Origin of the sequence: Roseofilum capinflatum BLCC-M114, assembly GCF_030068505.1 — a bacterium.
Taxonomy (GTDB): domain Bacteria; phylum Cyanobacteriota; class Cyanobacteriia; order Cyanobacteriales; family Desertifilaceae; genus Roseofilum; species Roseofilum capinflatum.
In genome coordinates this window covers 1-57,671 of the sequence record NZ_JAQOSO010000009.1, presented here as the reverse complement: position 1 = coordinate 57,671, position 57,671 = coordinate 1, and the positions used below count along the sequence as shown (strand labels likewise).

The following is a 57,671-nucleotide window of genomic DNA, read 5'->3' as shown; positions in this document are numbered from 1 at the left end:
TGAAAACGATATCCTGTATCGCTGTCAGCTTGTACAAGGGCTGGCTTTCCTAAGCCAAAACCGAGTCTTAAAATGGTTTCAGTAATCAGAAACAATACTAAAATTGCCAGAGGAATTCGATAGAGATATCTTTTGGGGAAAAGATGGGAGTTTTTCATAAATTAAAGACTATGTTTTAATTCGATTAATTCAGTACCCCTTATTTCTTCTATGAATTTTTTTTGCAAATCCAAATCACAGTACTATTAAATAGTGTTCCTAAAAGAGGAAAGGGAGAAAACATTTTCTTCTCAATAGTGAGCTTCTGGTTTAAAAAAGTTTCTAAGTCCCGATAATCAAAACCTTTGTGGGCGCGATAGGAGGATTTTTGGGCATGAGAGGAGGGAAAGCTTTTGCAATCCCAAAGAATGGCGGCAGAAAAAAGTTCTTGCGGGGTGTAACGCTCATAGCCATATCCGCCTTTGAGGTTCGCTAAATAGCGTCCCGTTTGTTTAACGAATAGGGAGGGGCCAACTTCAATGGGGACGGAAATGACAATTTTGGCATTGGGTTTACAGAGGGGTAAAATTTCATTGAGGATGGCAGCCGGATCGGGGACATGCTCTAGGGTTTCGGTGCAAAAAACTAGATCTAGACTTTGGGGAGTAATTAGGGTATGAGTTTCTGAGGGGAGACCCCATTTAAATCCGGGAATATCTTTTAACGTTTCTTGAGATGCAGTGAGCATATCAGGAGAAATATCGATGCCAAAACCGGATTGAATAAATCCTTGCTCATAGGCCGATCGCAGCAACCAGCCATCCCCACATCCGTAATCCAAGGCACAAGGATACTTTTGGTTGCCTAGGGCATTAAGAACGGCTTGAAATCGAGACTTATGGGCAACACGAGTGAGAGTATTTCCTTTTTCTAGAAGACGTTCTGAGTACGACATAAAAGTAAGGTAATGTGAGTTAGGGCTAGAAACGCGATGGGGATTGAGTTTTAAGTTTAGGTTAGTGTATCACAAGGCATAGAGCTGTGCGGCTATCCCAGGTTTGGGGGATGGATCAGAGGAGAACAAGCAAAATTGACTCACTCTCAAGGTTAGTCTACAGGAGCGTTACAAGTTATTCCCGATCGCCCCGATCTCGATCCATTTCAGGACACTCAGGTGGAGACCATGCCACAGAAGTGGCTAAAATAATCGTCAACTATAGCTTTTATATCTTCAATTTGGCTACCCTATTCCAACATCATGTCTGAATCCATCATCGATCGCATCCAACCCCCCCTCGAACACATCCCCCCTCAATTCAACCCCCTTGTCCTCAAAGGTATACAACTGATTTTGCCCCTGTGGTTACGCACCCAGTGTCAAATCACCCAACTTCACACCCACAACACCCTCACCCTCGCCCACCTCTATCATCAATTCCAACAACAACACATTCGCCTCATTCTCGCCTTTCGCCACCCCAGTACCTATGACCCCTATTCCATGGCTCATTTACTCTGGAGCGCCGTCCCCCAAGCCGCTAAACAACATAAAATACCCCTAAAAGCCCCCGTTCATACTCACTTTATGTACGATCGCGGCATTCCCATCTGGGGTGGAAAATTCGTAGGCAACCTCTTTTCCCAACTGGGGGGGACATCCATCCAACGGGGAAAACTTGACCGAGAAGGACTAAAATGTGCCCGTTCTTTACTCCTTGATGGTCAGTTTCCTCTCACCTTAGCTCCCGAAGGAGGAGTCAACGACCATAGCGAACTCATGAGTCCCTTAGAACCCGGAGTCGCTCAACTTGGATTTTGGTGTGTGGAAGATTTACAAAAAGCCAACCGCTCCGAAAAAGTCGCCATTCTTCCCATCGGCATTCGCTACTCCTTCGCCCAACCCCCATGGGAACAACTGGATCGGCTTTTAAATCAACTCGAAAACGATTTAGGCTTACCGCCCTTGAGCAGCAATTCCCCAGATAATCTCATCCAAGCTCGTTATACTCGACTGCTAAGAATTGGCGAAAGTTTACTCTCCTTAATGGAATCCTTTTACCGCCAATTTTATGATGTAAAATTTGAAGAACTGCCAGACTTAGAAAACCCAAATCAGAACTTCTCACAACGCCTAAACCGGTTACTAGAAAATGCTCTCCAAGTATCCGAGGGCTACTTTAAAATTCAAGCCAAAGGCTCGTTTCTTGACCGGTGTCGGCGCTTAGAACAAGCCGGTTGGGAACGGATTTATCGGTCAGATATTGAAAGCTTATCTCCCGTAGAATCGGGGTTAGGGAATTGGGTCGCTGAAGAAGCCAGTTTACGCATGGGTCATATGCGAATGGTCGAGCGCGTTTGTGCCGTAACGGGGAAATATGTGCGAGAAAAACCGACCGCCGAACGCTTTGCTGAAACTCTATTAATTTTGTGGAAAACGATCACCTGGATTAAAACCGGAAAAGCTGATACTCGCCCCAATTTAGGCCCCTTAGAAACGACTCTCACTGTAGGAGAACCCCTATGGGTGAATGACCGATGGACAGACTACAAAAACAGCCGCCGTCAAGCTGTTTCTGGCTTAACTCAGGATTTGCAAGTTGCCCTAGAAAAATTAATGATTTCCTAAGCTTAATTCGTGCCTGAAGATACTTTATCGTCTTGCTCTATATAACTGCTTTTGCTATACTCCCTAGCAACATTTAGGTTATATAAACTGTAAACAACTATGACTGTTCAAGGCGAACATTTTCGATTTTCAGCAGGTGACAAACTCCATTTAGTCCGTTCAGTCCCTTCCCAGAATTCAGACGCTGAGTATTTTGATTACTTTGCCTATGGGTCATGCATGTGCCCCGTAGATCTCCAGCGTACCCTAGGAGAGCCAACTCATCCTTATATTGTTGGACAAGCGACGTTGCCTGGATATCGGCTTGGATTTTATCGTCGTTCTCTTAAACGAAATTGTGGCGCTTTAGATGTGGTTCCGGATGCAGGAAAATCGGTGGAAGGGGTACTGTATCGACTGCCTTGGCGGTTAAGTGAGTTGTTGGATATTCGGGAAGAAATTCCCCGCAATGGGTATCGCCATGAAACGGTGGAAGTGTACTGTGAAGGGAAGCTTTATAAAAATGTGCGTACCTATGTGGTGGTGGACAAGTTACCGGAAGAATTAGCTCCGAATGATTGGTATTTTAATGTAGTGATGCGGGGGGCAATTACTTGTGGTTTGCCGGAACAGTATTGTTGGGATTTATTTAACCATATGCATCGCTTGCAAGCCACGCAGTTGAGGCGATCGGCTTAGGGGAATGGGGAGATAGGGAGATGGGGAGGTAGGGAGAAGATTCAGTTACCTATTACCCATTGCCTATTACCCATTGCCTATTACCCATTACCTATTACCCATTACCACGCCAAGCGCTGTATTTATTTGAGTTCAAAGCTAGTTCCGCGATAACATCCTTGAAAAGAGGTTAGGGGAATTTGCGTCCGGTTTTGTAATTGGGCGACTAAGGATTGACTATTGGCGGTGGTAGAAGCTTCACCCCAATTGTAGTGAATCATGCCCAACATATTTCCAGTTTGGTGATAGCTATATTCTTCTACGGGAATGCCTTTTGCGCCGGTAATGGTTTGGTCGTAATAGCCATTAATGACAATTTTCTCAATTTTTACGCCGGGAGCGGTGCTAATGTTCCATTGTACGGGTTCGTAGGCAGAGAGGGCGAGGGTGATGGGCCGATCGCGTCTTTCGACTCGAATATCGACTTGTCCGGTAGGATGATATGCTCCACTATGATCCCAACGGGCTTCATAAATACTGATTAAGTGTAATTCGCGATCGCCAACTCCACGAGCTACATATCCGGAAAAATCTCCGGTTCCCCCGATACCGCAGCTATAACCAGGACTAAAGGTGGTGGGGGTAACAGTTTGGCTCAGTTGCTCTTGCAGCCTCGGTTTGAGCCATGTCCAAGCGGCAAACCCAAGGCCAGCCACTAAGACCACTCCTACACCTACGGGAAGAACGGTTTTCAGTAAACGCGCTCCGTCCGACTGACCCCATTGATTGAAGGTTTGTTTTAGGCTTTCTGCGGTATCTTGAAGGGGGTTAGTGTTGCCATCAAGTTGGGCCAGTAGGCGCAAGCTTTCCGGGTTATCGAGCAAGCTTTGAATGGCTGTACCTGTACCGACATAAAACTGGCGCGAGGTGCGGTCAAGTAGGAGCCAATTTTCTTCCTCTTCCAGATGGTAAGGCTCGATGATGGAGTGAACTTCCCCATGTTGCAGAAAGACTTGCCAGGCGATCGCATGGCCAGCGCCCACATCATCTCCGTCAGTATACATGAGTTGCCCAATATCATTATCCCAGTGCCAGGCAACCCAACGGCGATCGCCACTATAACCGAGAGATTTTTCTAACTGTGCATGGGCGGTGAGATTAATCCGTTCAACTAATTTAGACATAATAATGAAAGTTATGGGGTAAGGACTTGGCTTTGTTATACGGTAACCTGTCCTTCTATCCGGGCCAAGTGTTGGGTCAATCAAAAAATTATAGCGCTGGACGCTGGTAAGGGGTGATGGGTAAGGGTAACCAGTTAAGGCTGTAGGTATTAGCGGCGATCGGGCTACAGCTCAAGGTATAGTTAGGACACTTTCTGTTGCCTTTTGCCTTTTTCCTCCCCATGAATCCTACTGCTGAATATACCTGTGCCTATTGTGGAGAAGTGAATACCACGTTTATTGATTGGAGCGCTGGCAGTGAGCAATCTTATATTGAAGATTGCCAAGTCTGTTGTCGTCCCAATGTTTTGTATGTCCGCATTGATGAAGAGACGTTCGAGATTGAGATCGATACGGATTATGTGGAATAGGATTTAAGAAGGTTCGGGTAATTCTGGCTCTGGTTCTTCCATGGTTTCCGAGGCGACTAAGCTTTCTTTCAGGGAGTTGAAGGGTTGGGGGAGGTCTTCTAATTGGAAATATTGATGAAATTTAGGGGTAACTTGTAGGCGAAAGGTACGATCGCCCATTTTCTTACGTTTACGCACTAATCCCAATTCTACCAGTTCTCCCACATGCTGATAGGCTCCACTGCCGCGCAGGTCTACTAACTCGGTTTGTAAGATGGAACCGCTTAAGGCGATCGCGGCTAAGGTTCGCAGCGCACCCACCCCTAACTCAGCCGGAAGTAAGCTATGGGTGAGTTCTTGAAAGGATTCTCGCAATTGTAGACTATAGCCAGAGGGGGTTTCTAAAACCTCTAGGGCACTATCCCGATGAGCATAATCAGAAATTAGCTCAATGAGGGCTTCTTCGGTATCTTCTTTGCTGCATTGTGCCAATTCAGCTAGGTCATTTAAGCTAACCGGTTGACCTTTTAAGTACAAAATGGCTTCAAGGGTGGTGGCTAAACGGGGCATAGTTGGGATTCAATAACCTAGTAACCCTTTAGTCTAACTGTCTTCCGGTTAATTCGACAAAAATATCTTCTAAGTTGGAAGGTCGAACCATTAAACCGGTTTTATCAGGTTGCTGTTCGAGATACTGGTTGGCTGCGGCTAAGTCAGGGAAAAAGAGGTAATCCCAGCGATCGCCTTTTTGTTTAACGACTAAGCCTTCTCCATGTTTTTGCCGCAGTTCTTCTAGGGTTCCTAGTTCAATTAAATGACCCCCATCCATAATGCCGATGCGATCGCATAAATATTCTACTTCTTCCATATAATGGGTGGTTAGTAACATGGTCATTCCTTGCTCGTTTAAGCCGCGAATAATTTCCCATAACCGCCGACGGGTTTGGGGATCTAACCCTACAGTCGGCTCATCTAGAAATAAGATATCGGGTTCGTGGAGCAGCGCTCTGGCAATTTGTAGACGGCGCTTCATTCCCCCAGAGAGGGTTTTTACCCGGTCTTGACGGCGATCGGCTAATTCCACATACTCTAACCATCGATCGATTTTCTCCTGGCGCACCCGATTGGGAATGTGATGTAAGCGACCATGAAACTCCATATTTTCCCAAACGGTTAAATCAACATCGACGCTGGTTTGTTGCAATACCACGCCAATCTTGCGTTTTACCTGTTGTCCTTGCCGCACCACATTATACCCAGCTACCTCGATCTTGCCGTCTGTGGGTCGGGTGAGAGTGGTTAACATGCGAATAGTTGTAGATTTTCCTGCTCCATTGGGCCCGAGTAGGCCAAACATTTCCCCCGGTTGAATGGCAAAGGAGAGATGATCGACGACAGGCACTTGGTTATAGACTTTACAGACGTTTTCTAGAGAGACCGCAGCACCCATAGGGTTTGACCGGTTGAAAGTTTACTTAATATATCTTAACACTTTGTGGAGGGTTGCTCAAGGGTTTGTACAGTAAGGAGCGATCGCCACCCTATATCATACCCATACTCCATTCTTATACCCCATCCTATCGCCCATCAGTCCCCACTCACAGAAATCGGGTTGTCCGAAGCCATAAGCGAAAGGGCCGGAACTATGTCAGAATGTTCACAGTATTTTTGTTCTCCTTCGTGATTAAATAACCCATTGTGTTTGTTCTTAGCGGTTACGAATACTTCTTAGGCTTTCTGCTGTTATGCAGCTTAGTTCCCGTGTTGGCACTGGGCGCTTCCTATATCCTGCGTCCCAAAGGCGTTGGCCCAGAATGCCGCACCACTTACGAATCCGCCGTTGAACCGGTGGGAGGGGCGTGGATTCAATTCAACATTCGCTACTATATGTTCGCCCTCGTCTTCGTTATTTTTGATGTAGAGACCGTGTTTCTCTATCCTTGGGCAGTAGCCTTTAGCAAGTTAGGCCTGTTAGCCTTTATCGAAGCCTTAATTTTCATCGCCATTCTGGTGGTGGGCTTAGTTTACGCTTGGAGAAAAGGAGCATTGGAATGGTCGTAGGTTCGAGTAAAACAAATATGACACAAAATCTGATTAATCCCGTTGAACGCCCCCAAGTCACTAGCGAACTGTCGGAAAATGTGGTTCTGACTACGGTAGAAGACTTATATAACTGGGCAAAACTCTCTTCATTGTGGCCGCTGCTGTATGGTACAGCCTGCTGCTTTATCGAGTTTGCGGCCTTGATTGGTTCCCGGTTCGATTTTGACCGCTTTGGTTTGGTTCCCCGTTCGAGTCCCAGACAAGCGGATTTGCTGATTACAGCCGGAACCATCACCATGAAGTATGCTCCGGCTTTGGTGCGCTTGTATGAGCAAATGCCGGAACCCAAGTATGTGATTGCTATGGGCGCTTGCACCATCACCGGGGGCATGTTTAGTATGGACTCTCCTTCGGCGGTGCGCGGTGTGGATAAGCTGATTCCGGTGGATGTGTATATCCCTGGTTGTCCTCCCCGACCGGAGGCAATTATTGATGCGATTATTAAGTTACGCAAAAAGATTGCCAATGAAACCATTCAGGAACGCCGCAAAATCCTCCAAACCCATCGCTATTATCAGGTGGCTCATAAGATGAAGGTGGTTGAGCCAATTTTGACGGGTGAGTATCTCCAGTCTGCAACCAGACAAGCGCCCCCGAAAGCGTTGGCAGAAGCCTATGGAATGCAAATTCCAGCAGCGTTAGAAGGTGAGAAACAGGAGGAAGTTTAGGGTGGCTGAGGAAAATCAAGAGTTAGCACAGGAAACTGCTGGGCCGGTTTCGAGCTGGTTGGGTGAGAATGGGTTTGCCCATGAGTTTTTAGGGCGCGATCGCTCTTCGGTAGAATTGATTAAGGTAGAACCCCAAGTTCTCTTACCCATTGCTTCGGCTCTTTATGCCTATGGGTTTAATTATCTGCAATGTCAAGGCGCGTATGATGAAGGCCCCGGTCAATCATTAGTCAGTTTCTATCATTTGCTGAAAGTGGATGATAATGTGGTTGAACCGGAAGAAGTGCGCTTAAAAGTCTATGTGCCTCGCGATAACCCGAAAGTGCCTTCGGTCTATTGGATTTGGAAAGCGGCGGATTTCCAAGAACGGGAATCCTATGATATGTACGGGATTGTCTATGAAGGTCATCCCAATCTCAAGCGCCTACTGATGCCAGAAGACTGGGTAGGTTGGCCCCTGCGGAAGGATTATATTTCCCCCGATTTCTACGAATTGCAAGATGCGTATTAATCAGTGTTTGTTCTCATAGGGGCGAAACATTTTTTGCCCCTATGAGAACAATATTTTATTCTATACTTAATTCTCGGAGAATGACAGAAGAGAAATAATATCGAGTTAGGTTTTCAATTTTTGATCAACGAACGACTCGCCACAGGAGCAAAAGTCCAACGGTGAGGGCGGATACGGTGGGTAACCATCCAGCCATAACTGGAGGAAGTGCGCCGCTTAAGCCGAGAGCATCGCCGACCGACATGAGGAGATAGTAGGTAAAGATAATTAAAACGCTGATGCCAAAGCCAGTGGCTCTTCCGGCGGTGCGTTGGGGGCGAGTTCCTAGGGCGGCTCCCATGAGGCCAAAGGCGATACAGGCGAAGGGAATGGCGAAGCGCTGATGAATGCGGATTTGCAGTTTGCGAATTTGTTTTTCATCGCCACTCATCCTCACAATTTCGAGGTAGTTGAGGGACTCAGCGATGTTCATTTCTTCGTATTTTGTACCAATGGAAGCGAGATCCAGGGGAGCGCGGGGGAGTTTGAGTTGTTGGCGATCGAATTTGACGATATTTTTGAAGGAGCCGGATTGATCGACGACGTAGATCGTGCCGTTGAAGAAGTCCCAGGTGCTTTCCTCGGCGTTCCAGGAAGCGGCTTCGGAGATGATGATTTGTTTAAATTGGGATTGGGATCGGTCAAGGATGGTGAGGCCTTTCATTTCTTTGCCGTCGAAAAATTCGGCATAGAATAACCGGGTTAAGACGCGCACTCTTTTCCCGTCGGCGAGTTCTTTTCGCTGATATTCGGGATAAAAGATGTTCATTGCCTGTTGGAGGGGCGTTTCTTGTTTGAGCGCTCGCTCTAGGGTGAGGGTGGCTTCTCGTTTGGCGGCAGGAACGACGAGTTCGTTGAAGGTGAAGGTGATGCCGGTGAGACAGATGCTGAAGATGAGGGTGGGAATGAGGAGACGGTAGAGGCTTACGCCACAACTGCGGAGGGCGATCAGTTCGCTGTCACTGGAGAGACGACTGTAGGCGATGATGCATCCGAGTAGGAGGGCGGTGGGAATGGCGAAGGAGATGAAGTAGGGGAGTTGGAGGAAGAAGACTTTGAGGGCGATCGCCACGGGCAGGCCCGCTTCGCTCACTTGGCGGACGAGATCGAAGACTGTGCCGATCGCCACACCTACAGAAGTAAAGGCTCCGAGTCCAAAGAGAAAGGGGGAGACAAGTTCCTGGATCAGATAGCGATCCATGACGGAGATGGGGGAAATTTTGGGCCGTTGGGGTTTATAGTCTTCCGGGGATACGCTAGAAGTCATAAAGGTATTTGCAGTTAAGGGTTGTGACTCACCGTTGGAAATTATCGCCTAAATAGTATTGTCGCACTCTGGGATCTTCATAGAGTTCTTCGGCATTGCCAGAGGCGAGGATTTCGCCATCACGCATAATATAGGCTCGGTCGGTAATGGCGAGGGTTTCGCGGACGTTATGATCGGTGATCACGATTCCTAAATGGCGATCGCGCAGGTTAGCGACTAGGGTTTGAATTTCGGAGACGGCGATCGGATCGACTCCGGCAAAGGGTTCATCTAAAAACAAAAATTTGGGCCCCTCTTTACCCGCAGCCAGAACTCTGGCTAACTCGGTGCGTCGTCGTTCTCCTCCGGAAACTTGAATGCCCTTGGTCTGGGCAACCGTAGAGAGTCGAAATTCTTCTAAGAGCTTTTCTGTGCGCCAATGCCATTCCCGGCGCGGCACTTGGGTTTGTTCCAAAACCAGTAGAATATTTTGGCGCACGGTCAGATAGCGAAATATACTGGGTTCTTGGGGTAAGTAGCCGATACCGAGTTTCGCCCGTTGGGAAATTGACAGGGCAGTAATATCTCGATCGCCCAGCCAAATTCTACCTTGACTGGGTTTTTCTAGCCCCGTTCCCATATAAAAGGTGGTGGTTTTGCCAGCCCCATTGGGGCCGAGTAATCCCACGACTTCTCCTTGTGCCACAGAGAGATAGACGCGATTGACCACCATTCGTTGTCCATAGGATTTATGAACGTTATCCAATACTAATTTCATGACTGATGACTCCTTGTTTATAAATCAGGAGTGGGGGGAAGGGGATCGGGATTACCAGCGTTATCGGTAGATTCAGGCACAATATAAATGGCTTCCACTTGTTGCCCTTGGCTTTGGGGGAGGGCGACAAACCGACCTTCATCAATCAGATAAGTCACGGTTTCTCCTCTGAGGCTATTGCCTTCTTGCAAGACGTAGACATTACCACTGAGGACAATGCGCCGTTCTCGGCTAAAGTATTGAGCTTGGGCGGCTGTGGCTTGGATGTTACGGGCAGGATAGAGGACTTGTACATTCCCCCTAGCGGTGAGGACACCGGTTCTAGCGTTGGCTTCTTGGATGTCTGCTCGCAGGGTAATGGCCCGATTTTGGTTATTTTGGGAATAGGCTGCCGGTAGGCGACCGATGCCTAGAGTCATGGGGACTATCAGGGCTAATGTGCCTAATAAATGACCCCAATGGGGCGATCGCAGTATTCTCATAAGTGCTAAGTCCTCTCCGTTGGATGGGTCTCTCTTTTCTTTACCTAGGATACTTTGACAACTCCCCTGTCTACAGACTAGGGGAGTCTCGCGTCATCATAGCTCGTTCAGATAATGTTTTCTTACCACAATCTACGACGCAATTCGGACAAATCTGACTTGTCTCATTCGCGTTTACCTTAAATCACAATGGGTCACGATGGGTATGGATTACAGCGATCGCGTTGCTTCCAAAATTAAGCCTGCCAAGCTAGTAGGGTAAGCTCTGGGTAGAGTACAGGGTCACCCTATATGTAGATATGTAGGAAGCCCGTGACGAGGATTGAACTCGTGACCTCACCCTTACCAAGGGTTGGACGGTGACTCACTGGTGTCCATGATGTTTATACATTCTATCTTGCCTTTATTCGATTGTGTCCGTGTTGTGTCCACAGTTGAAGAAGTTGAATAAATAATCATGGTTGATGAGAGAATCAACTTTTATGGCAAAAAAAAGAGAGAGTAAGTTGTTATGCTTACTCTCTCTGTTGATTAACTAATCATCTTTACCTACAGCATTTAATGCAGCTATTCCTATACAAAAACACCTTAGATGGTTGAGAGATTGGCTCAAAGCACGTGACACCATTGATGTGTTTAACGTGCTAATACCTTGTGTGGTGATATTAACGGCTATAGTCTACATGCTCAGATAATTAAAAAACCGAGTAAGTCATCACACTTACTCGGTTAATGGGCTACAAATATCTCATACAACTATCCCCTTCATTCTCTAACCCCACATACGTTGCCATTAAACGCCCTCTATCACTTCTCAACCCACGCTGTAAACTCTCTGGGCTATCTGGGTTATCCACTCTCTCCCACCAATAACCAAATCTATCCGTCACCCTATGACCCGGTAGGATTGCCCTCATCATCTTATGGGTAAAGTGACCGGTTCTCATTAACTGTTCCTTGTTCAGCACTTTACCCGCGTAAGGGTTGAGTTTTGGTTTGGGGGTGAGTATCTCATCAACCTTAGCCCGGTGACTTTTCTTGGCTTCATCACGCCCTGATCGGGGAGATGAGATGATTTCCTTGTCACCCTCTAGCCGGTAAACAATCCCCCCATCATCAAAGTCAACGGTAATGATTTTGCGCTTCAAAAGTTCGGCAACAATCTGGGATGAAATGTAAACCCCATCAGACATAGAACCATAGCCAATCTTCTCTAGTAGCGCTTTGGTCTGGTCAGATAGCGTTAACGTTGTTCGGTTCCGATTAGAACCCTCTTTTCTTGACGCTTGAGAGTGTAGACCTATCTTCTGTGTATGCATAATTAGTGTAATAGTGATTGACGGTGATGTTGATTGTATGCATAAACAGTTTCACTGTCAATAAAAAACCCCCATCAATCGTGGGGGTTTTACCCTAAATATTTACCCTAAGATTTCTACAGCATAGTAGGCGTGGTTATACGTGAATTATCAAACCACCATGCACGCTCATTGGGGTCTGATGCCATGTCCTCAAGCCAAGATTGAACCCTTGGGTCAGGAGATGTAAGATGGGGGTCAAATTGGACGTAATAAACCCACTCATTAACATCTAAATCGTATGAAACGCAGTCAATAGTATGGGTATACTCTTCAGGCAATCCATTAACTTTAACCTTGTCACCCACGTTAAACCTATTCATCTCTGGAATAGCAGACTTATCAACGTAGGTGTAATAAACGCGGTCATCATGCCCAACATATGTGGGGACTAACACTTGGTGTGTCATAATCAAAAGGCTCCAATTGTGGTACTGACACAGTTGGGGAAGTCCTAGGGTAGTGCGTCACCACTACTCTCAGGGCGTTCAATCCAAAACTGATAACTCCCATCATAAGCTTGACTGTCAGTTAAATCAATACGCTATATCTAATGATATCGATCAATAAAACTCTATTGTACAGTAGCGCTCTGGCTTCACCCCCGTACTACTCAACCCATGCTCATAGCGCCTCAAATTTGAGCTACAAGACGCTTCACCCCCCTAAATGACCAATCATACAGCCAACCCCTCTAACTCTACGATGCCCACAGGGTAAGGGTTTCAGCCGTCAAGTAATACATAGCATATTACATGCTGCATATATAACTACAGGATGTCACACACTACATTGCACATTACTACTGTACAGTAGAGCTATGGGTTGCAATAGACTTTAACGATAATATGCAACGCACATTATAAGTAAAAATCTATGATTTAATGCAGACTACTACCGTACAGTAGGTTTATTGCACATTACCAATCTGCGTTAAGTCACATCATTGCACATTACCCAAAAAAACGTTTTGTTTTCACTCTGTACTATCACAACCCTATAGGAGTTTGATAGTACAGAGTGAAAACAAAGTGAAAGTTATCAAGCCATGACAAAAGGAAATTGTGGCTACCTATGACGATAGCCACGTGAGGATGATTGCCAGGAATTTTATTCTTCCCTAGGGGTCAGCTCATCAGCCTAGGGGTCAGCTCATCAGAGGGGTAGTAGATGTCTTTTTTCCACTCCTCTTCTCTACTTGTTCCAACGTTGATTTTTAACCCCCATTTCCCGTCCTCATCCTTGGGGTGAGTGATAACCCCTTCCCTAGAGTTACCCTGAGCATCTTTAACCCAAACTTTGTCACCTACAGAGTAGCCGTCGGACTCTTCTCTAGGCGATAACCCTTCTGACGGGAATCGGTGGCTCATCCACTCTCCTTTACTGTTCTTGAACTCTACTCCCCACTCCCCATATCTATCAGGGGGGTTAGTAATGGTTCCCTCCCGTTTACCGTTGGCGGTAGTGACCCAAACGTTATCCCCCCTAGAGAACGGTAAGTCATTCTGATTGAAAGTTTGGGGTTTTACTGTCTCAACTGTCTTATTATCCTGTACCCCTTGCCCTGTATGGGTTTGAGGGTGAGACAGTAGACTGTCTTGAACTGTCTTGTTACTGTCTTGTCTGTCTTGTTCTGCATCCCCATCATCATTGGTTGAGACAGACGAGACAGTGTGAGACAGTGGGTTTTGTTGTACTGTCTTGTTGTCAAAAGCTTGTGCTGACTGGGTTCCAGCGTCTTGAGACAGTTGAGACAGTGAATTCCCAAAGTTTTGATTGAGTTTGTCTAGGGATTCAATAGCCCATCCTCTAACCTGCTTTCCGTTCCGGTAAAACTTCTCTGGTTGATAGCCCAAATGGGTCAAGCAATCTTTAATCCGTCTTGACTCCTTTGAGTTGTGGGATTTAGGCTCAGGCATGTCTAGATGCTCAAAGCAGTCTTTGACCGTAGTTGTCTGTTCTCCCCTTTCAAGTAGTGCATCCCTGAGAAACTCTACCCATGGGTCTTGAGACTCATAACCCTCATTGTTGATGGCTAACGCTTCCTCTTCAAACTCCGTTAGATACCACTTTTCACCCTTAGCCCATAGAGCGTATGCAGCGCCCCATATTTGGTCACGCTCTTGAGTGAGTAACTCACGATTAACCCGTCCGTTACAGGAGATAACCCAAAACCGTCTAGAGCCAGTGGGGTCATTGAGAAACTGGGTTTGGTTGGTTGTGCCACAGATGACAAACCCCCGCTTACACTTCTCTGTCTTGCGTCCGTAGGGGGGTCTAATTTGGTCAGTGGTTGCTGACATTGACTGCTTTATTTTGCTGATAGCCGTCTTGCTGAAAGCGTTTTCAATCTCTGCCAACTCAATAACCCATGATTGGTGAGCCTTTAATAGCTCGTCTTTGTTGCTGCTATCTAGCTTGTCCAGAGAGTCGGTAAACCAGTCACCAGCAAGGACGTTAAAGAATGTGGATTTACCGATACCTTGGGAACCATGGAGAACTAGCGCTGTATCCATCTTGCATCCTGGTGTCATAGCCCTAGCTACAGCGCCTATAAGCCACTTGACCAGGAAGGTTTGATGTAATGAGTCACTTGTGCCTAGATAGCGTCTAGCAATGTCATTTAGAACCGATACGTCATCCCCATACTTCTCATGACATCCCTTGAGATACTCCTGTATGGGGTGGTAGCTGTCCTTCTTAGCTTCAATGCCTAGGACACGATAGAACGTATCAACGGAAGTGTACAGGTCAGAATCAGCACAGCCACGCACCCATAGCGCATCACCATCTACACCCTCACCGGGGGATGACTCAATCTCTTTAGACAGTTCGTTAAACCTGAGATGAACCCCTAAACCATTAATGGCTAATTGAGCCTTTTCAATGGGGGAGAGTTTAGCGCTACCGCTTCCCTTCCTTTGGTCAGTTTTTCCTTTGGCTTTTGGCTCTGGGAATTGCTTCTCCCATTGAGCGATAGTCATTGCGGTCTTGATGACCTTATCAAAGTCGCCACCGTTGACGATAAAATCATCCATTCCTTTAACGTCCTTGATTGTCAGCTTCTCACGGGTTGGGATGTCGGTTGCTTCCCACGTCCCAACTCGTACCTTACACCCCCTATCTTCTAATACTTTCGCCAGCTTACGCCATGCTCGGTAAACGTCCGGGTTTACCCTAAAGTCAGAGTCAGGGATTAGGGTTACGGGTCTATCCTTCCCACAGAACGCTCTTAGGGTGTCTACCAACTCAGTTGATTCCGGTTTGAGTCCCATTGTGCAACCTGGAATGGACAGAGTTATATAACCGTTCTCAAGTCCACACGCTGCCTTTTTTGCCCCTTCTGTGATGACGATAGGGAGGTTATCAAAAGCGGTCATCAGAACCCATAGTTCCTTGTCGGATTTAACCGTAGACAAGTGCTGTTGATTTTTTTGGGCTACCAGTGGAAAGTCACTTAACCGACCACCAAGAAGGAGAGCATCATAACTACAGCCCTCTCCTTCTTGTCTCTTCCTGCATTTGTACTTAGCGCCATTACCAGGGTTCTTTAACCGCAATTGCCAAGACTTCCTATTTGGTTTCCCATCAGCATCTATACCGGTAACGGTGAACCCAGATTCATGATGTTTGAACTGCTTTAACAGGGTTGGGTTAGTGATTCCCGATTTTGCCATCTGTTGAGCAAACCAATCCTCTAGCGAAACGTGGGAATGATTCTCATTTTGTGGTATACTGGTAGTATTAGAAGAACTACCCGTTGCGGACACGACGGTATTTGTATTACTATTGTACATTAATCTTTTAGTGTTTTTGAATGACCGGTAGGGGTGACCTCCGGTCGTTTCTTTTTTGTGGTTACCCCACATTCAATCATTTTACATTAACTCTCTCTAATTAAAGTCTTTCAATTACCTCTAACGCTTCCTTTATTTTGGCTTTAATCTTACCCCCTGAGTTAGCTTTTAACGATAGAGCGTCATTCAATATTTTAACGACTTTATCTAACTCACGATGTTGACTAGGTGGCTGTAAATCCCCACAATCTAGCGCCCTAGCGTAAGCTAAAACGTCATCTATTAGCGTCACTGGTATCCTTACCGGTTTAGTCTCCTTACATGATTTCCACTTGCTATGAACGGGTCTTAATCCAGTTGTGTTACTCTTGTGCTTCATTTTAGGTTACCTACTTTCTCTCTACCGTACAGTAGCATAGTAGGCAAGGGCAAGAGCTATTATGCTTTTTTCTTATAATTAAAATAGTGATGATAGATAAGTGTCTACTGTTCAATAGGTGCAAGTATCACAGCTATTTACCCTAAAAATTTACCCTAAATTCTTTTCAACACATACCCATTTACATCTCTGGTAACTCTACGCTTGCATCAGGTGAGAAGTAATGCCGGTCTAACATCTCTCCTGATGTCTCAAATAGATGAGCAATGGTGGCTCTATCTACACCCATTCTAAGATAGAAGCTTGCAGAGGTGTTTCTAAGGTTGTATGTGGGCAACTTCTGTTTAATCAATCCATCATTATACAACCCATCGATTACCCTCTTAAACACTCTGTTAGTAAAATTTTGTAGATTGATGTAGCCACCAGTAATAGATGAAAAAACCAGACAGCTTAATAAGTCTGGTTTCAATGCGTTCTTACAGTTAGTCACCCCTTCATCTATGTCTGCTGCTACAGGTAAAAAGTAGCCGTTAACCATTGGGACAAGATTCAGTCCCATAAGTGCATCCATCAAACAATCATTCAGTCTGTCATTAATAGGAAAATAGCGGGTTTTTCCATTTTTGGTTCCCTTGAGAACACCTAATGAATAGGATTTATTGAAGCGTATTTTCCCCCCTTCAATATCACCCCAGGTTAGCGCTATCGCCTCACCTGGTCTGCAACCGGTCAACACCAAAAACTCAACAAACCGATAATAGTTGCTATGTGAATAAGCGCTTTTATGTGGGCAATATTTATCGCTTTTGAGTGCCTCTAAGATAGCTGCTACTTCATCTACTGAGTAAGCCTTCTGTGTTCGGTTGCTGTCTCTTTTTTGTTGTTTCCTACTGGGTAGTTGTTTTTTGACTTTTCCCCAATAACTTTCTGCTATCTTTCCATGCTCATAGGCAAGGTTACTTGCTGCAATGATGTTATTCAACAATCTCTCAAGTGTTGCACCACCATAATAGAGAAGTAAAGCGGTTACTAACCCTTTGGCGCTATGTGAAATTAGTTCACTCGGTGATAATCGCCCAATAGCGTTGTCAACCATTGCCCAATGGTTCTTTTGTGTGGTTAACGGTGCATCGTTGCGCTTGATATCTTTGTAAAACTCCCAAACGTCATCTAATCCCCATTGAAGTGACTCCTCCAAAAACGTCACCATTCTATTTTCGTTGTCGATATGATTCTGGCTGTACGCTTGCAGGGATGGGTCAAACTTGCCTAAATGGATATCCCGTTTAATCTGACCGATTACACTTTGGGTGATACTCATGTCTAATGGGTCATCATACCTACCCAAATTTGATAGAGTGTATCGCTTACCTAGGTACGACCATCTTAGGCGTATATACCCATTACGATTTTCTGGTTGAATTTTTGGTAATCGCTTTTTCATAGTGATTTGTGGGTTTAGTTTGTCCACAAACACACAATGAGTCACTTAAGGGGTTAACCCAATCAACGAAACCGTTACCAGTAAGGAAGCCCGTGACGAGGATTGAACTCGTGACCTCACCCTTACCAAGGGTGTGCTCTACCACTGAGCTACACGGGCAGTGTATTGACTACATCCTAATTCTGAACTCTAGGTCAGAAGAGGCGGTGATGGGCCGAGCTGGATTTGAACCAGCGTAGGCATTGCCAGCGGATTTACAGTCCGCCCCCATTAACCACTCGGGCATCGACCCTTTCGCTCACCGACTTCCTAATTTAGCATAAGGTTTAGTAAAAACACAACCCCCTAGGAATTTTTTTTTGAGATTGGGATTTATCGATCTGGGGAATTGTCAGAAGATGCTGGTGGGCGGGGCGATCGCCCCCTTCCGGGTAAGCCAGGAATCCATCGCCGATCCTTAGCCGGTTTAGCCGTTTTTCCTGGACGGGGAGGACGATGGGGAAAGTCACTCTCATCATAAATTTCCCCCACCAACTCTTCTAAGACATCTTCGAGGGTAACCAGTCCCACCGTTCCGCCATACTCATCCACAACGATCGCCAAATGAATCCGACTTTGGAGCATTTCCTTTAACAAATCGCTCACCTCTTTGACCTCTGGCACATAAACCGGGGAATCCATTGCCGTCGTTATCGGAGCAGAATTGCGCTCTCCTGGAGGTAGATTTTTCAGGGTTTGCAGGGCACGTTTAAGGTGAACCACCCCTAGGATTTGATCTTTCGACTCTTCCTGAACAGGAATGCGGGAAAATCCGGTTTCCAAACAGAGATTCACCAACTCTTGCAACGTCGCTTCATGGGAAATCGTCCGCATATCAATCCGGGGTTTGACCACATCTTTAGCAGTTAGCTCATCGAGCATCAGTGCCTTATTAAGCAACTCATGCTTATAGAAATCCAGTTTGCCCTTACCGCCCAAAATTTCAATCATCAGTTGCAAATCTTGCAGGGAAGCGTCATCCTGGGTAGCATTGCCCTGGAAAAAGCGAATCGCACTTTGGGCGATCCATTCCAGAAAATCGATAATCCCGATCGCCGATAATGCACGGGATAGCCAATAAATGGGTAGCACCACCGCCTTAAAAAAGGCCAACACATTATTGATAGCCAGGGATTTAGGCGTAATTTCACCAAAAATCAACACCAGAAATGTAATCACCGCCGTTGCCACCCCTAACCCTGCATTGCCCAACCAGAGGGCAAACAGGTTACTGGTTAGGACAGCCGAAAAATTATTAATCAGGTTATTACCCACGAGGAGAGTGGTAATAAACCTGGTTCGTTGTTCTAAAACCAGGCGAAAAATGCCTTGAGGGTCTCCCTGTTCTTTAATCAGGGCGCGAAGTTTAAAGTTATCGAGGGCAGTAATAGCAGTTTCTGAGCCAGAGAAGCAAGCGGAGAGGACTAACATGACGATTAAAACCGTCGCATCTAGCCAGATGGAGCCAAGCAAAGGGCCACTTTCAGCCGCCGCCAGCACAGGGGAAGTAAGAGGGTGGGGAATCACCAGAATCTTGGATAAGAAAGCAATACTTCATTATGGATGATTCTTGATGGCATTCAAGGGGGATTTGAGCCAAGTTTTCCACCCCAGACGATCTTGAGATTACATCGATCGCCGATAGAGTAACCAGACAAACAAAGGGGAACCCAACAGAGCCGTCACCGCACCTACGGGTAATTCCACTGCACCCAACCGGGAGAGCAAGTCCGCCAACGTTAGCACCCAAGCGCCTCCGAGAGCCGAGAGGGGAATAATCCAGCGATAATCATTACCACCAATGAGTAAGCGAATACCATGGGGAACAATCAGACCCACAAAACCGATTAATCCGGCAATACTGACCGCGCCAGCCGCCAGTAAGGTAGCCGTAGAGCCAATGAGGAGACGCGATCGCCCCAAGGATACGCCTAATCCTACCGCTAAATCATCGCCTAAATTGAGTACATTGAGCGATCGGGCTAAGAGAATAGCGCCGATCAACGCCACCAGCAAATAGGGAGCCGCCACCCGCACCTCCGACCATCCCCGACCATTCAAGCTACCCACCAACCAATTGAGCGCCTGCTGAATGCGGCTATCGGCCGATAATAACAGCAACGTGGTCTGAACCGCCCCAAACAGGGAAGAGATCGCCACACCGCCTAAAATCAACCGCTCTACAGAGATGCCATTCCCACTGCGAGCCAACCCATAAACCAGAGTCGTGGTTAAAACCGCCCCTAACCAAGCCCCCAAAGGTATCCAACTTTGGGCAATTCCCAAGGTCACCATTGCCACCGAGACTAAACCCGCACCCGCAGAAATACCGAGTAAAAAGGGAGTCGCTAAAGGATTGCGTAACATCCCTTGCAACAACGCGCCAGAGGTTCCCAAAGCTGAACCTACGCAAACCGCCGCCACGACTCTAGGAAGTCGCAACTGCCAAATAATCGTTTGATTCACCCCATCTCCCTGATGCCAGAGAGCCTGCCAGAGTTCAGTTTGCGTCAGGGGAACCGCACCAAACGAGAGAGAAAGGGCTAAGGTTAAGCCTAAGCCAACGCCGATCAACAGGAAAATGGAGAGGATACGAACCGGGGTCATTGAATTTGATATAACAATTAAAATGAATTGACATTATCCAAGTATCGATGAATATCACCCGCAAATGGTCAGCCAAACAGCAAAGAGCCAGGGAAATCCTTATTCGGCTGAAGCGTTTGTATCCTGATGCTACCTGCACGTTAACCTATGAAACCCCCGTACAGTTGTTGGTGGCAACCATTTTATCCGCCCAATGCACGGATGAGCGAGTGAATCAAGTCACGCCAGAATTATTCCGACGCTATCCGGATGCCCCCAGGTTAGCGGATGCACCGTTAGAGGAATTGGAGGCTTTGGTGCGATCGACCGGATTCTATCGCAATAAAGCTAAAAATATAAAAGGGGCTTGTCAAGCGATCGAGCAAGAATTTGGCGGCCAAGTGCCTAAAAGAATGGAAGAATTGCTCACACTTCCCGGAGTCGCTCGCAAAACCGCCAATGTTGTCCTCGCCCACGGTTTTGGCATCAATATGGGGGTAACCGTTGATACTCATGTCAAGCGTTTAAGCGATCGCCTAGGCTTAACCGAACACAAAGATCCCATTCGGGTAGAGCGAGACCTCATGCGTCTTCTCCCCCAACCCGATTGGGAAAACTGGTCAATCCGCCTCATTTACCATGGTCGCGCCATTTGTAAGGCGAAAAAACCCGATTGTGATAATTGTCAGTTAGCAGATTTATGTCCGTTTAATCAAGCTACAGACCTCGCCTCTAAGGAGAAATAAAGGGGGTTTCGGCTGTCGCCGACATGAAAGGGGGAGATCTTAAGGAAGACGCTACAGGTGTGACCCATAACGTGATATTCTGTCGTTGAATGACCCTCACCTCCTGACCTGCGAGCAACGTTGTCTCTTCGGTGCAGGTGGCCGGCCACCATGACCCTCGGTAATACACCCGTCCCCGTCCATAGGGAGGAATGGGTTGGTGAACCACACCTTCCCCTTCCAGAAAAACCACGGGGTCAGAGCTTGTCCAGGGTAAGGGAAGTGTGGCAACTTGAGACGATGGTGCAAACCAACCGCAAACCTGTTGCCACAGGTTGACCCTGGGATGTGTTGTGTCCAGATTCATAGAGTTGTCTCCAATGTGAACCCACTCCTCTGTCACCAGTCACTTTTATGTGACATTGCTATTCTGGCTGAATGTCTCCCGACTTGTCAAGAGGTTGCCCTGTAGATTTACACAAACCGTTACAAAACGAGAATCGACAAGGGTTATTCAGTAATAATAGGGTTGGTTCCCGATCGCGATTTTCCAGCGCTATTATCTTGGTTCGATTCAGAAACTATGCAAGCCCCTACTTCCTTCAATCTGTGGCAACTCACGGAAGATTATCTAGAAACAGCTCCCAATCCAGAGGCAATGGAGGAAAAAACGGCGGTTTTGCGCCAAGGATTGGCGGGTTTAGGGGGGCGATCGCTCCTGGCGCTGAATGTTCCGGCTCAATGGAGTGGAATTGAAGCCAGTCAAGGGGATTATTTGGGTTTCTTAGAGAGATTAACGCGCTATTCGGGTACGTTAGCTTTTACCCAAGCCCAACATCAAACGGCTGGCTCTTTTATTGCGGGTGGTGAGAATCAACGCCTGAAAATGGATTATCTACCGAAAATGCGATCGGGTGAGCGTTTGATCGGTGTATCTTATGCTCATGTGCGCCGGGAAAAACCGACCTTAGAAGCGACAAAAGTTGATGGCGGTTATCTGTTATCTGGATATCTGCCTTGGATCACGGGCTGGAATTTGTTTCAAGAAGCGGTGATTGCTGCGAGATTACCGGATGGGTGCATTCTTTTTGCGATCATTCCTTTGGTTTCATCGGTTAGGGGAGATTTACGCTTTTCTCCACCGATGGCTTTGGCAGCGATGGCATCCACGAATACGGTGAGCGCTCAATGCGATCGCTATTTCATTGCCGATCGCCAGGTGGTTGCTATTCGATCGCCCGATTGGATCATCAACAAGGATCGCAACAGTGTTTTAAATCCAACGTTTCCGTTGCTAGGATTAGCTAGAGCCAGCTTAGATTTAGTGGAGAAAGCCAGCCAAAAACAGACTGAGATTGTCCCTCATAGTGTAGCTTTATCCGATCGACTGGAGAAGTGTCGTCAACAGATTTACCGGGCGAAGGAGCAACAGCATTTATCCCTGGAGCAAGAGGTGCAATTACGCGCTCAGGCGATCGCCTTAACCCATGAATGTACATTAGCAGCGATCCTGGTTTCTAGGGGCAGGGCAAACCAAACCGATCACCCAGGGCAACGGATTTACCGAGAAGCTTTGGTTTTAAGTGTCATTGGACATACCGATACAGTCATGGAAGCGACGCTAAAATATCTCGTGAGTGCAGAAAAGGTTTAGAAGATTGTCCAACTCGATTCTAGGGCTGGCCCAAGAAGACACCAATTAAGTTAGGATCGGACGTAATTTAGCAACCTTGATGGGCACGAACTGCAAACCAGCCACCATGAAAGCCTGGGAATTTCTGATTCAAAAAGATGGCGATCGCGCCTGGTTACCCTTAGAACCCCCTAGCGTCGAAGTGTTAGAGGGACACTATCGTTTGGTGTTGCGATCGCCCTATCCGCACACGGCGATCGAAATTCATCTCAGCTACCAACTGCAAGCTTCATCCCCTCCCCAAATTCAAACCCGTCAGCACCGCACCAATAAAGAAGGCCTGATGGTCGTCTTTCCCTACACTTATCTGAAACCGGGACTGTGGGACATTTCTTGTATTGCCCAACCCGCAGACCAACCGCCCCAAACCTATCAGGTTTCTCTAGAAGCATTATGTTTCGATCCAGAACCGGATGAAATTGCAGAGGACATCGAACCGCAAGAATCTGAAGAATCTGAAGAACCGCAAGAACCGCAAGAATCTGAAGAATCTGAAGAACCTGAAGAACCTGAAGCTTATGATAGTAGCTTCTTTGACGTGCCTCCCCCTCCAGAACGTCCCCAACCCAATCCAGTCTTAGACCCCTCATCCTCTTGGGAACAAGTGGATCTCTCTTCCGTGAAACTGATCCTCGATCGCACCATGTATGTTGCCCAAAGTAACAGTCCCATTACCCTCACGGGGCAGTTGCGCGGCGATCGCCCCCAAACCTTTTCCCAACCTATCGGTCTGCAACTGGCGATCGCCCTGAAAAATCCCCAAAACTTAGAAACCCTGCAAGAATTCAAACACCAGCTTATTCTACAAAGCTTGCCCGTTCCCTTTGAATATCGCTTTAACTTACCCGACTCAATCTCCCTATGCTTTATCCTGGGACAGGCTCAACTCTTTGACTCCTGGCCCACTCCAGCTCTACCCGCTCAGGGGCCGCAAACGCCCCCAACTCCCCTAACCGAAACCCAATTTAGCCTCACCATGGGCTTAGAACAATTGATGGAAGCCATTACAGTTCAACGGGATACAGAAGAAGCTGCCCATCCTCCGATCCTACCGTTCCCCTTAACCGGTGATCCCATAACTGCGCCTCCTCCTGTTAACCCCCCTTCAGTTAATCTCGACCTCTTCAACATTGCCAAACACTCCCCCCCAGAGAGCGATCGCTCCTGGGAATCCTCTGTATCCTCTTCCCTTCCTCCCCAACTGTTTTCCCCCTCTGACTCTCCCAAAGTCAAATATCTACAATTGCCTTCCCTCAACGGCAGCCCATCCCCTCCTGAGCAGGATTTACCCCAACTGCCGCCCTCGTCTGAACCGGAAAAACCGAAGCCCAAACTCACCTTACCGCCCCTGAATCTGAACCGCGAATCCCAGGAAGAGATCCCCGAACCTCCGGAACCGTCTCCTCCTTCCCCAGTGGATGAAGCGTTTCACTCCTTACACCTGCAAGATAAATTTAGCGAGCGACTCAACGATCTGGCTAAAGAGGCCGAAGATTGGGTAGAGGATGGTATGGATGCTGAAGCGGATGAGGCGATCGCGGCAGAATTTGAGGAGGATGGGGACGATGATGTGATTGAGGGAGAGTTTGTCGATCCCGATTCTGACTATCCTTTAGAAGGTAGATCGGATTTTCCCAAGCTTCTAGCCCCAGCCGCAGAGTCTCAAGAAATTGTCTTAGATCCCGGCGATCGCCAGCCGGAGCGATCGCCGGAGGCAGAAGAGCCATCTGTATCTGAGTCGCTTTCTTCTCTTCCCTCTGTTCCGATGCCGATTTTGGAAGCACCAGAGCGGGACTGGATCGCAGAAGAAGTGATTCCCATCAAAGCCACTTTAGCCACGCGATCGGCCAATATCCACATTAAATACTGGTTAGTGGATGCCCAAACCCGCACCCTGTTAGAGGAACCGCGCTGGCTCGTCGATCTGGTTCCAGAGGGTTACGATCGCCGCAGCATCCTGTTTAACTTTAGTGTCCCCAAAGGAGCCATGGAAATCCAAGTTGAGGCGATCGCCGTGGAACTGCTCACCCAACGGGAAAGCCATAAAACCAGTTTTCGCCGCCTGATTATTCCCCCCAACTTACCCGAAGTCAACTTTGAGGAACTCGAACCCTAGGGCCATTCCGGATGCTATTGCTAAACTAGGAACAACCCTAAAATGTAATGGTAATTCTTTCCCATGTCCCTTTTCTCTAAGCTTTCCTGCCTTAGCCTAACCCCCCTGCTCTTTAGCCTGATCTCTCCGGCATTGGCTCAACTACCCATGAACCAATCCGTCAGTTTTGACGACTTCCTTCCCACCCTATTAACCCCTGTGGAAAGTCAAGCGTATCAGGCGATCGGCCAAGAGCAAGCCCTAGAGTTAGGCCAACAAACATGCAGTGCCTTAAACTCTGGACAAACCCTAGAAGAGCATGTCCGTAATGTTGCCCAACAACTGGTATCAGACGGCATCACCGAAGAACAAGCCCAGGCGATCGGAGGATTAAGTGGTAAAGTGATCGTTGCTGCTGTAGCCACCCTTTGCCCCCAACACACTACCCAATTACAACAGCTAGAACTCCCCCTTCGTTAAAACACGCAACCATCATCAGGGAACAGCATCTCAATTTCTGTTCTAAATCATCTCTACCCAACTATGCCCATTATTCTCACGCTGACTGTTGTTGTTCTTGGTTTAATTTCTTTCATTACTGAATGGCTTCCTGCCGATATTACCGCCCTCTCCATCACCGTTGCTTTAATGTTACTGGGATTGGTCACTCCTGAAGAAGGAATTTCTGGATTTAGTAATCCTGCCACAGTCACCGTGATGGCCATGTTTATCCTCAGTGCAGGCATTACCAAAACTGGCGTGATTCAAGTTGTCCGTAACTGGATACTTCGTTGGGCAGGAGATCGCCCTTCTCAACAAATTTTTGTCATGGGTTCAATTGTCGGGCCCATCTCAGGATTTATTAATAATACCGCCATTGTTGCTATTTTTTTACCCATTATTGAAGAATGGAGTAAGCGCAAAAAAATTTCTCCCAGTAAACTGCTTATTCCCCTATCCTATTCCACCATTTTAGGTGGATTGCTTACCTTAATTGGCACATCTACCAATATTCTTGCGAGTGGTGTCTCTGCCCAACTTGGTTATGGTGAATTTTCTGTTTTTCAATTTACTAAATTAGGGTTACTGGTCTTTATCGTCGGCTTAACTTATCTGTCTTTAGTCGCGCCCAAATTGCTGCCGAATCACCTGGATGATAACCTAGTGACAGAAGATTATAACCTCAGAGACTATGTAAGTGAAGTGGTGATTAGTCCTCGATCGAGCTTGATTGGAAAAACGTTACAAAAAACCAGAATTCAGCGTAAATTTGATGTAGATGTCCTGGAAATTATCCGGGATAAACAGCGCTTTTCTCAACCTATCGCGGATAAGGTTTTGAATGCGGGGGATATTCTTGTCATTCGCAGCAGTCGCGAGGAATTACTGAAAATTAGAGAAGCTAAGGGACTCGAAATTTTAGCTGATGTCAAATTTCAAGAACAACCGATAGAAAAAGTGATTGCTTCTGGCGAAGAAAAAATTGCTGAAGTTCTCATTTTATCCAATTCTCGATTGATTGGCACAACCTTAAAAGACTTGCGATTTCGCCAACGCTACAATGCGACGGTGTTAGCGATTAGAAGAGGGTCTGAAATTGTCCAAGGACGATTGGGGAAAATTCCTCTAAAGTTTGGTGACTTGCTCTTGGTTCAAGGGCCAAAACAGAGTTTTTTGGGTTTACAAACTACCCGTGAACTCTTGGTTTTAGAACAAAAGAAAGTAGATATTTTAAGGCGTAAAAAAGCTTGGATTGCTTTAGGGATTACAACTGGAGTAATTCTGTTAGCTGCCTTTAATATCATTCCGATTTTAGTCAGTGCTTTAACCGGGGTGGTGCTAATGATTGTAACTGGATGTTTAAAACCAGGAGAAGTTTATGGGGCTGTACGTTGGGATGTGATTTTTCTGCTGGCGGGCTTACTTCCTCTAGGTATAGCCATGAACAAATCTGGGGCAACCCAATGGTTGGCTGAAAATTTGATCGGTTTAGGAGGCCACTTATCCGGTTATTGGATACTCTTATTTTTCTTTATTATTACTTCCCTGCTCACAGAAATTCTTTCTAATAATGCTTCAGTGATTCTGATGTTACCGATCGCCGTAGAAGTGGCTAAAACCCTAGACTTAAACCCCTACGCCTTTATGTACGCTGTTGTGTTTGCCGCTTCCAATAGTTTTATGACTCCCATTGGATATCAAACGAATGCTATGGTATATAGTCCCGGAGGCTATAAATTTTTTGACTTTACCAAAGTGGGCGCACCGTTGAGTCTGTTAATGATGTTGACAGTTCCCCTCTTAATTACCTTTATCTATGGTTTGTAGGCTATAGGATAACTTTCCGGTGGAACAATAGGCGATCGCTGTATTCAGAATCTATGTACAGTATAAAGATGTCAGCCCGACGGGAGAGTGGGAACGTCATGATCCAGTTTAAAACAATGGGAATTCAACCGAAACAGTGGGTAAGCGCGGCGATGATGTCGTTGGCGATGGTGGGGTTGTCAGCCCTTCCAGGATGGTCTCAGGTCGATCGCCTGCTAAAAATTGGGATTGAGCAACGGTTTGGCGATCAAGCGGGGGAAACCTTAACCTTAAATGCATTACCGGGCGATCGCCTCACCCTACGCTATGCCACCACAGAGGGAGAAGGAACCCTAGAAACCAATAGCCTTAAACTCCAGATTGAGATGAAACCCCTACCCCAACCCATGGTTGAGGAACGGGTTGTATTGAGTACCCATCGCAGCTTTGAAAGCGCCGAACATGATGCCCAACAATGGCGCGAACGGGGCTTAGAAGTGGAAATTGCCAATCCCAAACGCTGGCAAGTTTGGGCCAAGCGAGAAGTCTACAATACGCCCCTACTGCGCCGTATGTTGCTCGATAGCTTAAAGTCTGAAGGCAATACCATTGCCCATATCGAGACGAAAGTCTTACGCACCTATCCCCAACCCTACTGGGTGGTGAATGGGTATCGATATAACCGGCGTTCCCTAGAGATCGACAGTGGCAGCGATCGCATTCAAGTCGTACATACCGGAGGAACCACCCGACTCTATGGCGGTTCCTTGCGAATGCAGCCCAACGCCTATGGGGATTACACCTTGGTCAATTTTGTCCCCTTAGAGACCTATTTACGGGGCGTGGTTCCCCATGAAATTGGCCCCCAAGCCCCCCCCGCAGCCGTGGAAGCCCAAGCCATTCTAGCCCGAACCTATACCCTGAGAAATCTACGCCGGTTTGCCATTGATGACTATGAACTCTGTGCGACCACCGATTGTCAAGTGTATTGGGGGTTAGGGGATGCTTCTGCTAGAGCGGATCGGGCAATTTCCGCGACGCGCTCTTTAGTGGCTACCTATGAGAATGAATTAGTCGATGCCCTCTATTCTTCCACCACTGGGGGCATCACTGCACCCTTTGAAGATGTTTGGAATGGCCCAGCACGGCCCTATCTGCAAGCGAGGGTTGATTCTACCGGGGCAATTTGGGATTTATCCTGGAAAAGCCTAGGTAACGAAGCGAATTTACGGGAATTTCTGAACCTGAAACAGGGATTTAATGAAACCGGATGGAACCGTTTCCGGTGGCGTTATAGCACCTCCTTAAAAGACATGGCGGAATTTTTAAACAAATATTTGAGCAACCGCAACCATCCCATGGCCGGAATTCAAAAAATTGAGAGCGTCAAAGTCACGGAACGAGCGCCATCGGGTCGAGTCTTAACCATGGAAGTGCAAACCGATAAGGGGCCCTTAGAAATCAGCAAAGACCAAATTCGCAACGCCTTCTATCCTCCCATTAGCACCCTCTTTTATCTTGACCCCATGTTGGATGAGAATCAAGCGCTCAAAGGCTATACCTTCGTCGGCGGTGGCTTTGGCCATGGGGTAGGATTGAGTCAGACTGGGGCCTATAACTTGGCAGAGTTGGGTTGGAGCGGGGAGCAAATCGTGCAATTTTACTTCCCCGGAACCCAAATTCAACCCTTGAATGAGGCGATCGTTTTTTGGCGCGATCCGATGGTAACAGAAAATAGCGACGATCAAGGTTAACCAAAAAAACAGTAGGGGCTTGCCTCTTTTTCGCCCCTACCCACTTTAAAATTTTTCGGCTGTCGCCGACATGAACATTTTTAATTGATACTATTCCGGTGGCATCCGATGGCGGCGATACCAGGTTGCCATCCCCACCAACAGACTCGAAAGAGCCAGAGCGCCCAACAAGGGTAAAATTTCCCCCGTTTTTATCGCCTTCACTCCCTCACTTCCTAACAAAATAAACGGAAATAAACCCAACACCGTTCCCACCACCGTTCCCAATAGATAATCCTTTACCCTCACGGAAGTTAATCCCGCCGCCAAATTCACAATTCCGAAGGGAATAATCGGCAATAACCGAATAGAAAACACATAAAACAGGCCTCCGTAAGCAATGTCTGCATCCATCGCCTGCCAATAGCCTTTTAACCGTTCCGAGACTCTCTTTCGTCCTAGGGTGCGCGTAAAGGCAAATCCAATTAAGGCACAAATAATCGAGGCTAAACTTGTCCACAATAAACCCAACCCAGGGCCAAAAAGAACTCCTGCCATTAAATTCAGAGGAGTTGTCGGTAAAATTAGCAAGGTGGAAATGATATAAATGCCCATAAACAGGAGGGGAGTCCCCATTCCCATTCCTTGCAACTCCTGCTCTAGTTGCTCGAACTCTAATTCACTGAGCCAATAAAAGGCGATGATTGTGCCGACTATACCCAGAATAAATAACAAGAATAAAATGTGCTTCATTACAATTATTGTTTAAAGTTTTTGTTGGCATCTGCCTGAATCAATTGAACAAACTCCACAGATTCAGGGTATTCTTGCTGCCATCGATCGCGATCTTGACGATTTTTTTCTAAAACTCGATCCAGGTTATCACGGGTTAAGAGAACTCCAAACTCTGGGGGAACGTTTTCTTCTTGATAACCTAAAACGCGATTGAGAACCCAATCGCCAATGGGCTTTGTATAATGGGAATCATCTACATAATAATCCATTCTTTCGCTTAACTGCTCTTGGTTAACTGAGTTATAATCAGAAAAATCCCAAACCGATCCCATTAACTCTACGACTTCCCGCTTCCACTGTTCAAAAACTGGCCATTTTCCACTGGCATAAATGGACTGTAATCTAATTCCATGGGTGGGAGAAATAAACACGCTTAATTCCACTTTGTTTTGTTGACAAAGTTCTACAATTTTTTTGAAATCTTGCATATACTTTTCCGACAAATTATAATTTTGATGCTCTATAAAAAACAGTTTAGTTGACCCTTGAAAGCGAATTTGTGTGTTGCCATCATGAATTTTGAAGTAGGGTAAAAACCCTTTATGTGCTGAAAATTGCTTGGATTTAGGAGTGTCAAAATTAGCTTGTATGGTTTCCTGGCTACTGGCTAAGGTGTCTAAGGATAAAGTAGTATTGAGCCGATCTTTCCAAGCAACGTGCTTTTTCTCTAAACGATATTCAGCAAAACCGGGCTGATTTTTGATGTGGCGATCGAAGGTAAAAAAATCGAGTCCTAAAATGACTCGCTTAAGTCTAGGGTTGTTCGCCAAAGTATGTTCTAAATATCGTCTAATTTCATAGATATTTGCGCCATTGAGACCTAAATTATAAACTGGGGGAAAAGACTCTAGAGCGGGATGATCCGGATCTAAGCCTCGTTTGACTCTGGATGAACCGAGTAAAATGGTGTTGGGTTGAAGGTGAATAATGTCTATGGCTTTATAGAGTCGGTCATTGTCTTCTTTTTTGGGTTTATACTCATTGAGTTCCCGCAAAATAAAAAAATCATTATAAACTCCGTAGGGATCGATGAGAAAATTGAATCCACCGACGATCGCCAGAGGTAGGAGAATCCAAAACCCAAATAAAAGGTTAAAGGCAATCCATGGATGGGGATTCTTGCGGCGCTTTTTGGGATGTTGATCTAACACGGTTTTTCTCCTAATGCTAAAATTGGAAATAGAGAAACTCGGAAACTCGATTCAGGGACAATAGGGCGATTGCGGTTAGCAGTCCTACGCCGGTTGCCCAGTAAGCATTGAGTTTAAATTTAGCCATTAGTTCTTGAGTGTTGGGGCAATATTTAACGGCTAAGGTGAGGCAGAAGAGAATCAGGAAGGGTAAGCTTTGGCTTTGCCAAAATTCGGGTAAATAGTTAAAGGAGTACCAGGATTGAAAGGTGATGTTAAATGGAGTCAAGAATGGGATGTTGTCTAAGGAATTAGTGGGTAAGATGATGCCGTTTACGCCGCTCATGGTTTGTAAGAGGGTGAGGCTATCAGGGAGGGTTTTGGCTCTAAAGATGACCCAGGCAATCATAACAGAGAGGAAGGCGATCGCCCAGGAGAGAAGTTGGGGTAAGATGAGGTTGAGTTTGCGCCAGAGATGATTAATACAGAGATAGACTCCATGGAGTCCTCCCCAGATGACATACGTCCAACCTGCACCATGCCAGAGTCCGCCGAGTAGCATGGTGATGATTAAATGGGTATAGTGGCGAATTTCGCCTTTTCGGTTGCCTCCTAGGGGGATGTAAAGGTAGTCTCGTAAGAAATGGGATAGGGTGATATGCCAACGTTGCCAAAAGTCGCGGATGGAGGTGGCTTTGTAGGGGGAGTTAAAGTTAATGGGAAGATGAATGTTAAATAGGAGTCCTAATGCGATCGCCATATCGGAGTAGCCAGAGAAGTCAAAGTAGAGTTGATAGGTATAACTCAATACGCCAACCCAGGCTTCTAGAAAGGTGACTTCACTAGCATGATCGAAGACAGGAGCTACCCAGAGGGAGAGGCGATCGGCAATTAAGACTTTTTTACACAAACCTAGGCTAAATAAGACACACCCTTGGGTGAAGTTTTCGTAGCAGAAAATGTAGGTTTTGAGAGCGCGAAACTGGGGAATGAGTTGATTGTGTCGTAAAATTGGCCCGGCAATCAGTTGGGGAAAAAAGATGACAAATAGGCCATAGGTTAAGGGATCGTAGTTTAGGGCTTGGGTTTCTCCTCGATAGGCATCGACTAGATAAGCAATCTGGGTAAAGGTATAAAAGGAGATAGCTAAGGGCAGAATAATGTCGGGAATGGAGAGATGGGTGGGCAGAATTGAGTTGACCGAATTGACCAAAAAATGGGCATATTTGTAATATCCAATCAGGACTAAATTAACTCCAATGCCAATCCAGAGAAGGGTTTTAGCGGATTTCGTTTGAGGTTGACTTTGGGCGATCGCTTTCCCCATTTGATAATTAAACCCCACGGAAAGCAACAGCAGAGGCAAGTAGGCAATATTCCAATAGCCATAAAACACTAAGGAGGCAACGGTTAACCATACCCGACTGGCTTGAATCAGCTTAAACCGATTTAAGCCGATCCAGACGGTTAAAGTTAGGGGTAAAAAGAGGAAAATAAAAATATAGGAATTGAACAGCATAGGGCAGATGATTCAGGTGGTTTATTTATAGCCTTTCTTGCTGGGTTCAACCCCCTTCTCCCTTCGACTTCGCTCAGGGCAGCGCCTGCGGGAGAAGGGGGTAGGGGGATGAGGGGCAGTGGTTTATCACTGATTGAGGTTGGCGATATACTTATTGCTTACGCACATAAACACAGTGGCGCGTAGCTTGGCTTAAGGGAGTTACAAAGGCATCAATCCAGGTTAACTGTCCCCTTAAACTGCGTAGGGTTTGCTGGAGGAGTTTTTCTTCTTCCAGACTCCAACGCCCTCGATATAAAATGACCAAACCTCCCGGTTTCAAAAAGGGAAAGGCATACTGTAAACAAACTTCAGCTTTGGCAACGGCTCGGATTAAACAAAAATCATACTGTTGATGATAGTCCGGTTGATGATGGATTTGTTCGGCTCTACCGGCCTGAGCCTTGACATGGGGTAAATTTAGGGTGGCGATCGCCTCTTCTAAAAACAAGATCTTCTTCTGGGTACTATCGAGCAATGTTAACTCTAACTGTGGATATCCAGATCCCAACGCAAAGGCCACCGGAAGCCCCGGAAAACCGCCCCCTGTGCCAATATCCAGACCTCGCAAGGGTCGATCCTTGGGCCAAGGTTGGAGGGGGACATCTGGCGCTTCAGGCGAAGAGAGACAAAAGGCTAGAGGGCGAAGGGAGTCCCATAAATGTTTTTCCCAAAACTCCGTTGGCTCCGTAATGCGGGTTAAATTCATGTGGCGATTCCCGGCTAAAATTAAGCCATAGAGCTGCTGGAATTGGTTGAGTTGGCTGGGGGTGGGTTGCCAATTCATGGTCTGTTGCCAAATCTCCAGAGAAGGAGGTAAGGAAGGAATAGATTGGGAAACCTCTAACACTGCGATCGCACCACACCTAAACATTTTGCTCTGTTCACCAGCAGCTTATCACGATCGCGATCGCCATTCTAGAGCTTGACCGCCGTTAACTCTCCCTGATTTAAATGCCAAGAGCGATCGGCTAAACTCACCAACTCATCGGGATCGTGGGTAACAATCATCAACGTCCAATGGGACTTAATCTTAGCCAACAATTGCACCAATTGCCGACGCATCGACCAATCTAAACCCGCCGTCGGTTCATCCAACATTAAAATACTCGGTTGACGGATAAGCTGCACTGCCAACGCCAAACGGCGCTGTTGACCTCCACTGAGAGCATGGGGAGAAGTTTGCAACGATAGATGATCTAACCCCACCTCCATCAACGCTTCCTTCACCCGATCTAAATCTAACTCTGGATGACCCAAGCGCAACTCGTCCAGAATCGTACTGCCGCAAAAATGCCGTTCGGGAAACTGAAACACTAATCCCGCCAATTGTTGCATATCCTCAGCAATCAACACTTGCTCGCGCCAGCGAATTTCTCCCGCCGTGGGATAAACTAAACCCGCCAAAATTTCCATCAGGGTACTTTTTCCGGAGCCACTAGGGCCAATAATTAATCCCAATTCTTGGGGCCCCAATTCTAAGTTAATGGCCTTGAGAACCGGATCGGGAATCGCTGGGGGATGATACGTTAAGTTTTTCAGATAGAGCATGGGGGATAGGGGAATGGGAACTTTTCATGAAAGATGCATCATCATATCGAGTATACTATCGGACTAGAACACAACGGATTGCTGTTCCGTTAAACTCCTATGAAAAACCGGCTTAACCTCTTTCAATTTTGCTCCGGTTTGGCGATCGCCAGTTGCCTGCACCTGAGCTTTTTTACCCCTGCCCTACAAGCGGGCGATCCCTTCCGCGAACAAAATCCCCAGCCCATTGGCGACCATACCGAAGCTGCATTTAAGGCGATTTTTATTGGTGGAGATTATCCCCAAGGGCAACAGTATCTACAACAAGCCAGACAGACAGAGGCTGACGATCCTTTGGTGTATGCCATGATTGCTTCTATGGCCTATATTGACCAAGATTGGGAGCAATTGGGAGAGTATGCCACCCAAACCCGTGAAGTGGCCAAGGCTTTAGTAGAAGAGAACCCCTTACGGGGCAATGTGTATATGGCAGTGGGCCATTTTATGGAAGGGGGTTATGCCTTGGCTAAAGATGGGCCAGTGAGGGGAGCGCCTCAAGCATTAAATCAGTTACAGGAGGTACTGAAGTTTATCAAGGAAGCTGAACGGATTCAGTCTGACGATCCAGAGTTGAATTTAATTAAGGGATATATGGACTTGATGTTAGCCGTAAATTTACCCTTTGCCGATCCTCAACAGGCGATCGCCCGTTTAGAAAACCTTGCCCGTCCCCAGTATCTGGCCTATCGTGGCATTGCCATGGCCTATCGCGATTTAGGCGACTACTCCAACGCCCTCGAATATGTTAATTTAGCCTTAACTGCGACCCCCAATCATCCCGAAGTCCATTATCTCAAAGCCCAGATTCTCAAAGAACTCGAACAATGGCAAGCCGCCCAAGGTTTTTTCAATCAGGCCTTATCTCGGCCACAAATTTTACCCAAATATTTAGTCGCCCAAATCTTTTTTGAATCCTGCCAAAATCAGCGTAAACTTGACCAAAAACCGCGCAACTGTGATGCTCTACGCGACCCCATTAAAGAAGGCAATCAAATCTGGGGGCCAGAACGTTTACCCTCTTTAGATTAAAATAAAACTTCATTATGGATTCATCATGGAAGACAGGAATCGGGAACCAGAAAGAGAACAGGGAAGCAAACTGTATCGGATTCAACGTTTGCGGCGTTTAAGTCAACTCTTGGATAACGCTCTGCCGATTCCGGGCTTAAATTACCGCGTGGGACTCGATCCAATTATTGGCTTAATTCCTGGGGGTGGAGATATGGTGAGCGCCATTTTATCGGCTTATATTGTCCTAGAGGCGACCCGGTTTCGATTACCCAAAGAAACTCTAGGACGCATGGTGATGAATATCCTCATCGATACCCTGACGGGAATTGTCCCCGTTTTAGGTGATATTTTCGATCTGACCTGGAAAGCCAACGCCATGAATATGCAATTACTCGAAGAACATTTACAAGCGCCTAAATCCAGTGAAGCAGCCGATCGCGGATTTATTATTGTCATGATTCTCATTTTAGCCCTGATCGTTGTCGGTATTACCAGTTTTGGCCTGTTCCTGCTCTGGGGATTAACTGCTTTAATGAATTCACTATTTTAAGTCTATCGGCAGAAACCGCTATAAGATGTAATCAATTGCAAAGAGTCAATATTTAACTGAATCATCACAGGAGGTTCAATTCGCGTGGTTTCATCCCTCTCCGAGGCCGTTTCCGTACACCTGCAAGACGAATATCGCCAACGTCGGGAACGAGTAATGGCGAAAATGCCAACCAGTACAGCCATTTTTCGCAGCGCTCCCCTAGCGGTGATGCACCGGGATGTGGAGCATCCTTTTCGCCAAGAGAGCGATTTTTTCTATCTGACGGGGTTTAACGAACCGGAAGCGGTGGCGGTTTTAGCGCCTCACCATGAGGAACACCGGTTTATTTTGTTTGTGCAACCGAAGGAGTGGGAGAAGGAGGTTTGGAGCGGTTACCGCGTCGGAGTCGAGGATGCGAAGGCGGTTTATGGTGCGGATGAAGCCTATCCTATTGGGGAGTTGGAGGAAAAATTACCCCAATATTTGGCGAAAGCCGATCGCCTGTACTATCACTTTGGCATCGACGAAACGTTTAATCAGACCCTTTTGAAGCAGTGGCAATCGTTACTGAGGCAATACCCAAAAAAAGGGTTTGGCCCCACAGCTCTCGAAGACCCGATGACTCTGTTGCATCCCCTACGCTTGGTGAAGAGTGAGACGGAATTGGAGCTGATGCGTAAGGCGATCGCTATTTCTGTAGAAGCTCACCATTTAGCCTGGGATATGGCTAAACCGGGTATTTATGAGTATGAAATTCAAGCGGAAATGGAGCGCCTCTTCCGTCGTCGTGGAGGGGTTGGCCCGGCTTATCCGTCCATTGTGGCTTCTGGCCCCAATGCCTGTGTTCTCCATTACATCGAAAATTCCCGCGCCCTAGAAGCGGGGGATTTACTTCTGATTGATGCGGGCTGTTCCTATGGTTATTACAACGGTGATATTACTCGGACTTATCCCGTAGGCGGCAAGTATGGCATGGAACAACGGGTGATTTATGAGATTGTCCTGGAAGCCCAACGGCAGGCGATCGCCCAAATCAAACCCGGTAATCCCTTTAGCGCCGTTCATGATACCGCCGTTCAAGTGCTGGTGGAAGGGATGATCGAATTAGGCTTTTTAGTCGGAGAACCGGAAGAACTGATTAAGGAAAACAAGTATAAGCCCTATTACATGCATCGTACCAGCCATTGGCTCGGTCTAGATGTCCATGATGTGGGAGCCTATAAACAAAATGAGGAAGAGTCCCAACTGCTACAACCGGGTCAAGTGTTAACCGTAGAACCAGGGATGTACATTGCCCCCTTGGTTAAACCCGCAGAAGAGCAACCGGAAGTCCCCCCCCAATGGCGCGGTATCGGAGTCCGCATCGAAGATGATGTTTTAGTCACCGCAACCGGGTGTGAAGTGCTGACGGCTGGCATTCCCAAAATGCCGGAAGAACTGGAAGGGCATTACAGCGCTTCGCGCTAGGCAAAAGGCAAGAGGCAAAAGGCAAAAGTCTTGTTGAAAAAGGTTTTGAGCGTTCAACCCTGTATTCCATAACAGAGCAAAGTGCTGTAATCCTGAATCAAGGAATTGATATTAACTTTTAGGGAACTGCTGTATCTTTTCGCTTAAGGACGACCAGGGTAATATCATCATAGATCTTTTGTGTGCCAATATGGTGCTTGAGATCGGCGATAATGGCGGTTTTAATCTCATCAGCGCTCTGATGGCGATCGCGCTGAATGATGGCACAGAGGCGATCGATCCCATAATGCACCTTATCCAGATTTTCCGCTTCCGTAATGCCATCCGTATACAATACCGCCACATCTCCACACTTTAAGCTCAATTCCAATTGATGAAAAAATCCCCCGACATTCCGATCTAAACCAATGGGAAATCCCAGATCTAGAGTATCAATACAGTCCACGTCCCCAGTGGAACTCACCAAAATTAGGGATTCATGTTGGCCACTAATCTTGAGAATGCCCTGATTATATTCCACCACCGACAACGTTAAGTGTTTATCAGAATTCATGCGCTCAATATTATCTAAAACTGTCCGATTTAAGACAGAAAAAAAATCCTTAATATCAGTAAACTTGCTATAACTCAAACATCGAATTGCCGTTTGTACCATAATCGCCAAAACACCACTTTCAAGTCCATGCCCTGTCACATCCCCAATACCGATCATCACCCCTTGATGTTGAGCAAAAACATCATAATAATCTCCTCCGACTTCATTGGCAGTTTCCATAAAAGCAGCGATCTCTAAATCCTCAATCAACTGTAAGTCTTCTGTTTTAGGCAACAGCATTTTTTGCAAACGGCTCGTGATTTCCACTTCCGTGGCTAACCGCAGATTTTCCACTTTCAAGGATTTAAGATTTAAATGCATCTTGACTCGGGCCAAAAATTCATCCTTAGATACCGGTTTCGTTAAATAATCATTGGCTCCCAACTCTAAACCAATCACCAGATCGGCAACTTGATTCTTGGTACTTAACAAAATAATCGGTAACTCTGTCGGACTTTTACTCAGACGAATTTGGCGAGTTACTTCATAACCTGTCATCCGAGGCATAATCACATCAACGATCGCTAAATCTGGGGTAAATCCTTCCGTTAAAAACTGTAAAGCTTCTTCGCCACTTTGAGCCGCAACAATGGCATACTCTTTAGAATTAAGATAGGTCGCATAAAATTGCAGATCGAGCAATTCATCATCTACTAACAAGATTTTGAATCGATCTGTGTAATGATCTTGGATTTCCCAAGGTTGATACATTAAACAAGAATTGTCCCGGCAAGAAAGGTTTATTTTCGTCGCTTCTATCGTCTGAGTATCTACTGAATCAGCAATAGGTAAACTAAAAATAAAACTCGATCCTAATCCTAGAGTCGATCGAACTTGCAACTGTCCTCCATGCAATTCAATTAAACATTTGGTTAAGGCCAACCCTAATCCGATCCCGCCATAAATTTGCTGGTTGTTTTCATTCCCTGGTTGAAATGAGTTAAAGATTTGATCGATTTTCTCTTCAGGAATGCCAATCCCTGTATCGTTAACTGTAATTTGTAAATCGTTGTTATGGCAATCGGCACTTAAGGTGATCGTTCCCGTGTCCGTAAATTTAATCGCATTATTAATTAATTCATAAAAAATTTGTTCTAACCGATTTTCGTCCGCATAAGCCAGAGGTAAATCAACAGAAATTCGGTTGTAAACTTGAATATTTTTATGTCCAATCAGGGGATAGCATTGAGTTAAGCTGACTTCAGCAATTTCTCGCACCCCCACAGCCTTACGATTGAGGGTTAATTCATGATAGTTTAAACGGGATAAATCTAAAATGTTATTAACTAAATTTCCCAACCTCCTGCCAGTGGAAACGATCAGATATAAATTAAATTTTGTGGGTTCAGACAAAGAATATTGTGCCGTCTCTAGAATCGATTCTGCTAACCCAATCATTCCATTTAAGGGTGTTTTTAATTCATAGGAAGTATTGGCCAAGAAATCATCTTTGAGGCGATCGAGCCGTTCTAATTCTTGATTTTTTTTCTCCAAATCTGAAAACGAACGTTGAATTTGATCGGCCATGCGGTTAAACGAATCGGCTAATTCGCGCAGCTCATCAAATCGCCTTAAGCTGACTCGCTTATTCCATTTTCCTTGAGCTACTGCTTTAGCTGATTCATTCAGTTGTTTAATGGGATAAATGATCCGCTCTCCGGTAATCAATCCCATTAAACTCGCAATTAATAAGGCAGTTAAGCAGAGAATCAGAGTATAGTAAAGATTGCTGTAAATTGGCCCCATATAATCGGATACAGGAATTACGACAATCACTAACCAATCTAAACCTTGATTGTCGGATAGGGGAGCAATATGAACTAAGTGATTGCGATCCTGATATTTAAATAGGAGTTGCTTGGGACTAAACAAATTTTGCCAAGAACCAAAGCGATCGAGGAGATATTTGCTGGTTTCTTGCATGAGAGGATTGGCGATTTTAAGGGCATTAATTCTTTGGGGTTTGTCTTGCTCCAATTGATAAAGACGATCCTCGGTTGAAGAGGCTACTAATTCTCCTGACTGATCGACAATAAAGGCAATTCCAGAGGGACTCACTTGTAAATCTTGGAGTAATTTGTTAATATAAGTTAAGGTAATTTCTGCGCCCAAGACTCCCAAAATTTCACCGTTTGGTCGCGCCACAGGAGTGACGGGAGTAGCATAGAGGAAATATTCATCTGTGTTGACATAGGAATAAGTAGAAATGGAGATCGACCCCCAAGTGGGTTGGCGTTTTTCTATGGCAGTTGCATACCAGGATCTCCGCCGACTGTCATAGGGTTGACTCCCTAAAAATTCTGTACGATCGCAGTTTTCATCTAAGCGATAGGTTTTTCTCTCTGGAATGCTACCTTCCCGGACTTTGACGATAGTTTCTGTATTCTCTAACTTCTGAACGGCTAAGACTTCCCCAGTGGGACGACCGAAGAGTAAGTAATCTACGCCATTATCTTGTTTAACTAGGCGTTGAAAATAACATTGGAGTTGATCGAAATTGGTAATATCAATTTGATCGGTGTCAATGGCTCCTTGAATGGTTTGATACACAGAATGGGGAGCGGCCAATTGGGTGGCTAAGGTTTGGGCAATGCGATCGCTGGTTTCCCGTCCCAGTTGTTTGACCAAAACATCTACTGCTTCTTTTCCACTCCGGAAAGATAATCCGGTAATGACTACCGTCACTACCCCCAATTGCAGGATAAAGGGAACCGTGAGTAGAGTTCGTAGGGACAGACGATTAATAAGTGGGTTGATTAACCGACTACAGAATTTCCAGACCATAGGGGGAAGGGGAGTTGAAACGGTCTTTATCCCAGAATATCACCTGCACTCTGCCTGTTGAGGCGAAAACTGCTGTAAACTTTGCACAAATACCCTCAAAATTTGGTGCTTAAGTCTATGAAACTCAGTGAAATTATTGAAAAATTGGGTAAGGTCGCCTCAGAAAATTCTCTACCGGGTCTCGATCCAGAGATTGTGGGAGTTGCACCGGTAGACGAAGCTACACCCCAGAGTCTGAGTTTCATTGAGGGTGCGAAGTTTGCTAGTCAGATTAAGACTACGGAGGCGATCGCCTTAATTCTTCCCCATGATTTGACTGAAACTGCTACAGAGCGCGGGATTGCCTGGATCGCGACGAGGGAACCGCGTCTGTTATTTGCCCAAGTCATTGACCTGTTTTATCAACCCTTTCATCCCCAACCGCAGATTCACCCTACAGCCGTAATTGCTGAGGATGTACAGTTGGGAGAAGGGGTCTATATTGGGCCTCATGTGGTGATTGAATCTGGGGTCAAAATTGGCGATGGGGTTTATATTCATGCCAATGTGGTTATTTATCCGCAAGTGGAAATCGGCGATCGCACCCTTCTCCATGCCAACTGTACCCTCCACGAACGGACTTTACTGGGTAAAAATTGTGTTGTTCATAGCGGTGCGGTCATTGGAGCAGAAGGCTTTGGCTTTGTGCCTACCCCTAAAGGCTGGTTCAAGATGCAACAATCTGGAAGAACGGTATTAGAAGATGGGGTAGAAGTGGGTTGTAATAGTGCCATTGACCGTCCAGCCGTCGGTGAAACCCGCATCGGTAGCCAGACAAAAATTGATAACTTAGTGCAGATTGGCCATGGTTCCAAAATCGGCTCCAATTGTGCGATCGCCGGTCAAGCGGGGATGGCAGGCGGTACAAAAATCGGTAACCATGTGCTTCTAGCGGGACAAGTGGGAGTTGCCAACAATACCATCATTGGCGATAATACGATCGCCTCCGCTAAAGCTGGAGTACATGGAACGATTCCCTCCGGCTCCGTCATTTCTGGAAACCCGGCGGTGAATCATTCGATCTATCTGAAAGCATCTGCCATTTATAAGCGTCTACCGGATTTATATCAGTCTTTGAAAAAGTTGCAAAAGCGACTGAATAATCTAGAATCTCGCTAAACCTGCACAGTGGAGACGAAACCAGCAAGGAGCTTCAGTGCCTTGTCTCTCCACAGAGCAACGATCAATTGCACAAGATTTCTTCAAGCAAAGATAAAGATAAATAAATCTCAAGGTCGTCATGGACAATTTACCCAATCCTGATATTCTTGAACCGCCTAATCTAAACCGATTAGGGGCAACTCAGAGGTCTGCGTCCACTCAACTGCCCCATTTTCCCAAAAGTAAACCCACGCGCTTAAGCCGCCATCAAAATCAATATTATCCTGATGTGGCGATTGACTTACTTCATGATATTGAGGCGATCGCCTGCCAATGGCAAGATCAGTTAGACCAGATCCACAATCAAATTACAGCTCTCTATCATCAAGGGCCAATTATTGAGGGATGGCTCGAATCTACCCCCACCCCAGGTTCTCGCACCTCCTACCGACTCTGTAGACTCAAAGAAAATGGAGAGGTTTGGAGTCGTCTCTGTGCAGCAGAAGAAATCCCATCGATTAGTTTAGCCCTTCATCGCTATCAACAATTGCGGCAATTTCTGAGCCAAAAGCATATCCTAGAAGAGCGTCTATCCCAGTTAGCCCAATCCTTAAACGGTTTACATCGCCAACTTAAGCCGTAGATTTCCTATCCTGTGTTGCCAACTATGAGCGTCCAAATCTCAGCAATTATCTGTACCCATAACCGAGATCAATATCTGGGTGCAGCCATAGAAAGCTTGCTCAGTCAAGATCATCCCGACTTTGAGGTGATTGTGGTTGATAATGCGTCGAGCGATCGCACCCAAGAAGTCATACAGTCCTTACAACCCCATCCGCGCTTGAAGTCGGTTTACGAAGCTGTCACCGGTTTATCCGTGGCTCGCAATACCGGTGCAAAAACTGCCAGTGGAGAAATTTTAGCTTATCTCGATGATGATGCGATCGCCACACCTTCCTGGTTAAGCGTCCTCTCAAAAGCCTACGCAGAGAACCCTAAATTGGCGATCGCTGGCGGTAAAGTCACCCTCATTTGGCCCGCCGGTATTACCCCTCCCCCTTGGCTCTCAGAGGGTTTAGCCGGGAATCTCGGAGCCTATGATTTAGGCGATCGCCCCCTCTTCATCACCCAACCCAACAACACTCCCAGAGGCCTAAACTACTCCATACGGCGCAGTTTCCTCGAAGAAATTGGTGGCTTTGACCCCAATTTAGGGCGAGTCGGGAAAAAATTGCTCTCTAATGAAGAACTGGTGATGACCGAGTTGGCCTTACAATCGGGATGGCAAGTCAGCTATATCCCCGAAGCCTTAGTTGCACACAATGTGGCTCCCGAACGAGTTAACCGCTCTTGGTTTTTGCGTCGAGGGTGGTGGCAAGGGGTGAGCGAATGCTACCGGGAACAACTCTCCAACCGGGGAGGGATTCATCAATTTTCGCGGGGAGGAGAGCGCATTATTCGGGGACTCTATAAATCGGTCAAATATATCGGCGATCCGGCCCAGAGGTTTGATAACCTAGTCTATGCCTATGGTCAAATCGGGTATCTGACTACGGCGATCGAAGGATTATGGTCTACAAAATCTCCATCGCAGTAAATCTATCTCTTAATCTTGGCCGTGAGACCAGAACTGTTATAACTAAAAAAGAAAAATGCAGATCCTCCAATCAAAACTTTGAGATTGATCTGATATCCTAAACGTTGTCTCGTACCTCCTGTGCCCTTATGACCTCTGAAGCGCCTAAAGTCCCGGTATCGATTATTATTCCAGCAAAAGATGAAGAAGATAACATTGCTGCTTGTTTGGAAAGTTTGCAACCGGCGGATGAGATCTTTGTTGTCGATTCCCAAAGTGGCGATCGCACCGCAGAAATTGCCGAAAGTTTAGGGGCGACAGTGATCCAATTTAAGTTTAATGGGTCATGGCCGAAAAAGAAAAACTGGTCGTTAGACAACCTTCCCTTTCGCAATGAATGGATCTTGATTGTCGATTGTGATGAACGCATCACTCCTCCCCTATGGGAAGAAATTAAACAAGCCATTCAAGATCTCAATATGAATGGGTATTATCTCAATCGCCGAGTCATTTTTCTCGGCTCTTGGATTCGCCATGGAGGACGCTATCCCGATTGGAATTTACGCTTATTCAAACATCAAAAAGGACGCTACGAAAACCTCAATGTAGAAGATGTCAGAAATGCCGGTGATAATGAAGTTCACGAGCATGTGATCCTCGAAGGTAATGTGGGATACTTAAAAGAAGATATGCTCCATGAAGACTTCCGCGATATTTATGCGTGGCTGGCTCGTCATAATCGTTATTCTAATTGGGAAGCTAGAGTCTATTACAACCTGATTGAAGGGATGGACGAAGGCAATACCATTGGGGCCAATTTATTTGGCGATGCCGTACAGCGCAAACGCTGGCTGAAAAAGATCTGGGTGCGCCTCCCGTTTAAACCCACCATTCGCTTCATCTTACACTATATTCTCCAACTGGGATTTTTAGATGGCCACGCTGGATATATTTATGCTCGGCTCCTGAGTCAATATGAATATAATATTGGCGTAAAATTATTTGAACTGCGTCAATTTGGAGGGCATATTAATCCCAAGAAAGCTCAATCTTCTGGATCTCAATCTTCCCCTACCCATGTCAACACCCCCATCCAGTCCTGAACCCTCCCAATCCGATCGCCTAGATTCTCCTGCCTGGGTTGATTTACGTCAGTACGATCAGTCCAATTTCGATCGCGGTCGTCCAACCTGGATAATTATTCTTTGGTGGTTGGTGCAAGCGGTTACTTTCCCCTTAACCCTCCATAATTGGCATGGTATTCGGGTGATGCTGTTGCGCTGGTTTGGGGCCAAAATTGGCCAAGGGGTGGTCATCCGACCCACAGCCCGATTTACCTATCCCTGGAAAATAACCATTGGTGATTATAGTTGGATTGGCGATGATGTGGTGTTCTATAGCTTAGATCGGATTGAAATTGGCCAACATTGTGTGATTTCCCAGAAAACCTATCTTTGTACGGGTTCCCATGATGTGAAAGACCCCTGTTTTCGCCTCGTAACTGCCCCGATTAAGATTGGCAATGGGGTATGGATTGCGACCGATTGTTTTGTCTCTCCAGGGGTGGAAATTGGAGCCAATACGGTGGTTGGGGCCCGTAGCAGTGTGTTTCGCTCTTTACCCGAAGCCTACATTTGTTGGGGTACACCTGCTAAGGCCCATACTCCCCGTCCTCCCTTGAAGCCCAAATAAAGGTTTTCTTGCAGAAGAAATAGGTATTTATACGGTTGAAAATATGCTCTTTTTATGGATTTAGAATGGCTTAATCGATCCTAAAAATTGGCTTTTCTAAAATTCATGAAAATTGCGTAAGTAAGGGGTATAATGATGCAATTGTTGACTGAGGAAGATTTAGCATGGAAACAGCGATCGCCAATCCCTCGGCGGAGCTTATATCAACGGGACGACCCCAGCTCGATCGAAATTTGCGCTTAAAAGATGTCTTAAAAACCTTACCCAAAGACGTTTTTATCAAAAACCGATTTAAAGCTTGGTTTGGCTTTCTCTCCAATGTCGTTCTCGTCAGTTTAGGATGGTGGGGAATCGCGATCGCCCCCTGGTACTTACTTCCCCTCCTCTGGCTGTTTACGGGAACCTGTTTTTTCGGCTTATTTGTAATTGCCCATGACTGTGGGCATCGTTCCTTTGCGAACAAGAAATGGGTGAATAATCTCGTCGGTCATATTGCCCTCACCCCCTGCATTTATCCCTTCCATCCCTGGCGAATTCAACATAACATTCATCATAAAAATACCAATCATATTGACCGCGATAATACCTGGAATCCCTTCTACGTGGAGCAGTATGAAGCCCTCAATCGCTTTGAAAAAACAGTCTATCGCTCCCTCCATGGCAAATTCTGGTGGTTAGGCTCCATTGTCCATTGGTTTCAACTCCACTTTCAATGGTGGACAATTGAGCCAGGAAAAGAACGGCAACAGTTCCGATTTTCTGCCCTATTGGTAATTGCACAAATGGCGATCGGTTTTCCTCTCCTGATTGCTACCACCGGATGGTGGGGCTGGGTTTCCCTGTGGTTAGTCCCTTGGTTGGTCTTCCATTTTTGGCTCAGTACCGTCACCCTCCTACACCATACGTTGCCCGATCTCAGATTTGAACCCGACGGAAAATGGCATGAAGTCACCGCCCAACTCGTCGGTAGCACGGATTGTAAATATCCTTGGTGGTTTGAGTGGATTTGCCATGATATTAACGTTCATGTTCCCCATCATTTAACCACTGCCATTCCCTGGTATAACCTGCGTAAAGCACATGCCAGCATTGAAGAAAATTGGGGAGAATATATCACCAGAAATCGCTTTTCTTTCCGTCTTTTGTGGCAAATTACTGATGTTTGTCACTTGTATGACGAGGAAAAGGGGTATCGCACTTTCTCCGAATCCTAAATTAAGGAACTAGGGAGCGAGACGCTCCCACTCCCAGATATTCCAGTGGATGGTCTCCACCCTAAATCTAGAAACAATACAACAGGAACATTTTGCATGAAAACAGCGATCGCACAACCGTCTGAACGCCTGCAAGCAGACGCAAAGATCGGACTCGATCCCAATATTCGCCTTCGAGATATTTTAGACACCCTTCCCAAGGAAGTGTTTGTCAAACATCCCTTGAAAGCCTGGACAGGGGTAATCACCAATATCATCCTCGTCGGTTTAGGATGGTGGGGAACCGCTAACGCCCCTTGGTACTTACTGCCCCTTCTCTGGCTCTTCACCGGTAGCGCCTTCACCGGCCTATTCGTTATCGCCCATGACTGCGGACACCGGTCTTTCTCCAATCGTAAATGGGTGAATAACCTCGTCGGCCATCTCGTTCTCATTCCTTGCATTTATCCCTTTCACGCTTGGCGCATTCAACATAACATCCATCATAAATATACCAACTGCCTAGAAATTGATAATGCTTGGACAGCCTACTCCCGCGAAGAATATAACCAGTTCCCTCCGATTGAACAATGGGCCTATCGCCACCTGCGGGGTAAATTTTGGTGGTTAGCCTCCGCCGTTCATTGGGCAAAAATCCACTTCCAATGGTGGACTTTTGAAGGTAAACAGCGAGAGCAAGTCCGGTTTTCCGTCCTCTTTGTCCTTGCTCAAATGGCGATCGGATTCCCCTTACTCATTGCCACCACGGGATGGTGGGGCTTGGTTAACTATTGGCTCATGCCTTGGCTCGTCTTCCATTTCTGGATGAGTACCATTACCCTCCTGCACCACACCAAACCCGATATTCCCTTTAAACCCCAATCGGAATGGAATGAAGCAGAAGCCCAACTGATGGGAACAGCCCATTGTCAATATCCCCGATGGTTTGAATGGATGGCCCATGATATTAATGTTCATGTTCCCCATCACATCTCTACTGCTATCCCCTGGTACAATCTGCGTCAGGCTCATGCCAGTCTAGAAGAAAACTGGGGAGAATACATGACGACTAATGAATTTTCCTTCTCTTCCCTCTGGAAAATTACCAGCGTTTGTCATTTATACGATGAGGACAAATGCTATCAACCCTTTACCCAGCAAGGATAATCCACATTCGCATCGAGTGGGTTTGAATTGGCTCACCCTTTTGTATTTATTCATAGACTCAACCCATTTATCCAAGGTAACGTTTGATGATCAAACAAGTTAGTTCAGAAACCACTATTCCTGAAACCGCTCTTCCTGAAGCTGCATCCCCTCCCCAATTAAACTGGATCATCATAGCTGTGATGATTGCCATGCATATCGGGGTAGTTTTAGCCTTTTTCCCCCCATTCTTTAGTTGGTCTGCCGTTGGCGTTTTTCTAGTTCTGCACATCATTACCGGTTCAGGAGTGGAAATTGGCTGGCATCGTTTAGCGAGCCACCGTAGTTTTACTTGTCCCAAATGGGTTGAATATTTTTTTGTCTTCTGTGGAACCTTTAGTGGTTTGTCTAGCCCCATTGATTGGGCGGGAACCCATCGCATCCATCATGCCCATTCCGATAAGGAGGGGGATTATCACAATATTAATAAGGGATTCTGGTGGAGCCATTTTATCTGGATTCTCTACCATAAACCTGACATAGATGAGAAAGTTGCCAAAGTCACTAAAGATATTAAAGACGATCCATTCTATCAATTCTGCGATCGCTATCTCCTCGTCTTGCACTTCGGTCTCGCTGCCATCCTCTTTGCCCTGGGAGGCTTACCTTGGGTAATGTGGGGAAGCGTTGTCCGCGTCGTTCTCCTTTGGCATGGTGCTTGGGGTGTCAACAGTTTTGCCCACGCTTTCGGCTATCGAACCTATGACACCGATGATAAATCCACCAACCTTTGGTGGTTAGTCCCCTTGACTTACGGACAAGGTTGGCACAACAACCATCATGCCTTTCCCTACTCTGCTCGTTGTGGCTTAAAATGGTGGGAAATCGATCCCAGTTGGGGAGTCATTAGCCTGTTACATCGAGTCGGCTTAGTGACCAAAGTCCGACTTCCCAATCAATCCTAAATAACGCCTAGTCATGGCGAATATAACGCAGTGAAATGAATCCATCTCCAGCCTCTCGATAGTGTTGGAGATTGATTCTCTGCGATCGCGATGACAACTGTTTAAGCGGATTTGATATTACAATCTAGAAGATAGGAACCCTACGTTTTAGGTTCAACAGGAACTTAAGCCATGCTCTTGCTGGCTTATCATAAAAAACAAAAATATCTCCAAATGCTTCATGAGCATTTTTATGGTGTTGCCAATGGAATTCAGGGGTAACAATACCCAAATATTGACAAACTTTGCTGATCTTTTCAGGCGTTTGCCAACTTAGGGCAGTTGTATGTCTCCAAATGACATGACCCTGACCGCATAAATAACATAAAATACAGCCCGAAACTGAAATGGGTAAAAAAATAGGTAAAAGAAGGAAGTAAGGCGCAATTCCTAATATTCCATCGAGTAAGACCTTCCATTGTGGACTCAAAACAGCATAATGATAGAAATCCTTGTTTTTACTATGGTGAACTGTGACATGAAACTTACCAAAAGCATGTTCTGGGACGTGGTATATAAACGTAGATAGGAAATCTCCGAATATGAGTCCCAAAATCGCAACCATGATTGCTTTCAAGACGATCGCTAAAATAAGCACTGTTTACTTCTCTCCATATCAGTTGAATTTTGATAATAATTTGAGAAACTACTCCCTAAGCGCTAATATTATAGGGCCATGTCTCCGCCTCGTAAACTGTTGATTGTATACAACTTTATGTAATATAAAGTCCGGTTAAACACTTGTTATTGCGACCGCAGGGAAGCAATCGCAACAATTCTCGATAGGGTTGAGATTGCTTCATTCTACTGCGTTCCATTCGCAATGACATACTTTCACTGATTATTCGGATTTGATATAACTTCCTTTTAACTTGAGTTGCGATATGGTTCTTTGGGTGTTATCTTTTTGGAAGCTTAAGGATAAATGACTTCATGGGTTTTCAGTCTTCTTAAATGATATGCTAGAAAAGTTTACCTTACTCTCAGAGTTAACAGAACCACAGCGCCAACAAGTTGAAAAGGCTTGCGATCGCCGTTTTTATGCAAAAGGTGATGTTCTGTTCCAGGAAAGTGATACAACAGATGAAATTTACTTTCTCCTGTCGGGTAAGGTTGAATTGTGTAAAATAGAGCCAGCAACTCAGAATAACCTTAAGTTTAAGGAAATGTTTCCAGGAGAAAGCTTTGGTGAAATGTCCTTTATTGATGGTTCTCCTCGGAGTTGTTCGATTATTGCTGCTGAAGATAGTGAAGTATATATTCTGGATCGGCATAAATTAATTGATACAGCATCGGAAGCCAGTGAAATTATCAATACATTTGGATTAACGATTACTCGCCAAGTCAATAGCTACTTACGATATTTGAGCGATCGCCACGTTTCCACCCTACAAGAGCAAATCAATGAACTTAAGGAAAGAACTAATTTTGCCAGCTTCCTAGTATTTCTACTAATCGTCCTCTTTATTACAGCAATTGTCAATTCAGCCATTCACCAATTCTTTTCTGAGTCAGTCCTCAAAACCAAATTATTTAGTTGGTCTTTTCTCATCATTGGCTTTGGCATCCCTTTAGTCTTAGCCTCCTGGAAAACCAAACTCTCTCCCCAAGAAATTGGTTTCACAACCAAAAATCTCAAACGATCCATTATGGATGGTATTTTATTTACCAGTATAGGAATCTTTCTGGTTTTGCTCATTTGCGTTGTGGTTGATGCCATGATTCCCGGTTCTCATCTAACCCAAAACTTCCGTAATATAACCTTTCCCCTATCTTCAGTGCAATACTTTTTTCATAGCTATATACAAGAAGCCTTACGAGCCATCATCCAAATTTCTTTACAAAACTTTTTAGTTTACCGAAAAGAGATATCAGCCATCTGTATCACTGCTTTAATCTTTAGCATGTGCCATATGCACTTTGGTATAGTTGCGATTGCTGTCACTTTATTCTCTAGTATCGTTTTCGGGTTTATCTATATTCGCACTTACAACTTACTTGGTGTCAGTATATTTCACTTTATTATGGGTTTTGTTGTGTTCAAAACTCTCCTAGGATTTTAAGTCACGAACATCACTCAACTATGGATCATCACTATGAAAGATACAAAGAAATCTCCGACTATATTAATTTGCAGAACATCCCTAAAGATGTAGATCCAGTTTCTTTATCCCTTCGTATTCTACTCTTCGATCGTTATGGAATTGATAAAGGAGGAGTTATCCATATCGGAGGTCATTCCGGCCAAGAACTCCCCATGTATACACAATTAGGATTTAAAAAAATTCTTATGGTTGAACCACAACCCTCCCTATTTGAATCCATGAAACAGTATGCAGAAGCAATAGAAGCATTCCGAACAGAACTTCATCAATTGTTAGAGCTAGGGGAAAGTCAACCGTATCCTGAGATTCAATGTGTCCAATCTGTTGTTTCATCCCAATCAGATATCGTTCAATTGTACCAAATGGGAGATACTGAATGGTCTTCGATTTTGGAGCCAAATATAGGTAGTTTCTATCAAGCATTGAATCAGTATTGGAGAAAAAGATATATTCCCTGGTATCAGATGCCACTAGCCTGGTTGAGTTATTTTATTGCACTCAACAGAACTAAAGTCATTGAAATTGAAAGTAAGACCCTAGATCAGTTAATGTCTGAACTCAAACCGGGTTGGCAATCCTCTGACTTTAGTTACTTACGCATGAATATTCAGGGTTCTGAACTAATGGCTTTGCAAGGAGGAAAAGAAACACTAAAACATCTTCAAGCCATTAGTTTAGAGATCAATATTGATGAACGCTATAAAGGTTCTCCTTCCAAGCCAGAGATTGATGACTTCCTCAGCTCTTTTGAGTTTGTTGATGTTTTTTCTTTTAAAATGGGTTCAGTCGGTAACGGACTGTATCTAAAAGAAGCCATAGCGAGTAATTAATTTAATGTAAAAATTATGATCAAATCTACCTCTTCTCAAGCGATTCATACCGAAACCATACCTTCTCTAAAATTAAATCCGGTCATCCTATCTTGGATTACTATAATCCATTTAGGAGCTATTTTAGCCTTATTGCCCCAGTTTTTCAGTTGGTCTGGTGTCCTAGTTTGCCTTATCTTGCACTGGATTACCGGAAGTTTAGGCGTTGAAATTGGATGGCATCGTTTAGGGAGTCATCGAAGTTTTAGTTGTCCCAAATGGGTTGAATATTTCTTTGTCTTTTGTGGAACCCTCAGTGCGATGTCTAGCCCAATTAGTTGGGTCGGAACTCATCGCCTTCATCATGCCCATTCCGATCGAGATGGGGATTATCATAATGCAGCACGGGGATTTTGGTGGAGCCATGTCCTGTGGATTTTCTATCATAAACCTAGCTTAGAAACGAAAATTCCTGAAGTGACCCATGATTTACAAGATGATCCCTTTTACCAATTTTGTCACAAATATTTGCTTGCTCTTCAATTGGCTTTAGCCGCCATCTTATTTGCTTTTGGGGGTTGGTCTTGGGTGATGTGGGGAATCTTCTTTCGTATGGTGACTCTGTGGCATAGTGTTTGGATCATTAACAGTCTAGCTCACCGTCTTGGCTATCGGAATTTTGATACGAATGATCTCTCGACTAATGTTTGGTGGTTATTTCCCATAAGCTACGGGAGTTGCTGGCATAATAACCATCATGCCTTTCCCCATTCTGCTCGTTGCGGCTTAAAGTGGTGGGAAATCGACCCCAGTTGGGGAGTCATTAGTTTGTTGCATCGTGTGGGTTTGGTGACCAAAGTTCGCCTTCCCAATCAATCCTAAAGAACTCATAGTCATTGCGAATGGAACGCAGTGGAATGAAGTAATCTCAACCCTCTCGATAGTCTTGGAGATTGCTTCCCTGCGATCGCAATGACAAGTCTTTAACCGGACATGATATAATTACTCAATTATTAGAGGGATGAAACTTCCGGTAGAGCATCCCTTTTACCGGGTTTCCCCCGATCAAATGTCGCTCGACTACCGCAGGCACTTCCTGGGGAGAAACCCGACAGTACCAAACTTCTTCCGGTAAAACCAACACCATCGGCCCATTGCCACATTGTCCTAAGCAATGAACTGCTATCACTTCTACACCCTCGACGGGATAAAGTTCAAAGGCCTCCAATACCTGAGTTGCGCCTAACTTACGACAGCTTTGATGCTGACACACTCGCACCTGTTTGGTTGGTTTGGTTTCATTCATATCGTGATTTCAAGTCTGGTTAAAAACCATAATTAAAAATCTAGGGAGCGAGAGGCTCCCACTCTAGTAATATCAAGGGATTCTAGGAGTGCGGGCATCTTACCCGCTTCCATGTTTTTAATCGGGTAGCAAATTCTTCGAGGCTAACCACTCCCGATTATACAGTTTGGATTGATAACGAGCGCCCCCATCACATAAGACGGTGACAATGGTATGTCCTGGCCCCATCTGTTTGGCTAAGGCTACGGCAGCACCGACATTAATACCGACAGAACCGCCCATAAATAAACCATCGCGGCGCAATAACTGATAGATGACTCGGATACATTCAGGATCATCGACTTGAATGGCATCATCGATGGGCACGCCTTCCATGTTTTTCGTAATCCGAGAATTGCCAATTCCTTCGGTGATTGAACTGCCTTCTGGCTTAATTTCTCCGGTTTTCACATAGGAATATAAACCACTGCCCATGGGATCGGCAACGACCACCTGAATATTAGGGTTTTTCTCCTTCAAGAAAAGAGCCACTCCCGCATAGGTTCCCCCGGTTCCCGTGGCAGCTACCCAACCATCAATTTTACCGTCGGTTTGTTGCCAAAGTTCTGGCCCTGTGGTTTCATAATGGGCTTGGCGATTGGCTAAATTATCAAATTGATTGGCCCAAATGGCGTTATCGAGTTCGTTGGCTATTCGTCCTGATAATTTTACATAGTTATTGGGGTCTCGATAGGGAACGGCGGGAACGGTTTGTACGTCTGCGCCTAGGGTTCGTAGGGCTTCAATTTTTTCTTGGGATTGGGTTTCGGGAATGATGATTTTGCAACGATAGCCTTTTGCATTACAAATATGGGCTAAACCTATTCCGGTGTTACCCGCAGTTCCTTCGACAACTGTGCCACCGGGTTTGAGGAGTCCTTGTTTTTCTGCATCTTCGATAATATAGAGGGCGGCTCGGTCTTTGACGGAACCCCCTGGATTGAGGAATTCTGCTTTACCGAGAATCTCACACCCGGTTTCTTCGCAAAAGCTGTTTAATCGAATTAGGGGTGTGTTGCCGACTGTGGGTATAAATCCTGCTTTGATATCCATCCGTTTTAGTTACCGAACTTTATCTTATTTTACTGCGATCGCAGCAGGAGCGCTCTTTAGCACTTTGTTGTAGGGTAGGGGGATAGAGAAGTTAACAACAAGCTCAAGCTAAATATGAACCCTTGCCTCTTGCCTCTTGCCTCCCCCCCCCTCTTGCCTTTTGCCTTTTGCCTTTTGCCTCCCCCTCACCTACAACCTTAACTTGTTACCATTCCCCATTCCCTATTTATTGGGCTGGGGAGTCATGCGTAAATAGGGTTTAACTTCTTCATAGCCTTTGGGAAATTTCTCTTTCAAGACCTCTGGATCTTTGAGAGAAGGGACAATTACACAATCTCCTCCATCTTGCCAGTTAACGGGGGTGGCCACTTGATAATTATCGGTTAACTGTAAGGAGTCAATCACCCGCAGAATTTCATCAAAGTTACGGCCGGTGCTGGCTGGATAGGTCAGATTTAGACGCAGTTTTTTGTTGGGATCGATGATAAAAACAGTACGAACGGTTAAGTTGTTTAGGGATTCTGGGTGAATCATGTCATAGAGATTGGAGACCTTTTTATCCTCATCGGCCAAAATGGGATAGTTGACGGTGGTGCTTTGAGTTTCGTTGATATCACCGATCCATCCTTGGTGAGATTCAACACCATCTACACTGAGGGCAATGACTTTAACGTTCCGTTTATCAAACTCGGGTTTGAGTTTGGCTACCATGCCGAGTTCTGTGGTACAAACTGGGGTATAGTCGGCGGGGTGAGAAAACAGGACGACCCAGCTATCTGCTGCCCAGCTATAGAAGTCAATTTCCCCTTGGGAAGAGGCTTGGGTAAAATTGGGAACGGTATCACCAAGTCTGAGGCTCATAAATAGTTCTTTCGGTTTTGTAGTTGATGGTTGACTCTGAGAGTCGATCATCTCATAGGTGTTTGAGGTTTGAGTGGGTGTGGGGAAATTGTTTACATTTTGTAATTTATAGGGTTGGGGGAGATGGGGCAGTTTTAATGGAGATGGTTCTTGTGCTAATTGATTTAACATCCCATCCTGCTATATAAGAATCATAACTTGCTTGTTTTTCAGAATTAAGGATACCTTTATGCTCACGATTCTTGATCTCTTATTTGATTTGATTCAAGCCATAGAGCCTTTTCTTGTGCCCATTTGCTTCATCAGTGCTTGGGTCTTGATTGCTGTGGTTGCCTGGACATTAGGTCGAGCTATGCGAGACGGCCTGGCTCAGGCCAAGCAAATGCATCAGATTCCCTGTGCCCATTGTCAATTTTTTACCAATGACCATCGGCTTAAATGTACGGTACATCCTCACTACGCCAATTCGGAACGGGCGATCGATTGCCTGGACTATAAACCGCATCAAAGGGGACAAGAACTCGATAGAATGAAAACTTAAACGAACTAAACTGAATGTAAGTGTGGAGTTGTCCTGACTGGGCCAAGCAGCGTTAATGAGTAATTACACTTCCGTGTTGGCTGACCTCTTACAAAGGTTACCCGAACTGCGATCGCAAATTTATTTTAAGCCGTCTTTGACAGCCCTTTCCCATGCCATGGAAGACCAGGTATTGGCTGGGGGGGATCGGCCCTTAGTGATTGCCAATTTCCAGCGAGAACGGTTTTATCGCCAAGAGTCCCATCGTTATCGCCGCATTGCCCAGCAAACGGATCAGGTTTATATTCTGGCGGCTCCAGAAACGGAGTTTAAGAGCGCTTCCCAGGAGTATGAAACGATTGCCTTTGATTTACAGGATGAACTCAAGCATGAGTGGCATTTGGTGATTATTGGTCAGCAGTATGCCACTTGTTTAATTTGTCGCGAACGCGATCCATTGGGGATGGGGTTGCCGGAATTGCCGTTGATGACGATGGATCAAGCGCGACGCTTTGAGGGAATTTGGACGTTCGATCGCCAGGTGTGTGAAGAGGCAGCCCATGCCCTGCTCTCCCGAATTCTAGATTATCGTCCGGAATTAGCCACAAAGATTGAACAAGCTCAAACTCGCATTACTCAAGCTCCAGCTTGTCAAATCACTCATCTCGATCCGGCTCCCTTTGCCGAGCGCCTAGTGACCTATTTACAAGCGGGTCAATACAAACTGGTGAAGGCCTATACGGCGATCGCCAACCAAGAAAAAAAAGAACGCCTCGTCAACTCGATCACCGATGCCATTCGCCGCTCCCTCGATCCCGAAGAAATCTTTCAGATAGCGGCCAAAGAACTCGGCCAAGCCATGGAGAGCTGTCGCTGCCTCATTTACCCCTGTAAAGCCACCCAAAAGCAAGTCACCATTGAATATGAGTACATCAATTCTCGAAAACTCTCGTCTCTGAAAGGGGAAACTTGGCCTCTCACAGAGCATCCCCTGTTCTCCCAGGTAGTTGAGCAACATTACCACGCTTACCTGAGTAACTTAAACCGGGATACCCTCAATCACCCCACCCTCAGAGATCAACTCACCCCGGCTAAAATGCACTCCTGGTTAATGGTTCCCGTACTCTACAAAGAGGAACTCCTGGGAATGATTGAAATTCACCACTGTGGAGATAGTGCCTATACTTGGGCATCGAGTCAACTGGAAATGGTACAGGCGATCGCCTCCCAAATTGGAGTCGCCCTCATCCAAGCCCAAGCCTATGCCAACCTCGAAGACCTCAACCAACAACTCGAAGCCCTCGACCGCACCACCCGCAACCTGATCGCCATCACTGGCCACGAACTCCGCACCCCCCTATCCACCATTCAAGTCTGCCTAGAAAGTTTAGCCAGCGAACCGGACATGCCCCAGGATTTGCGCCAGGTGATGCTCAATACCGCCCTAGACGATGCCGAACGACTGCGAGAACTGATTCAAGATTTTCTCACCTTATCTCGCCTGGAAAGTGGCTCGGTAGACTGGAACCCGGAACCCCTACCCTTACAAGAATGTATTGACTTAGCCATCAGTAGCATCCGAAGCCATCAACCCAACCAAGAATTACCCCAAATTATTACCCATCTCCCCACCCAACTTCCCCTGGTTCACGTCGATGGAGAATGGTTAGTCGAAGTTTTATCCAAACTGATCGATAATGCCTGTAAATTCACCCCCTCCCAAGGACAAGTCACCATCCAAGCCATATTGAGTACCCAAAGCCAATTTCAGGATATTGTCCCTCCCCCAAAACGCCCCCCAAATAACCGAACCATGGTTTTAGTGACGGTTGAAGATAGCGGTCGCGGCATTGAACCTAACCGCCTAGAAACGGTCTTCGATCGCTTTTATCAAGAAGAAGGGGCCCTGCGCCGCAGTACCGGGGGGACAGGTCTCGGTTTAGCCATTTGCCGTCAAATTGTCAGCAACTGGGGGGGACAGATTTGGGCTGAGTCTGGAGGGAAAGATCAAGGGAGTCAATTCCGCTTCACCCTGCCTATTGTTGATAAACCCCCCTCTCCCCACTCCTCCAAAGGCGTTAGTTCTTCCCGTTCCCGTCGCCGACCGCCAACAGTTGGGCGACAAAAATAACCATTTGTGCCCACCAATTATGAATAACTGTAACAGTTCCTAACAAAATCTCTAGTCCACCCCCATCTCAGTGATAGGATGCCATAAAAATCTTGGTTTAGAGGAGAGAGCTTTAACCATGAGTGAGACACTGACCGGACAAGCGCCCTTATTTGGCGGCAGCACTGGTGGACTACTCACCAAAGCATCAGTAGAAGAAAAGTACGCCATCACTTGGACATCCCCCAAAGCTCAAGTCTTTGAGATGCCCACTGGCGGTGCAGCCACCATGCAAGAAGGCGAAAACCTTCTGTATCTGGCTCGCAAGGAACAATGCTTGGCCCTAGCCTATCGCCAACTGCGGCCCAAATTTAAGATCAATGACTATAAAATCTACCGGGTTTATCCCAACGGTGAAGTTCAGTATCTTCATCCCGCAGATGGCGTGTTCCCTGAAAAAGTGAACGAAGGGCGGGAATTTGTGGGTAAAATTGACCGCAATATCGGCAGTAACCCGGAACCAGCCACCCTCAAATTTAGTGGCAAACAACCTTACGAGGTTTAAAGCACTCAACTCAAAACTCCCCTAGAGGGAGTTTTTCCACTGAAAAAGGGCGATCGCTGCGATCGCCCTTTTTTCAACCTTATACAGACTTACAGCGCTTCGCGCTAGGCAAAAGGCAAGAGGCAAAAGTCTTGTTGCAAAAGGTTTTGAGCGTTCAACCCTGTATTCCATAACAGAGCAAAGTGCTGTAAAGGCTCAAAGCCATGTACCACAACCCTATTCCCTATTCCCTATTCCCTATTCCCTATTCCCTAGCGCGTTCATGTCCG

General features: G+C 46.0%; 54 protein-coding genes and 2 tRNA genes (1 of these 56 running past the window's edge). 29 read left to right on the top strand and 27 right to left on the bottom strand.

The window, feature by feature from the left end; translation table 11 throughout:
* Together PMG25_RS02345 and PMG25_RS02340 are read right to left on the bottom strand one after the other, a co-directional pair.
* Positions 1-158, bottom strand: partial view of an SGNH/GDSL hydrolase family protein gene (locus PMG25_RS02345; RefSeq protein ID WP_283765304.1) — the 5' portion only. It extends 835 nt beyond the left edge of the window; only the first 158 of its 993 coding nucleotides appear in the window; its start codon is at positions 156-158; the stop codon falls past the left edge of the window.
* 50 nt (positions 159-208) lie between these two features.
* A complete protein-coding gene (locus PMG25_RS02340; protein ID WP_283765303.1) occupies positions 209-934 on the bottom strand; it encodes a class I SAM-dependent methyltransferase in 726 nt (241 codons plus the stop codon).
* A 303-nt stretch (positions 935-1,237) separates the two neighbouring features.
* On the opposite strand from PMG25_RS02340, the gene PMG25_RS02335 reads away from it, so the two are divergent.
* Positions 1,238-2,605: a lysophospholipid acyltransferase family protein gene (locus tag PMG25_RS02335; RefSeq protein ID WP_283765302.1), complete on the top strand. Its 1,368-nt coding sequence runs from the start codon at positions 1,238-1,240 to the stop codon at positions 2,603-2,605.
* Between the two features lie 99 nt (positions 2,606-2,704).
* Complete coding sequence (locus PMG25_RS02330; protein WP_283765301.1) at positions 2,705-3,283, top strand: gamma-glutamylcyclotransferase family protein; 579 nt, start codon at positions 2,705-2,707, stop codon at positions 3,281-3,283.
* Between the two features lie 122 nt (positions 3,284-3,405).
* On the opposite strand, the gene PMG25_RS02325 is transcribed toward PMG25_RS02330, so the two are convergent.
* On the bottom strand, positions 3,406-4,446 hold the full coding sequence (locus tag PMG25_RS02325) for a hypothetical protein (RefSeq protein WP_283765300.1): 1,041 nt from the start codon (positions 4,444-4,446) through the stop codon (positions 3,406-3,408).
* Between the two features lie 221 nt (positions 4,447-4,667).
* Here PMG25_RS02325 and PMG25_RS02320 point away from each other — a divergent pair, with 221 nt between their 5' ends.
* The gene (locus PMG25_RS02320) at positions 4,668-4,856 is read left to right on the top strand and encodes a CPXCG motif-containing cysteine-rich protein (RefSeq protein ID WP_347178721.1); all 189 of its coding nucleotides are present in this window, start codon (positions 4,668-4,670) and stop codon (positions 4,854-4,856) included.
* Positions 4,857-4,859: 3 nt separating this feature from the next.
* On the opposite strand, the gene scpB is transcribed toward PMG25_RS02320, so the two are convergent.
* Together scpB and PMG25_RS02310 are read right to left on the bottom strand one after the other, a co-directional pair.
* Complete coding sequence (gene scpB / locus PMG25_RS02315) at positions 4,860-5,405, bottom strand: SMC-Scp complex subunit ScpB (protein WP_283765298.1); 546 nt, start codon at positions 5,403-5,405, stop codon at positions 4,860-4,862.
* Between the two features lie 28 nt (positions 5,406-5,433).
* On the bottom strand, positions 5,434-6,285 hold the full coding sequence (locus PMG25_RS02310) for an ABC transporter ATP-binding protein (RefSeq protein WP_283765297.1): 852 nt from the start codon (positions 6,283-6,285) through the stop codon (positions 5,434-5,436).
* Positions 6,286-6,533: 248 nt separating this feature from the next.
* Here PMG25_RS02310 and ndhC point away from each other — a divergent pair, with 248 nt between their 5' ends.
* Genes ndhC through PMG25_RS02295 form a run of 3 tightly spaced genes read left to right on the top strand, consistent with a single transcriptional unit; the run spans position 6,534 to position 8,117 of the window.
* Positions 6,534-6,896 carry a photosynthetic/respiratory NAD(P)H-quinone oxidoreductase subunit C gene (gene ndhC, locus PMG25_RS02305; protein WP_283765296.1) on the top strand — a complete coding sequence of 121 codons (363 nt, stop codon included), beginning with the start codon at positions 6,534-6,536 and terminating at the stop codon, positions 6,894-6,896.
* Positions 6,887-7,606 carry an NADH dehydrogenase subunit K gene (locus PMG25_RS02300; RefSeq protein WP_347178718.1) on the top strand — a complete coding sequence of 240 codons (720 nt, stop codon included), beginning with the start codon at positions 6,887-6,889 and terminating at the stop codon, positions 7,604-7,606. Before ndhC ends, PMG25_RS02300 begins: the two co-directional genes overlap by 10 nt.
* Position 7,607: 1 nt before the next feature.
* A complete protein-coding gene (locus PMG25_RS02295; protein ID WP_283765294.1) occupies positions 7,608-8,117 on the top strand; it encodes an NAD(P)H-quinone oxidoreductase subunit J in 510 nt (169 codons plus the stop codon).
* Positions 8,118-8,241: 124 nt separating this feature from the next.
* Here the strand turns inward: PMG25_RS02295 and PMG25_RS02290 are convergent, their stop codons facing one another.
* The 11 genes from PMG25_RS02290 to PMG25_RS02240 all read right to left on the bottom strand — a co-directional run bounded on the left by PMG25_RS02290 (position 8,242) and on the right by PMG25_RS02240 (position 20,289).
* Positions 8,242-9,423, bottom strand: coding sequence for an LptF/LptG family permease (locus PMG25_RS02290; RefSeq protein WP_283765293.1), 1,182 nt, complete (start codon positions 9,421-9,423; stop codon positions 8,242-8,244).
* Between the two features lie 28 nt (positions 9,424-9,451).
* Complete coding sequence (lptB, locus tag PMG25_RS02285; RefSeq protein ID WP_283765292.1) at positions 9,452-10,180, bottom strand: LPS export ABC transporter ATP-binding protein; 729 nt, start codon at positions 10,178-10,180, stop codon at positions 9,452-9,454.
* Positions 10,181-10,197: 17 nt separating this feature from the next.
* Positions 10,198-10,662: an LptA/OstA family protein gene (locus PMG25_RS02280; RefSeq protein WP_283765291.1), complete on the bottom strand. Its 465-nt coding sequence runs from the start codon at positions 10,660-10,662 to the stop codon at positions 10,198-10,200.
* A gap of 737 nt (positions 10,663-11,399) precedes the next feature.
* Positions 11,400-11,855 carry a hypothetical protein gene (locus tag PMG25_RS02275; RefSeq protein ID WP_283765290.1) on the bottom strand — a complete coding sequence of 152 codons (456 nt, stop codon included), beginning with the start codon at positions 11,853-11,855 and terminating at the stop codon, positions 11,400-11,402.
* A gap of 242 nt (positions 11,856-12,097) precedes the next feature.
* Complete coding sequence (locus PMG25_RS02270; RefSeq protein WP_283765289.1) at positions 12,098-12,430, bottom strand: hypothetical protein; 333 nt, start codon at positions 12,428-12,430, stop codon at positions 12,098-12,100.
* A gap of 717 nt (positions 12,431-13,147) precedes the next feature.
* A complete protein-coding gene (locus PMG25_RS02265) occupies positions 13,148-15,697 on the bottom strand; it encodes a VapE domain-containing protein (protein WP_283765288.1) in 2,550 nt (849 codons plus the stop codon).
* 680 nt (positions 15,698-16,377) lie between these two features.
* The gene (locus PMG25_RS02260; RefSeq protein WP_283765287.1) at positions 16,378-17,520 is read right to left on the bottom strand and encodes a tyrosine-type recombinase/integrase; all 1,143 of its coding nucleotides are present in this window, start codon (positions 17,518-17,520) and stop codon (positions 16,378-16,380) included.
* Between the two features lie 210 nt (positions 17,521-17,730).
* Positions 17,731-17,802 (bottom strand) — tRNA-Thr (locus PMG25_RS02255).
* Positions 17,803-17,853: 51 nt separating this feature from the next.
* Positions 17,854-17,935 (bottom strand) — tRNA-Tyr (locus PMG25_RS02250).
* Between the two features lie 80 nt (positions 17,936-18,015).
* Positions 18,016-19,209 (bottom strand): hemolysin family protein, encoded by a 1,194-nt coding sequence (locus PMG25_RS02245; RefSeq protein ID WP_283765286.1) that lies wholly within the window; start codon positions 19,207-19,209, stop codon positions 18,016-18,018.
* Positions 19,210-19,308: 99 nt separating this feature from the next.
* A complete protein-coding gene (locus tag PMG25_RS02240) occupies positions 19,309-20,289 on the bottom strand; it encodes a FecCD family ABC transporter permease (protein WP_283765285.1) in 981 nt (326 codons plus the stop codon).
* A gap of 47 nt (positions 20,290-20,336) precedes the next feature.
* Between PMG25_RS02240 and nth the strand changes: the two genes are divergently transcribed.
* The gene (nth, locus tag PMG25_RS02235; RefSeq protein WP_283765284.1) at positions 20,337-21,014 is read left to right on the top strand and encodes an endonuclease III; all 678 of its coding nucleotides are present in this window, start codon (positions 20,337-20,339) and stop codon (positions 21,012-21,014) included.
* Here nth and PMG25_RS02230 read toward each other — a convergent pair.
* Positions 21,001-21,360 (bottom strand): NfeD family protein, encoded by a 360-nt coding sequence (locus tag PMG25_RS02230; protein WP_283765283.1) that lies wholly within the window; start codon positions 21,358-21,360, stop codon positions 21,001-21,003. The two genes, nth and PMG25_RS02230, sit on opposite strands and share 14 nt — an antisense overlap.
* A 216-nt stretch (positions 21,361-21,576) precedes the next feature.
* On the opposite strand from PMG25_RS02230, the gene PMG25_RS02225 reads away from it, so the two are divergent.
* From PMG25_RS02225 to PMG25_RS02205, 5 genes are all read left to right on the top strand, one after another.
* Complete coding sequence (locus PMG25_RS02225; protein WP_283765282.1) at positions 21,577-22,647, top strand: acyl-CoA dehydrogenase family protein; 1,071 nt, start codon at positions 21,577-21,579, stop codon at positions 22,645-22,647.
* 106 nt (positions 22,648-22,753) lie between these two features.
* Positions 22,754-24,802, top strand: coding sequence for a hypothetical protein (locus PMG25_RS02220; RefSeq protein ID WP_283765281.1), 2,049 nt, complete (start codon positions 22,754-22,756; stop codon positions 24,800-24,802).
* A 147-nt stretch (positions 24,803-24,949) separates the two neighbouring features.
* A complete protein-coding gene (locus tag PMG25_RS02215; protein ID WP_283765280.1) occupies positions 24,950-25,261 on the top strand; it encodes a DUF732 domain-containing protein in 312 nt (103 codons plus the stop codon).
* Between the two features lie 63 nt (positions 25,262-25,324).
* Positions 25,325-27,109, top strand: a complete 1,785-nt coding sequence (locus PMG25_RS02210) for an SLC13 family permease (protein ID WP_283765279.1) — start codon at positions 25,325-25,327, stop codon at positions 27,107-27,109.
* Positions 27,110-27,225: 116 nt separating this feature from the next.
* A complete protein-coding gene (locus PMG25_RS02205; RefSeq protein WP_283765278.1) occupies positions 27,226-28,842 on the top strand; it encodes a SpoIID/LytB domain-containing protein in 1,617 nt (538 codons plus the stop codon).
* Positions 28,843-28,932: 90 nt separating this feature from the next.
* On the opposite strand, the gene PMG25_RS02200 is transcribed toward PMG25_RS02205, so the two are convergent.
* The 5 genes from PMG25_RS02200 to PMG25_RS02180 all read right to left on the bottom strand — a co-directional run bounded on the left by PMG25_RS02200 (position 28,933) and on the right by PMG25_RS02180 (position 33,855).
* The gene (locus tag PMG25_RS02200; RefSeq protein WP_283765277.1) at positions 28,933-29,574 is read right to left on the bottom strand and encodes a TVP38/TMEM64 family protein; all 642 of its coding nucleotides are present in this window, start codon (positions 29,572-29,574) and stop codon (positions 28,933-28,935) included.
* 5 nt (positions 29,575-29,579) lie between these two features.
* Positions 29,580-30,767, bottom strand: a complete 1,188-nt coding sequence (locus PMG25_RS02195; protein ID WP_283765276.1) for a hypothetical protein — start codon at positions 30,765-30,767, stop codon at positions 29,580-29,582.
* Between the two features lie 16 nt (positions 30,768-30,783).
* The gene (locus PMG25_RS02190; protein WP_283765275.1) at positions 30,784-32,265 is read right to left on the bottom strand and encodes an MBOAT family O-acyltransferase; all 1,482 of its coding nucleotides are present in this window, start codon (positions 32,263-32,265) and stop codon (positions 30,784-30,786) included.
* A gap of 151 nt (positions 32,266-32,416) precedes the next feature.
* Positions 32,417-33,178 carry a 16S rRNA (guanine(527)-N(7))-methyltransferase RsmG gene (gene rsmG, locus PMG25_RS02185; protein ID WP_283765274.1) on the bottom strand — a complete coding sequence of 254 codons (762 nt, stop codon included), beginning with the start codon at positions 33,176-33,178 and terminating at the stop codon, positions 32,417-32,419.
* Positions 33,179-33,222: 44 nt separating this feature from the next.
* Complete coding sequence (locus PMG25_RS02180; protein WP_283765273.1) at positions 33,223-33,855, bottom strand: ABC transporter ATP-binding protein; 633 nt, start codon at positions 33,853-33,855, stop codon at positions 33,223-33,225.
* A gap of 99 nt (positions 33,856-33,954) precedes the next feature.
* Between PMG25_RS02180 and PMG25_RS02175 the strand changes: the two genes are divergently transcribed.
* The 3 genes from PMG25_RS02175 to PMG25_RS02165 all read left to right on the top strand — a co-directional run bounded on the left by PMG25_RS02175 (position 33,955) and on the right by PMG25_RS02165 (position 36,904).
* A complete protein-coding gene (locus tag PMG25_RS02175; RefSeq protein WP_283765272.1) occupies positions 33,955-34,923 on the top strand; it encodes a Sll0314/Alr1548 family TPR repeat-containing protein in 969 nt (322 codons plus the stop codon).
* Positions 34,924-34,948: 25 nt separating this feature from the next.
* Entirely contained in the window at positions 34,949-35,455 is a 507-nt protein-coding gene (locus PMG25_RS02170) for a DUF4112 domain-containing protein (RefSeq protein WP_283765271.1), read from the top strand.
* A gap of 120 nt (positions 35,456-35,575) precedes the next feature.
* Complete coding sequence (locus tag PMG25_RS02165) at positions 35,576-36,904, top strand: aminopeptidase P N-terminal domain-containing protein (RefSeq protein WP_347178719.1); 1,329 nt, start codon at positions 35,576-35,578, stop codon at positions 36,902-36,904.
* A gap of 118 nt (positions 36,905-37,022) precedes the next feature.
* Here PMG25_RS02165 and PMG25_RS02160 read toward each other — a convergent pair whose 3' ends face one another.
* A complete protein-coding gene (locus PMG25_RS02160; protein ID WP_283765269.1) occupies positions 37,023-40,283 on the bottom strand; it encodes a SpoIIE family protein phosphatase in 3,261 nt (1,086 codons plus the stop codon).
* Positions 40,284-40,400: 117 nt separating this feature from the next.
* Here PMG25_RS02160 and lpxD point away from each other — a divergent pair, with 117 nt between their 5' ends.
* From lpxD to PMG25_RS02120, 8 genes are all read left to right on the top strand, one after another.
* Entirely contained in the window at positions 40,401-41,441 is a 1,041-nt protein-coding gene (gene lpxD / locus PMG25_RS02155; protein ID WP_283765268.1) for a UDP-3-O-(3-hydroxymyristoyl)glucosamine N-acyltransferase, read from the top strand.
* A 121-nt stretch (positions 41,442-41,562) separates the two neighbouring features.
* Positions 41,563-42,066, top strand: coding sequence for a hypothetical protein (locus PMG25_RS02150; RefSeq protein WP_283765267.1), 504 nt, complete (start codon positions 41,563-41,565; stop codon positions 42,064-42,066).
* 24 nt (positions 42,067-42,090) lie between these two features.
* The gene (locus PMG25_RS02145) at positions 42,091-43,020 is read left to right on the top strand and encodes a glycosyltransferase family 2 protein (RefSeq protein ID WP_283765266.1); all 930 of its coding nucleotides are present in this window, start codon (positions 42,091-42,093) and stop codon (positions 43,018-43,020) included.
* Between the two features lie 128 nt (positions 43,021-43,148).
* Positions 43,149-44,102 (top strand): glycosyltransferase family 2 protein, encoded by a 954-nt coding sequence (locus tag PMG25_RS02140; protein WP_283765265.1) that lies wholly within the window; start codon positions 43,149-43,151, stop codon positions 44,100-44,102.
* On the top strand, positions 44,077-44,691 hold the full coding sequence (gene hpsU, locus PMG25_RS02135) for a hormogonium polysaccharide biosynthesis acetyltransferase HpsU (protein ID WP_283765264.1): 615 nt from the start codon (positions 44,077-44,079) through the stop codon (positions 44,689-44,691). The genes PMG25_RS02140 and hpsU overlap by 26 nt, the downstream gene beginning before the upstream one ends.
* Before the next feature lie 164 nt (positions 44,692-44,855).
* A complete protein-coding gene (locus PMG25_RS02130; RefSeq protein WP_283765263.1) occupies positions 44,856-45,905 on the top strand; it encodes a fatty acid desaturase in 1,050 nt (349 codons plus the stop codon).
* A gap of 96 nt (positions 45,906-46,001) precedes the next feature.
* Positions 46,002-47,051, top strand: a complete 1,050-nt coding sequence (locus tag PMG25_RS02125) for a fatty acid desaturase (RefSeq protein WP_283765262.1) — start codon at positions 46,002-46,004, stop codon at positions 47,049-47,051.
* Positions 47,052-47,137: 86 nt separating this feature from the next.
* Positions 47,138-47,995, top strand: a complete 858-nt coding sequence (locus PMG25_RS02120) for an acyl-CoA desaturase (protein WP_283765261.1) — start codon at positions 47,138-47,140, stop codon at positions 47,993-47,995.
* A gap of 124 nt (positions 47,996-48,119) precedes the next feature.
* Here the strand turns inward: PMG25_RS02120 and PMG25_RS02115 are convergent, their stop codons facing one another.
* Positions 48,120-48,632: a sterol desaturase family protein gene (locus tag PMG25_RS02115; RefSeq protein ID WP_283765260.1), complete on the bottom strand. Its 513-nt coding sequence runs from the start codon at positions 48,630-48,632 to the stop codon at positions 48,120-48,122.
* A gap of 361 nt (positions 48,633-48,993) precedes the next feature.
* Here PMG25_RS02115 and PMG25_RS02110 point away from each other — a divergent pair, with 361 nt between their 5' ends.
* The 3 genes from PMG25_RS02110 to PMG25_RS02100 are packed head-to-tail and all read left to right on the top strand — an operon-like array spanning position 48,994 to position 51,830.
* Positions 48,994-50,097, top strand: a complete 1,104-nt coding sequence (locus tag PMG25_RS02110) for a cyclic nucleotide-binding domain-containing protein (protein ID WP_283765259.1) — start codon at positions 48,994-48,996, stop codon at positions 50,095-50,097.
* Positions 50,098-50,117: 20 nt separating this feature from the next.
* The gene (locus PMG25_RS02105) at positions 50,118-50,969 is read left to right on the top strand and encodes an FkbM family methyltransferase (RefSeq protein ID WP_283765258.1); all 852 of its coding nucleotides are present in this window, start codon (positions 50,118-50,120) and stop codon (positions 50,967-50,969) included.
* 15 nt (positions 50,970-50,984) lie between these two features.
* Complete coding sequence (locus PMG25_RS02100; RefSeq protein WP_283765257.1) at positions 50,985-51,830, top strand: acyl-CoA desaturase; 846 nt, start codon at positions 50,985-50,987, stop codon at positions 51,828-51,830.
* Positions 51,831-51,954: 124 nt separating this feature from the next.
* Here the strand turns inward: PMG25_RS02100 and PMG25_RS02095 are convergent, their stop codons facing one another.
* The 3 genes from PMG25_RS02095 to PMG25_RS02085 all read right to left on the bottom strand — a co-directional run bounded on the left by PMG25_RS02095 (position 51,955) and on the right by PMG25_RS02085 (position 54,207).
* Complete coding sequence (locus tag PMG25_RS02095) at positions 51,955-52,254, bottom strand: (2Fe-2S) ferredoxin domain-containing protein (RefSeq protein WP_283765256.1); 300 nt, start codon at positions 52,252-52,254, stop codon at positions 51,955-51,957.
* 117 nt (positions 52,255-52,371) lie between these two features.
* Positions 52,372-53,346 carry a cysteine synthase A gene (locus PMG25_RS02090; protein ID WP_283765255.1) on the bottom strand — a complete coding sequence of 325 codons (975 nt, stop codon included), beginning with the start codon at positions 53,344-53,346 and terminating at the stop codon, positions 52,372-52,374.
* A 222-nt stretch (positions 53,347-53,568) separates the two neighbouring features.
* The gene (locus tag PMG25_RS02085) at positions 53,569-54,207 is read right to left on the bottom strand and encodes a peroxiredoxin (protein ID WP_283765254.1); all 639 of its coding nucleotides are present in this window, start codon (positions 54,205-54,207) and stop codon (positions 53,569-53,571) included.
* A gap of 229 nt (positions 54,208-54,436) precedes the next feature.
* Between PMG25_RS02085 and PMG25_RS02080 the strand changes: the two genes are divergently transcribed.
* The 3 genes from PMG25_RS02080 to psaD all read left to right on the top strand — a co-directional run bounded on the left by PMG25_RS02080 (position 54,437) and on the right by psaD (position 57,402).
* Positions 54,437-54,748 carry a hypothetical protein gene (locus tag PMG25_RS02080; RefSeq protein ID WP_283765253.1) on the top strand — a complete coding sequence of 104 codons (312 nt, stop codon included), beginning with the start codon at positions 54,437-54,439 and terminating at the stop codon, positions 54,746-54,748.
* A gap of 55 nt (positions 54,749-54,803) precedes the next feature.
* Positions 54,804-56,858: a DICT sensory domain-containing protein gene (locus tag PMG25_RS02075; RefSeq protein WP_283765252.1), complete on the top strand. Its 2,055-nt coding sequence runs from the start codon at positions 54,804-54,806 to the stop codon at positions 56,856-56,858.
* A gap of 118 nt (positions 56,859-56,976) precedes the next feature.
* On the top strand, positions 56,977-57,402 hold the full coding sequence (gene psaD, locus PMG25_RS02070) for a photosystem I reaction center subunit II PsaD (protein ID WP_283765251.1): 426 nt from the start codon (positions 56,977-56,979) through the stop codon (positions 57,400-57,402).
* Positions 57,403-57,671: the final 269 nt, after the last annotated feature.

Excerpts from the sequence above, each read along its gene's own strand:
- PMG25_RS02340 (WP_283765303.1), bottom strand. The coding sequence starts at position 934 with ATGTCGTACTCAGAACGTCTTCTAGAAAAAGGAAATACTCTCACTCGT.
- PMG25_RS02335 (WP_283765302.1), top strand. The coding sequence starts at position 1,238 with ATGTCTGAATCCATCATCGATCGCATCCAACCCCCCCTCGAACACATC.
- PMG25_RS02330 (WP_283765301.1), top strand. The coding sequence starts at position 2,705 with ATGACTGTTCAAGGCGAACATTTTCGATTTTCAGCAGGTGACAAACTC.
- PMG25_RS02325 (WP_283765300.1), bottom strand. The coding sequence starts at position 4,446 with ATGTCTAAATTAGTTGAACGGATTAATCTCACCGCCCATGCACAGTTA.
- PMG25_RS02320 (WP_347178721.1), top strand. The coding sequence starts at position 4,668 with ATGAATCCTACTGCTGAATATACCTGTGCCTATTGTGGAGAAGTGAAT.
- scpB (WP_283765298.1), bottom strand. The coding sequence starts at position 5,405 with ATGCCCCGTTTAGCCACCACCCTTGAAGCCATTTTGTACTTAAAAGGT.
- PMG25_RS02310 (WP_283765297.1), bottom strand. The coding sequence starts at position 6,285 with ATGGGTGCTGCGGTCTCTCTAGAAAACGTCTGTAAAGTCTATAACCAA.
- PMG25_RS02300 (WP_347178718.1), top strand. The coding sequence starts at position 6,887 with ATGGTCGTAGGTTCGAGTAAAACAAATATGACACAAAATCTGATTAAT.
- PMG25_RS02290 (WP_283765293.1), bottom strand. The coding sequence starts at position 9,423 with ATGACTTCTAGCGTATCCCCGGAAGACTATAAACCCCAACGGCCCAAA.
- lptB (WP_283765292.1), bottom strand. The coding sequence starts at position 10,180 with ATGAAATTAGTATTGGATAACGTTCATAAATCCTATGGACAACGAATG.
- PMG25_RS02280 (WP_283765291.1), bottom strand. The coding sequence starts at position 10,662 with ATGAGAATACTGCGATCGCCCCATTGGGGTCATTTATTAGGCACATTA.
- PMG25_RS02275 (WP_283765290.1), bottom strand. The coding sequence starts at position 11,855 with ATGTCTGATGGGGTTTACATTTCATCCCAGATTGTTGCCGAACTTTTG.
- PMG25_RS02270 (WP_283765289.1), bottom strand. The coding sequence starts at position 12,430 with ATGACACACCAAGTGTTAGTCCCCACATATGTTGGGCATGATGACCGC.
- PMG25_RS02265 (WP_283765288.1), bottom strand. The coding sequence starts at position 15,697 with ATGGCAAAATCGGGAATCACTAACCCAACCCTGTTAAAGCAGTTCAAA.
- PMG25_RS02260 (WP_283765287.1), bottom strand. The coding sequence starts at position 17,520 with ATGAGTATCACCCAAAGTGTAATCGGTCAGATTAAACGGGATATCCAT.
- PMG25_RS02240 (WP_283765285.1), bottom strand. The coding sequence starts at position 20,289 with ATGACCCCGGTTCGTATCCTCTCCATTTTCCTGTTGATCGGCGTTGGC.
- nth (WP_283765284.1), top strand. The coding sequence starts at position 20,337 with ATGAATATCACCCGCAAATGGTCAGCCAAACAGCAAAGAGCCAGGGAA.
- PMG25_RS02230 (WP_283765283.1), bottom strand. The coding sequence starts at position 21,360 with ATGAATCTGGACACAACACATCCCAGGGTCAACCTGTGGCAACAGGTT.
- PMG25_RS02225 (WP_283765282.1), top strand. The coding sequence starts at position 21,577 with ATGCAAGCCCCTACTTCCTTCAATCTGTGGCAACTCACGGAAGATTAT.
- PMG25_RS02220 (WP_283765281.1), top strand. The coding sequence starts at position 22,754 with ATGAAAGCCTGGGAATTTCTGATTCAAAAAGATGGCGATCGCGCCTGG.
- PMG25_RS02215 (WP_283765280.1), top strand. The coding sequence starts at position 24,950 with ATGAACCAATCCGTCAGTTTTGACGACTTCCTTCCCACCCTATTAACC.
- PMG25_RS02210 (WP_283765279.1), top strand. The coding sequence starts at position 25,325 with ATGCCCATTATTCTCACGCTGACTGTTGTTGTTCTTGGTTTAATTTCT.
- PMG25_RS02205 (WP_283765278.1), top strand. The coding sequence starts at position 27,226 with ATGGGAATTCAACCGAAACAGTGGGTAAGCGCGGCGATGATGTCGTTG.
- PMG25_RS02200 (WP_283765277.1), bottom strand. The coding sequence starts at position 29,574 with ATGAAGCACATTTTATTCTTGTTATTTATTCTGGGTATAGTCGGCACA.
- PMG25_RS02190 (WP_283765275.1), bottom strand. The coding sequence starts at position 32,265 with ATGCTGTTCAATTCCTATATTTTTATTTTCCTCTTTTTACCCCTAACT.
- rsmG (WP_283765274.1), bottom strand. The coding sequence starts at position 33,178 with ATGTTTAGGTGTGGTGCGATCGCAGTGTTAGAGGTTTCCCAATCTATT.
- PMG25_RS02180 (WP_283765273.1), bottom strand. The coding sequence starts at position 33,855 with ATGCTCTATCTGAAAAACTTAACGTATCATCCCCCAGCGATTCCCGAT.
- PMG25_RS02175 (WP_283765272.1), top strand. The coding sequence starts at position 33,955 with ATGAAAAACCGGCTTAACCTCTTTCAATTTTGCTCCGGTTTGGCGATC.
- PMG25_RS02170 (WP_283765271.1), top strand. The coding sequence starts at position 34,949 with ATGGAAGACAGGAATCGGGAACCAGAAAGAGAACAGGGAAGCAAACTG.
- PMG25_RS02160 (WP_283765269.1), bottom strand. The coding sequence starts at position 40,283 with ATGGTCTGGAAATTCTGTAGTCGGTTAATCAACCCACTTATTAATCGT.
- lpxD (WP_283765268.1), top strand. The coding sequence starts at position 40,401 with ATGAAACTCAGTGAAATTATTGAAAAATTGGGTAAGGTCGCCTCAGAA.
- PMG25_RS02150 (WP_283765267.1), top strand. The coding sequence starts at position 41,563 with ATGGACAATTTACCCAATCCTGATATTCTTGAACCGCCTAATCTAAAC.
- PMG25_RS02145 (WP_283765266.1), top strand. The coding sequence starts at position 42,091 with ATGAGCGTCCAAATCTCAGCAATTATCTGTACCCATAACCGAGATCAA.
- PMG25_RS02140 (WP_283765265.1), top strand. The coding sequence starts at position 43,149 with ATGACCTCTGAAGCGCCTAAAGTCCCGGTATCGATTATTATTCCAGCA.
- hpsU (WP_283765264.1), top strand. The coding sequence starts at position 44,077 with ATGTCAACACCCCCATCCAGTCCTGAACCCTCCCAATCCGATCGCCTA.
- PMG25_RS02130 (WP_283765263.1), top strand. The coding sequence starts at position 44,856 with ATGGAAACAGCGATCGCCAATCCCTCGGCGGAGCTTATATCAACGGGA.
- PMG25_RS02125 (WP_283765262.1), top strand. The coding sequence starts at position 46,002 with ATGAAAACAGCGATCGCACAACCGTCTGAACGCCTGCAAGCAGACGCA.
- PMG25_RS02120 (WP_283765261.1), top strand. The coding sequence starts at position 47,138 with ATGATCAAACAAGTTAGTTCAGAAACCACTATTCCTGAAACCGCTCTT.
- PMG25_RS02110 (WP_283765259.1), top strand. The coding sequence starts at position 48,994 with ATGCTAGAAAAGTTTACCTTACTCTCAGAGTTAACAGAACCACAGCGC.
- PMG25_RS02105 (WP_283765258.1), top strand. The coding sequence starts at position 50,118 with ATGGATCATCACTATGAAAGATACAAAGAAATCTCCGACTATATTAAT.
- PMG25_RS02100 (WP_283765257.1), top strand. The coding sequence starts at position 50,985 with ATGATCAAATCTACCTCTTCTCAAGCGATTCATACCGAAACCATACCT.
- PMG25_RS02095 (WP_283765256.1), bottom strand. The coding sequence starts at position 52,254 with ATGAATGAAACCAAACCAACCAAACAGGTGCGAGTGTGTCAGCATCAA.
- PMG25_RS02090 (WP_283765255.1), bottom strand. The coding sequence starts at position 53,346 with ATGGATATCAAAGCAGGATTTATACCCACAGTCGGCAACACACCCCTA.
- PMG25_RS02085 (WP_283765254.1), bottom strand. The coding sequence starts at position 54,207 with ATGAGCCTCAGACTTGGTGATACCGTTCCCAATTTTACCCAAGCCTCT.
- PMG25_RS02080 (WP_283765253.1), top strand. The coding sequence starts at position 54,437 with ATGCTCACGATTCTTGATCTCTTATTTGATTTGATTCAAGCCATAGAG.
- PMG25_RS02075 (WP_283765252.1), top strand. The coding sequence starts at position 54,804 with ATGAGTAATTACACTTCCGTGTTGGCTGACCTCTTACAAAGGTTACCC.
- psaD (WP_283765251.1), top strand. The coding sequence starts at position 56,977 with ATGAGTGAGACACTGACCGGACAAGCGCCCTTATTTGGCGGCAGCACT.